At 46.0% G+C, this 57671-nt stretch carries 55 protein-coding genes (1 of these 55 running past the window's edge); 28 read left to right on the top strand and 27 right to left on the bottom strand.

The genetic code is table 11. The features are described from left to right. Together QUA90_RS04630 and QUA90_RS04625 are read right to left on the bottom strand one after the other, a co-directional pair. Positions 1 to 176: the 5' end (the start) of a carboxymuconolactone decarboxylase family protein gene (locus QUA90_RS04630; RefSeq protein WP_333444072.1), read on the bottom strand. 340 nt of this gene lie to the left of the window's left edge; the window shows 176 of its 516 coding nt (coding positions 1-176); its start codon is at positions 174 to 176; its stop codon lies off the left edge, out of view. Between the two features lie 29 nt (positions 177 to 205). After that, the gene (locus QUA90_RS04625; protein ID WP_333444070.1) at positions 206 to 973 is read right to left on the bottom strand and encodes an SDR family oxidoreductase; all 768 of its coding nucleotides are present in this window, start codon (positions 971 to 973) and stop codon (positions 206 to 208) included. Positions 974 to 1161: 188 nt separating this feature from the next. Between QUA90_RS04625 and QUA90_RS04620 the strand changes: the two genes are divergently transcribed. Both QUA90_RS04620 and QUA90_RS04615 read left to right on the top strand, forming a co-directional pair. Then, entirely contained in the window at positions 1162 to 2085 is a 924-nt protein-coding gene (locus QUA90_RS04620; protein ID WP_333444068.1) for an AraC family transcriptional regulator, read from the top strand. Positions 2086 to 2136: 51 nt separating this feature from the next. Continuing rightward, complete coding sequence (locus QUA90_RS04615; protein WP_333444066.1) at positions 2137 to 2475, top strand: hypothetical protein; 339 nt, start codon at positions 2137 to 2139, stop codon at positions 2473 to 2475. 157 nt (positions 2476 to 2632) lie between these two features. On the opposite strand, the gene QUA90_RS04610 is transcribed toward QUA90_RS04615, so the two are convergent. Further along, positions 2633 to 3565, bottom strand: coding sequence for a LysR family transcriptional regulator (locus QUA90_RS04610; protein WP_333444064.1), 933 nt, complete (start codon positions 3563 to 3565; stop codon positions 2633 to 2635). A 297-nt stretch (positions 3566 to 3862) separates the two neighbouring features. Between QUA90_RS04610 and QUA90_RS04605 the strand changes: the two genes are divergently transcribed. The 4 genes from QUA90_RS04605 to QUA90_RS04590 all read left to right on the top strand — a co-directional run bounded on the left by QUA90_RS04605 (position 3863) and on the right by QUA90_RS04590 (position 6488). Next, positions 3863 to 4120, top strand: coding sequence for a hypothetical protein (locus QUA90_RS04605; protein ID WP_333444062.1), 258 nt, complete (start codon positions 3863 to 3865; stop codon positions 4118 to 4120). Between the two features lie 105 nt (positions 4121 to 4225). Continuing rightward, the gene (locus tag QUA90_RS04600) at positions 4226 to 4492 is read left to right on the top strand and encodes a hypothetical protein (protein WP_333323710.1); all 267 of its coding nucleotides are present in this window, start codon (positions 4226 to 4228) and stop codon (positions 4490 to 4492) included. A 232-nt stretch (positions 4493 to 4724) separates the two neighbouring features. Further along, positions 4725 to 5741, top strand: a complete 1017-nt coding sequence (locus tag QUA90_RS04595; protein WP_333385891.1) for a tetratricopeptide repeat protein — start codon at positions 4725 to 4727, stop codon at positions 5739 to 5741. A 237-nt stretch (positions 5742 to 5978) separates the two neighbouring features. Next, a complete protein-coding gene (locus QUA90_RS04590) occupies positions 5979 to 6488 on the top strand; it encodes an N-acetyltransferase (protein WP_333385894.1) in 510 nt (169 codons plus the stop codon). A 243-nt stretch (positions 6489 to 6731) separates the two neighbouring features. Here QUA90_RS04590 and QUA90_RS04585 read toward each other — a convergent pair whose 3' ends face one another. Then, a complete protein-coding gene (locus QUA90_RS04585; protein WP_333444061.1) occupies positions 6732 to 8309 on the bottom strand; it encodes an adenylate/guanylate cyclase domain-containing protein in 1578 nt (525 codons plus the stop codon). A gap of 88 nt (positions 8310 to 8397) precedes the next feature. Between QUA90_RS04585 and QUA90_RS04580 the strand changes: the two genes are divergently transcribed. From QUA90_RS04580 to QUA90_RS04540, 9 genes are all read left to right on the top strand, one after another. Continuing rightward, the gene (locus QUA90_RS04580) at positions 8398 to 8658 is read left to right on the top strand and encodes a hypothetical protein (RefSeq protein WP_190663573.1); all 261 of its coding nucleotides are present in this window, start codon (positions 8398 to 8400) and stop codon (positions 8656 to 8658) included. A 293-nt stretch (positions 8659 to 8951) separates the two neighbouring features. Further along, complete coding sequence (locus QUA90_RS04575; RefSeq protein WP_333444059.1) at positions 8952 to 9782, top strand: prepilin peptidase; 831 nt, start codon at positions 8952 to 8954, stop codon at positions 9780 to 9782. A gap of 61 nt (positions 9783 to 9843) precedes the next feature. Continuing rightward, positions 9844 to 10056: a hypothetical protein gene (locus tag QUA90_RS04570; protein WP_333323699.1), complete on the top strand. Its 213-nt coding sequence runs from the start codon at positions 9844 to 9846 to the stop codon at positions 10054 to 10056. A 139-nt stretch (positions 10057 to 10195) separates the two neighbouring features. After that, positions 10196 to 11146: an acetyl-CoA carboxylase, carboxyltransferase subunit beta gene (gene accD / locus QUA90_RS04565; RefSeq protein WP_333323697.1), complete on the top strand. Its 951-nt coding sequence runs from the start codon at positions 10196 to 10198 to the stop codon at positions 11144 to 11146. A 384-nt stretch (positions 11147 to 11530) separates the two neighbouring features. Next, entirely contained in the window at positions 11531 to 11722 is a 192-nt protein-coding gene (locus QUA90_RS04560; RefSeq protein WP_333058460.1) for a translation initiation factor IF-2, read from the top strand. 145 nt (positions 11723 to 11867) lie between these two features. Further along, positions 11868 to 12356: a photosystem II cytochrome c-550 gene (gene psbV, locus QUA90_RS04555; RefSeq protein WP_333323695.1), complete on the top strand. Its 489-nt coding sequence runs from the start codon at positions 11868 to 11870 to the stop codon at positions 12354 to 12356. Between the two features lie 154 nt (positions 12357 to 12510). After that, positions 12511 to 13008 (top strand): photosystem II cytochrome PsbV2, encoded by a 498-nt coding sequence (gene psbV2, locus QUA90_RS04550; protein ID WP_333323693.1) that lies wholly within the window; start codon positions 12511 to 12513, stop codon positions 13006 to 13008. A 125-nt stretch (positions 13009 to 13133) separates the two neighbouring features. Continuing rightward, entirely contained in the window at positions 13134 to 13472 is a 339-nt protein-coding gene (petJ, locus tag QUA90_RS04545) for a cytochrome c6 PetJ (protein ID WP_333444057.1), read from the top strand. A gap of 403 nt (positions 13473 to 13875) precedes the next feature. Then, on the top strand, positions 13876 to 14883 hold the full coding sequence (locus QUA90_RS04540; RefSeq protein ID WP_333444055.1) for a CHAD domain-containing protein: 1008 nt from the start codon (positions 13876 to 13878) through the stop codon (positions 14881 to 14883). A 363-nt stretch (positions 14884 to 15246) separates the two neighbouring features. Here the strand turns inward: QUA90_RS04540 and QUA90_RS04535 are convergent, their stop codons facing one another. The 4 genes from QUA90_RS04535 to QUA90_RS04520 all read right to left on the bottom strand — a co-directional run bounded on the left by QUA90_RS04535 (position 15247) and on the right by QUA90_RS04520 (position 19615). Continuing rightward, complete coding sequence (locus QUA90_RS04535) at positions 15247 to 15744, bottom strand: 2TM domain-containing protein (RefSeq protein WP_333444053.1); 498 nt, start codon at positions 15742 to 15744, stop codon at positions 15247 to 15249. A gap of 169 nt (positions 15745 to 15913) precedes the next feature. Then, complete coding sequence (gene crtA / locus QUA90_RS04530; RefSeq protein WP_333323685.1) at positions 15914 to 16750, bottom strand: cyanoexosortase A; 837 nt, start codon at positions 16748 to 16750, stop codon at positions 15914 to 15916. Between the two features lie 1199 nt (positions 16751 to 17949). After that, positions 17950 to 18690: a PEP-CTERM sorting domain-containing protein gene (locus tag QUA90_RS04525; RefSeq protein WP_333444051.1), complete on the bottom strand. Its 741-nt coding sequence runs from the start codon at positions 18688 to 18690 to the stop codon at positions 17950 to 17952. A gap of 259 nt (positions 18691 to 18949) precedes the next feature. Next, the gene (locus QUA90_RS04520; protein ID WP_333444049.1) at positions 18950 to 19615 is read right to left on the bottom strand and encodes a PEP-CTERM sorting domain-containing protein; all 666 of its coding nucleotides are present in this window, start codon (positions 19613 to 19615) and stop codon (positions 18950 to 18952) included. A 1237-nt stretch (positions 19616 to 20852) separates the two neighbouring features. Between QUA90_RS04520 and QUA90_RS04515 the strand changes: the two genes are divergently transcribed. Beyond that, positions 20853 to 21050: a hypothetical protein gene (locus QUA90_RS04515; protein ID WP_333444047.1), complete on the top strand. Its 198-nt coding sequence runs from the start codon at positions 20853 to 20855 to the stop codon at positions 21048 to 21050. 178 nt (positions 21051 to 21228) lie between these two features. Here the strand turns inward: QUA90_RS04515 and QUA90_RS04510 are convergent, their stop codons facing one another. Further along, positions 21229 to 22803 carry an outer membrane protein assembly factor BamB family protein gene (locus tag QUA90_RS04510; RefSeq protein ID WP_333444045.1) on the bottom strand — a complete coding sequence of 525 codons (1575 nt, stop codon included), beginning with the start codon at positions 22801 to 22803 and terminating at the stop codon, positions 21229 to 21231. Between the two features lie 127 nt (positions 22804 to 22930). On the opposite strand from QUA90_RS04510, the gene QUA90_RS04505 reads away from it, so the two are divergent. Then, complete coding sequence (locus QUA90_RS04505) at positions 22931 to 25018, top strand: thioredoxin domain-containing protein (protein WP_333444043.1); 2088 nt, start codon at positions 22931 to 22933, stop codon at positions 25016 to 25018. Between the two features lie 165 nt (positions 25019 to 25183). Here QUA90_RS04505 and QUA90_RS04500 read toward each other — a convergent pair whose 3' ends face one another. The 4 genes from QUA90_RS04500 to QUA90_RS04485 form a co-directional block, all read right to left on the bottom strand. Further along, a complete protein-coding gene (locus tag QUA90_RS04500) occupies positions 25184 to 26272 on the bottom strand; it encodes an ABC transporter ATP-binding protein (protein ID WP_333444149.1) in 1089 nt (362 codons plus the stop codon). A gap of 221 nt (positions 26273 to 26493) precedes the next feature. After that, a complete protein-coding gene (locus QUA90_RS04495; RefSeq protein WP_333444041.1) occupies positions 26494 to 27555 on the bottom strand; it encodes a spermidine/putrescine ABC transporter substrate-binding protein in 1062 nt (353 codons plus the stop codon). A gap of 51 nt (positions 27556 to 27606) precedes the next feature. Continuing rightward, on the bottom strand, positions 27607 to 28458 hold the full coding sequence (locus QUA90_RS04490) for an ABC transporter permease (RefSeq protein WP_333444039.1): 852 nt from the start codon (positions 28456 to 28458) through the stop codon (positions 27607 to 27609). A 111-nt stretch (positions 28459 to 28569) separates the two neighbouring features. Then, positions 28570 to 29415 carry an ABC transporter permease gene (locus QUA90_RS04485; RefSeq protein ID WP_333444037.1) on the bottom strand — a complete coding sequence of 282 codons (846 nt, stop codon included), beginning with the start codon at positions 29413 to 29415 and terminating at the stop codon, positions 28570 to 28572. A 101-nt stretch (positions 29416 to 29516) separates the two neighbouring features. Here QUA90_RS04485 and QUA90_RS04480 point away from each other — a divergent pair, with 101 nt between their 5' ends. After that, positions 29517 to 31028: an FAD-dependent oxidoreductase gene (locus tag QUA90_RS04480; RefSeq protein ID WP_333444035.1), complete on the top strand. Its 1512-nt coding sequence runs from the start codon at positions 29517 to 29519 to the stop codon at positions 31026 to 31028. Positions 31029 to 31105: 77 nt separating this feature from the next. On the opposite strand, the gene QUA90_RS04475 is transcribed toward QUA90_RS04480, so the two are convergent. From QUA90_RS04475 to QUA90_RS04465, 3 genes are all read right to left on the bottom strand, one after another. Continuing rightward, positions 31106 to 33919, bottom strand: coding sequence for a chloride channel protein (locus QUA90_RS04475; protein WP_333444033.1), 2814 nt, complete (start codon positions 33917 to 33919; stop codon positions 31106 to 31108). Between the two features lie 366 nt (positions 33920 to 34285). Then, positions 34286 to 35242, bottom strand: coding sequence for a GDSL-type esterase/lipase family protein (locus QUA90_RS04470; RefSeq protein WP_333444031.1), 957 nt, complete (start codon positions 35240 to 35242; stop codon positions 34286 to 34288). Between the two features lie 149 nt (positions 35243 to 35391). Next, positions 35392 to 36687: a TldD/PmbA family protein gene (locus QUA90_RS04465; protein WP_333444029.1), complete on the bottom strand. Its 1296-nt coding sequence runs from the start codon at positions 36685 to 36687 to the stop codon at positions 35392 to 35394. A 12-nt stretch (positions 36688 to 36699) separates the two neighbouring features. Between QUA90_RS04465 and QUA90_RS04460 the strand changes: the two genes are divergently transcribed. Continuing rightward, on the top strand, positions 36700 to 36834 hold the full coding sequence (locus QUA90_RS04460) for a hypothetical protein (protein WP_333444027.1): 135 nt from the start codon (positions 36700 to 36702) through the stop codon (positions 36832 to 36834). Positions 36835 to 37061: 227 nt separating this feature from the next. Here the strand turns inward: QUA90_RS04460 and QUA90_RS04455 are convergent, their stop codons facing one another. Beyond that, positions 37062 to 37922 carry a Tab2/Atab2 family RNA-binding protein gene (locus QUA90_RS04455; RefSeq protein ID WP_333082477.1) on the bottom strand — a complete coding sequence of 287 codons (861 nt, stop codon included), beginning with the start codon at positions 37920 to 37922 and terminating at the stop codon, positions 37062 to 37064. A gap of 271 nt (positions 37923 to 38193) precedes the next feature. Here QUA90_RS04455 and QUA90_RS04450 point away from each other — a divergent pair, with 271 nt between their 5' ends. From QUA90_RS04450 to QUA90_RS04440, 3 genes are all read left to right on the top strand, one after another. Further along, positions 38194 to 38979 (top strand): nucleotidyltransferase domain-containing protein, encoded by a 786-nt coding sequence (locus tag QUA90_RS04450; RefSeq protein WP_333444025.1) that lies wholly within the window; start codon positions 38194 to 38196, stop codon positions 38977 to 38979. 61 nt (positions 38980 to 39040) lie between these two features. Then, complete coding sequence (locus tag QUA90_RS04445) at positions 39041 to 39763, top strand: pyridoxine 5'-phosphate synthase (protein WP_333082475.1); 723 nt, start codon at positions 39041 to 39043, stop codon at positions 39761 to 39763. A gap of 575 nt (positions 39764 to 40338) precedes the next feature. After that, entirely contained in the window at positions 40339 to 41085 is a 747-nt protein-coding gene (locus QUA90_RS04440; RefSeq protein WP_333323657.1) for a hypothetical protein, read from the top strand. 92 nt (positions 41086 to 41177) lie between these two features. On the opposite strand, the gene QUA90_RS04435 is transcribed toward QUA90_RS04440, so the two are convergent. The 3 genes from QUA90_RS04435 to QUA90_RS04425 form a co-directional block, all read right to left on the bottom strand. Further along, complete coding sequence (locus QUA90_RS04435; RefSeq protein WP_333082473.1) at positions 41178 to 42200, bottom strand: tetratricopeptide repeat protein; 1023 nt, start codon at positions 42198 to 42200, stop codon at positions 41178 to 41180. A 245-nt stretch (positions 42201 to 42445) separates the two neighbouring features. Further along, entirely contained in the window at positions 42446 to 43714 is a 1269-nt protein-coding gene (locus QUA90_RS04430; protein ID WP_333444023.1) for a transposase, read from the bottom strand. A gap of 281 nt (positions 43715 to 43995) precedes the next feature. Then, complete coding sequence (locus QUA90_RS04425; RefSeq protein WP_333444021.1) at positions 43996 to 44358, bottom strand: hypothetical protein; 363 nt, start codon at positions 44356 to 44358, stop codon at positions 43996 to 43998. A 347-nt stretch (positions 44359 to 44705) separates the two neighbouring features. Here QUA90_RS04425 and deoC point away from each other — a divergent pair, with 347 nt between their 5' ends. From deoC to QUA90_RS04405, 4 genes are all read left to right on the top strand, one after another. Next, on the top strand, positions 44706 to 45386 hold the full coding sequence (deoC, locus tag QUA90_RS04420) for a deoxyribose-phosphate aldolase (RefSeq protein WP_333332505.1): 681 nt from the start codon (positions 44706 to 44708) through the stop codon (positions 45384 to 45386). 220 nt (positions 45387 to 45606) lie between these two features. Next, complete coding sequence (recO, locus tag QUA90_RS04415) at positions 45607 to 46482, top strand: DNA repair protein RecO (protein ID WP_333444019.1); 876 nt, start codon at positions 45607 to 45609, stop codon at positions 46480 to 46482. 232 nt (positions 46483 to 46714) lie between these two features. Continuing rightward, the gene (locus QUA90_RS04410) at positions 46715 to 48286 is read left to right on the top strand and encodes an MFS transporter (protein ID WP_333444017.1); all 1572 of its coding nucleotides are present in this window, start codon (positions 46715 to 46717) and stop codon (positions 48284 to 48286) included. Positions 48287 to 48313: 27 nt separating this feature from the next. Then, complete coding sequence (locus QUA90_RS04405) at positions 48314 to 49540, top strand: glycosyltransferase family 4 protein (protein WP_333332495.1); 1227 nt, start codon at positions 48314 to 48316, stop codon at positions 49538 to 49540. A 209-nt stretch (positions 49541 to 49749) separates the two neighbouring features. On the opposite strand, the gene QUA90_RS04400 is transcribed toward QUA90_RS04405, so the two are convergent. From QUA90_RS04400 to QUA90_RS04390, 3 genes are read right to left on the bottom strand one after another with little or no spacing between them, the layout of a single operon-like run. Then, on the bottom strand, positions 49750 to 51429 hold the full coding sequence (locus QUA90_RS04400) for a phosphatidylglycerol lysyltransferase domain-containing protein (RefSeq protein ID WP_333444015.1): 1680 nt from the start codon (positions 51427 to 51429) through the stop codon (positions 49750 to 49752). 11 nt (positions 51430 to 51440) lie between these two features. Then, a complete protein-coding gene (locus tag QUA90_RS04395; protein ID WP_333444013.1) occupies positions 51441 to 52361 on the bottom strand; it encodes an alpha/beta hydrolase-fold protein in 921 nt (306 codons plus the stop codon). Between the two features lie 4 nt (positions 52362 to 52365). After that, a complete protein-coding gene (locus QUA90_RS04390; RefSeq protein ID WP_333086190.1) occupies positions 52366 to 52518 on the bottom strand; it encodes a hypothetical protein in 153 nt (50 codons plus the stop codon). 19 nt (positions 52519 to 52537) lie between these two features. Here QUA90_RS04390 and QUA90_RS04385 point away from each other — a divergent pair, with 19 nt between their 5' ends. Next, positions 52538 to 52966, top strand: coding sequence for an NUDIX hydrolase (locus QUA90_RS04385; protein ID WP_333444011.1), 429 nt, complete (start codon positions 52538 to 52540; stop codon positions 52964 to 52966). A gap of 157 nt (positions 52967 to 53123) precedes the next feature. Next, positions 53124 to 54041: an NAD(P)H-dependent glycerol-3-phosphate dehydrogenase gene (locus tag QUA90_RS04380; RefSeq protein ID WP_333444147.1), complete on the top strand. Its 918-nt coding sequence runs from the start codon at positions 53124 to 53126 to the stop codon at positions 54039 to 54041. Between the two features lie 270 nt (positions 54042 to 54311). Here the strand turns inward: QUA90_RS04380 and QUA90_RS04375 are convergent, their stop codons facing one another. The 4 genes from QUA90_RS04375 to QUA90_RS04360 all read right to left on the bottom strand — a co-directional run. Then, positions 54312 to 54542, bottom strand: coding sequence for a hypothetical protein (locus tag QUA90_RS04375; protein WP_333332758.1), 231 nt, complete (start codon positions 54540 to 54542; stop codon positions 54312 to 54314). Between the two features lie 82 nt (positions 54543 to 54624). Continuing rightward, complete coding sequence (locus tag QUA90_RS04370; protein WP_242719419.1) at positions 54625 to 54930, bottom strand: small RNA NsiR4-regulated ssr1528 family protein; 306 nt, start codon at positions 54928 to 54930, stop codon at positions 54625 to 54627. 286 nt (positions 54931 to 55216) lie between these two features. After that, complete coding sequence (locus tag QUA90_RS04365; RefSeq protein WP_333444009.1) at positions 55217 to 56200, bottom strand: threo-3-hydroxy-L-aspartate ammonia-lyase; 984 nt, start codon at positions 56198 to 56200, stop codon at positions 55217 to 55219. 754 nt (positions 56201 to 56954) lie between these two features. Then, positions 56955 to 57671, bottom strand: a 717-nt coding sequence (locus QUA90_RS04360; RefSeq protein ID WP_333444007.1) for a calcium-binding protein, incomplete at its 5' end; no start/stop codon positions are given.

Genomic DNA, 57671 nt, shown 5'->3' with positions numbered 1-57671 from the left:
CCTTTTCCACCCGTAAGACTATTCACAACTCTTTCGCCACGCTCTTGGCGTGTCAGCGTTTGTGAAGGTTGCGGAACTGTTTTTTGGGCTTCCATAGGTGAAGCAATAAAAATTGCTCCCGCTATGGTTAAAGTTAAAACTACCCCTACGGTTAAAGCTAAAAACTTTCCCTTCATGATTTCCCTTCTGTTGAGATTAGTTTGAATTACAGAAACTGACCGCCAGAGACTTCGATTCTCTGTGCATTCACCCATCTGTTGTCTTCGGATAGTAAAGCGGCGATCGCACCGCCGATATCATCAGGCATACCGACGCGACCCAAGGCAGTTTGCGAAGCGATAAAGCTGTTAATCTCAGGATTGTCACGCACCGCACCGCCATTAAAATCCGTTTCAATTGCGCCTGGGGCTACCACATTCACAGCAATCTGTCTGTGTCCTAATTCCTTAGCCATGTATCGGGTCAAAACTTTGATCGCTCCCTTCATGCTTGCATAAGCTGCATAGCCCGGTAGAGCAAAACGGGCAAGTCCCGACGAAATATTGACAATCCGTCCTCCATCATTTATCAAAGGCAGAAGTTTCTGCGTGAGGAAAAAAACGCCCTTTACATGAATATTCATCAATCGATCGAAATCATCTTCGGTGGTATCAGCAAAAGACGCATGAACACCAACACCAGCATTATTCACGAGGTAATCAAAATTCTCTGTCTGCCATTTATCTTGAAGTGACTGCTTGACTTGTTCCACAAAACCGTCAAAGGTTTTAGTGTTTGAAGTATCCAGTTGCAGTGCAACGGCTTGAGCTCCGAGATCGGCGATCGCAGATACGACATTTTTGGCATCCTCATCGCTGTTGTGATATGTCACGATGACATCGACTCCTTTTCTGGCAAGGGTCAAAGCGGTATTTTTGCCAAGTCCTCGGCTCGCCCCTGTTACCAATGCGATTTTTGTCTGGTTGTTCGTCATTGCCTTATCCTTTTACTGTTTCATTCAGATGTGTTCATCCTATGAGTAAAAGCAAGGGTTTTGAATACACAGACCTCGCAATTTATTGCCTAATCCTCCAAAGCCATATTTTCTGAATGGCTCAAGATGCTCTATGATTAGCAAAAGGAAATGGTTAAATCAATCAAAAAACTAGCAGGGCAATTGAAATGCTCAACCAAGTAATAAACCAAGATGCGATCGCTAATCAATGTAAAGAATTGGCGGCATTAGTAACTCGGCACACTGAAGGCAAGGGGAACGGTTTGCATAAAACAGCTATAGATAAGCTGGAATTGACGCGAGAATCTTCAGTTTATGCAGCACTACATGGTGTTTATGAACCTCTTCTCGCCATCATTGTTCAGGGTCAAAAAGAAGCGTTGCTGGGTGAGGAAACCTATCGCTATGGCGAGGCTCAATATCTTGTGATCTCTGTTGATTTACCTATTAACGGATTTGTTGTAGAGGCTACCCCAGACAAGCCGTATTTAGGATTAAAGCTGAATTTAGATCCACGCCAACTCTGTGACATTATTACTGCCCAAACCAACCCAAGTGCAAATAAGAAAGAAAACTCTGTTAGAGGTTTGTTCGTCAGCACCGCCGATGCACCGTTGCTCGATTGCGCCCTCAGACTGACAAGACTTTTGGATAGACCGCAGGATATCCCTATCCTGGCACCGATGATTATCCGCGAAATCTATTATCGTCTTTTAATAGGCGAACAAGGCGAAGCTGTCCGCCAAATCGCAACATCTGGCAGCAATATGCAGCGCATCGCTGAGGTACTCAAACTGATTAAAACTGATTTTGTAAAACCGATGCGTGTTGAGGATTTGGCAGGACAAGCCAATATGTCTCCTTCATCTTTTCATCACCATTTCAAGCAAGTGACATCGATGAGTCCACTTCAATATCAAAAGCAATTAAGACTATTAGAAGCACGTCGCCTGATGCTTTCCGAAAATGCCGATGCCACAAATGCTGCGTATCAGGTGGGTTATGAAAGCCCCTCACAGTTCAGCCGCGAATATTCTCGGATGTTCGGTGCGCCGCCGATTAAAGATATTGAGCGTTTGCGTACTGCTTGAGCGTAACTGTTTCGACTATATTGGTTTTGTGACCGTTAATACAAGTGGAGGATGAAAGGAATGCAATATAGCGGTAAATGGCGGATCACAGAGATGGCAATGTGGGATAGTGATTACTTGGACATGGAAGTTGAAGCCTATATCGAGATTGAGCCTACAGGTTCGGGAGAATTTCAATTCGGTTTAGTATCAGGTGACATTGACGGCGAAGTCGTCAAAGATGGAAAGGATGAGCGATTTGAGTTTACATGGGACGGTAATGACGAATGCGATCCTGCATCCGGTAGTGGTTGGCTAAAATTAAAAGATAAAAACTCGGTAGATGGTCGAATCAAATTCCACCAAGGCGACAGTTCTAGTCTTGTGGCTAAGCGCATTAGCAGTAAATAAGCGATCGCACTATTTTAGGCCATTTTTTTTAAACCGCAGATGAACGCAGATAAACGCAGATAAAATCCCATCCGCGTTCATCTGTGTTCATCCGCTGATATCTGTGGTTAAAATATCCCAATCTAACCAATAACCAATAACAACTGACTTAGGTTTCTCATGAAGGATTAATCGGAAACTCACCCTCACTATCAACCTCTGCGGCACTTTTAACTAAATCCAAAAACGCAAACACGGCGGGAATTAACAGCCCATCCCTCAAAACAGCCACCCCAATTACCCTCTCAAAATCCGACGGTAAACTGCAAACTTTCACCGAAGACGGTATCGGTTCCGCGGCCAAACGGGGCAGAATAGCTGCACCCAAACCTTGCATCACCATACTGACAATCGTTGAATCTTCGCTGAGTTCGTAACCGATATTTATGGGAAATTCTGCAGTTGTCAAATACTTGCGAAGCGGTATCGAACAAGCATTTTCTATCGGCTGCAAAATCAGCGGATAAGCCGCTAATTCTTCCCAGGTAATCTTAGCACTTTTACATTGCGCCTTCGGCGGCAGCAAAACCAGATATTTGTCCCGCAAAATTTCCCTAGTTTCAAATTCATCGGAGATGGGAAGAGAGACAAAGCCGATGTCTGCTTTGCCCGATCGCAAAGCCTCTTCCACAGCTTGGGTATAATAAACTTCGGTAATGCTAACCGTAATTTTGGGAAAGCAACTGCGAAATTTAGCAATAATACCCGGTAGGATATGAGTTGCGACACTCCGAAAAGTAACTATCCGTACCTGGCCTCCCTGCAAACCTTTTTCTAAATCCGCTTCTTTGACCATCATTTCTAAGGCGCAGGCTATTTGACGCCCGTGACTCACTACCCTTTGCCCCACTGGCGTCAGTTGAGCACCGTGTCGCCCCCGGTGGAACAATTGCACTCCCAATTCTGTTTCTAAAGAGGCGATGGCGTGGCTGACGGCGGATTGGGACAGTTCCAATTGCAAAGCGGCCTCGCTAAAGTTTTCACAGTCTGCTACAGCTATCAAAGCCTGAATTTGAGAGAGTTTCATCCGCCGCGTATTGATTTCGTTCATAGCGTTTGTGCCAGTAGTATCCAAATTGTCACAAGGCCTTCGATATATCGATTTTATTCATACAACCTATGCAAGCAATGCTTTGATTGTCAATTGCCGCAGAGTTAAGGTTAATTTATCAGGTAACAGATAGACTTTTACAGGGCTTGCACGACAACAATATTGTGCTGTAATTGCAATCAAATTATTGCCGTTAACAGCTATTTTTTATAATTTTATTGGTGCATTTTTTGTAGGAGTTATCACTTTAAGGTGTTGGCTATGTCTACTTACAACAGTCGCATAAACCCCCGAATAATGATGTTTTTTTTGATAGCCGATCGAGCTAAACCATCCGAAAAATATAAAGGGCTATCTCTCTTTTCAGCTATCAAAAAAATTGGGCAGTTTTTGCTGTACCTCATTTCTAGTGAGGACGAACTGAGAATTTGGCAGACGTGCGATCGCTATGGTAACACTTGGTGGCACGGTTGCGATCGGGCTACAGGTCGCTCTACCTGTGTGGCAACGGATGATGAAATGCGCGCTTGGATTGATCGGCGTTATTGCCAATAGTAGTGTGTGGGTTGCGTGGAAATGAAGTGAAATACAGCCCTCGATTAGCAATTACCAATTAGCAATTACCAATTAGCAATTACCAATTACCAAGTAGGAGATGCTATGCTTCAAATATCTTCCGAATGTGCAGCGCCAGATCGCATTATTCTGATGGAAAACGAGGTATACCGATTGCCTCAAACTCATCGAGAAATTCAAGTTTTGTCAGGAATTGCTTGGATCACGGTTGACCAACAGGACATCATCTTGCAAAGTTCTGAAAAAGTATCGCTTCCACCCAGCAAAAACTTTGCTGTCATATCCGCTCTCAACAATATGCCGCTGATTATGGCCGTCTGGCAAGACAAAAACCCAGTCATGCGATTTTAGATTTTAGATTTTGGATTGAAGAATTGGGAACGACTGATTATGTATGGGCTTGAAGCACGGGTCTACAGTTGCCTTCTTTTTTGAAACTGGTATCGGAACCTAGGGATTGAGAAAAAATTCGGCAGGAACACCCCAAAAAGCTCTATCTTAATAGTTATCACTTAGCTATTGGAGGACTCGATCGGTGCACTGCCGCTCTTATCACTTCAGCTATCTCGCAGCTATAAGTATTGTGTTATCGCCCGCACTCAGCTTGCTGGCAATTTCAGACGCCCGCGCTTATGCCCCAATTATAAATGCGAGGCGCGCCCAAGCGATCGATCACGCTCAGGCAACTGACCCCAAAACGCAAGCAGACGAACTCTTTGAAACAGGAGTAAAACAGCACCGGGAGGGTTTGTTTCGAGAAGCAATCGAGACTTTTGAGCAAGTTTTGGCAATTCGCAAGCAACTCGGCGACCAAGCAGGAATCGGAGAAACCCTCAACAATATGGGGGAAGTTTATGGCGAAATGGGTTTGAGGCCCAAAGCTTTGGAAGTTCTGCAGCAAGCTTTAGTCATTCACCGAGAAATCAGCGGAGGGCGTCGTACCGCGCGCACTCTCAATCTCATAGGTTTCGTCAACCGGATTGGGGACAATTTTTCCGAAGCGATGAAACTGCACCAACAAGCTTTGGAACTTGCCAAAACTACCGACGACCAAATTGAAATTGGAGAATCCCTCCACAACATCGCGGCCGTGTACGCAGAACAGGTAGATTACGCCAAGGCGATCGAATTTTATCAGCAAGCGCGGACGATTCGCACGGCATCGGGCGATAAACGCGATTTAGGCCGTACCCTCAATAATATGGGCGGCGTCTACTACAACATCGGCGACTTTAATAGAGCGATGGAATTTTACCACCAGGCTTTAGCAATTCGCCGGGAAATCGGAGACCGGGCTGGCGTCGGCCGCCTCCTCAACAACATGGCACTTACCTCCCGCAAACTCGGCAAAGATACTCAAGCGCTGATATATTTTCAGCAAGCAATACCGATGTTAGAAGCAATCGGTGACAAGACAAGTATCGGACGCTTGCTCAACAATATGGGCGCAATTCATGAAAGTCTCGGTCAAAATGCTCAAGCTCTCGAATCCTACGAGGAAGCTTTAAAAATTGCTCGTGAGGGCGGTGACAAAGCCGGAGAAACTACAGCGATGGAGGGCATTAAGCGATTGTCTTCCAGTCAGCTTGTACCGCAATAAGGAGAGAGAGTTAAGCTGTTCCGCATCGGGCGTGAAGATTGGAAGCGATCAACTTTGGCGATGATTTGACATTCATCTGCAAGTCGTTGTATAATTGCTTGCCAAAAGTATATAACTAAAAAAGAGGAACAAGGCTTCAGGGGCGCTATAATTTGATTAATATCGCGATCGCAAGATAGAAACAGTTTCTGTAGTAATTGGTATGCCAGAGCGGCTGCACAACACTTAATCTAAGCTATGGATATCCGTACCGAAAAGCCAGAAGATGTAGAAGCTGTTGGCAACATTAATATTGCGGCATTCGGGCGAAAAAATGAGGCTAACTTAGTCGATAAATTGCGGGGAATTGCATCTACATTTTCCTTCGTTGCGGTACAATCCGATCGCATTGTCGGACACATTTTCTTCAGTCCGGTTGTCGTGGAAGGAAAATGTTCCAGGAATTTGTCGATTCTAGGGTTGGCGCCAGTCGCAGTTCTACCCAACTATCAGCGGCAAGGTATAGGAACGCTGCTGATCCAGCACGGTTTAAAAGAGTGCGGGCGATCGGGATTTCAGGCAGTAGTTGTGCTTGGTCATCCAGATTTTTATCCGCGTTTTGGGTTTATTCCTGCTAGTAGAAAGAGCTTAAAATGTGAATATGATGTGCCCGATGAAGCGTTTATGGTGTTGGAGTTAGAAAGTGGAGCTTTGCAGGATTGCAGCGGCACGGTGAAGTATCGATCGGAGTTTAGTCTATGCGAGTGATATTAATTCCGATGAAGGACGGAATTATTCATCTCTCTCTGATTTCCCTCTGCGTTCTCTGCGTTCTCTGCGGTTAAATCATTCCGATGCAACCGGAACTGATCTGACGCAGTGGCGGTTTTTATCGTGATCTCTCGTAAAAAATTATAAAAATAACATTTAGTATTCACAGTGGAAAATGGTTGTGCTGTACTTGCCTTTGTGAACCATAAAAGTTGTACAACTATTACCCAGCAAAGTTATTTAAACGCCCCCTTTTCCCTTCTCTCCTTTTGCACCTTGCAAAGCAAAAACCGGAGTCAGAGCAGATTTCCCCTTCAGAGCAAGAGATCCCAAAGCCTCGCAAATAAAGTTTAGCTCGATCGACTCATACACCCTTTCAGCAATCAAAATTTGGTTTTCCCCCGCCTTGCTCATCAACCGAGCCGCCGTATTCACCGTATCGCCGAGGATATTAAACTCCCTACGCCCTCGCGGTTCCCCAACCTCAGCAGCAAACACCGGCCCCCGCGACAGCCCAATTTGACAGCTTACTTTTACTTCTTCACCCGCGATAATTACCAGAGGCCAACCTACAATCAGATCTCGGATCGCAATCGCCGCACTAGCCGCGCGGCTGGCATCATCTGTGTGAGCGTCAGGTACGCCAAAATAAATCAGCATATCCGAACCGTCTAAGTGCGCCGTTACTTTTTGCAACACGCCCCCTTTAGCTGACACTACAGCATCAATCGACGCAAACACCCGAGAAAAAGCCACTATCAGATTGACTTCTTCCTCCAGCGAAGCTTTGTCCACAGACTCTGGTAAACCAATCAAGTTGACAAACATCACCGTCGGTTCAGGAAAATCCGGCGGAATTTTCCGCCTGTCTGCATTTTCCACCAGCAGTCTCAGGATAGTTTTGGGAATATAACTAGCAAGGGGTTCAAGCCGATTCACAGCTTCCCCGATTTCTTTTACCAAGCCCGCCACGCTGCGATCGAGCAAGACCGAACTCGGCATCCGCCGCCCAGTCAAAGTGATATCATACTCTCCGAGTCGATCGTCCGTTAAATCGTCCGCCACCAAAAAATAACCCTGTTTCCCAGGTTCAAAACGAAATTGCTCTCCCAAAGACTCTCTAGCAGTTTCAGTCACACACACCCGCCCCACAGTCCCAGAACCCTCAGCTTGCTTGGCTTGCTGGACTGAATGCCCCAGCAGTACGTGAGCCATCCGCAGCGGGGTACCGATGTCAGCACTAATATAGCGCCCGCAGTGGATGCCCACCCGCATCCTCAAAGACAAAACACCCCGCGCCGTTTCAATATTGGCAAATTCAGCCATCGCCCGCTGCATCCGCAAACCCGCCCGCACCGCCCTCGCTGTATCCTCTTGGTAAACCCCTGACAGAAACTGCACCAGCATCGCATCTCCGGTAAACTCCAGCAAATCCCCGCCCGATTTGCTGACAATTTCAATCATCGAGGCAAAATAGTCGTTAATCACGCCCAGCAGGCTTTCAGCTCCCTTGCGCCCCTGGGTCGCGTTCGCTTCCAACAGCGAGGTAAACCCTGCCAAATCCGTGAACAGCAAGGTGCCTGTTTGCCACTGGTAGCGCACCTCGCCCGGGTTGGGTGGAGATTCGGACACGGGCCGGGGCACGTAGTCGTTGAGGATGTAGCGCAGAGTTCGCAGGTGCTCGAAAACCCCCATTAGCGTTGCGGGGGACGGATCTACCCACGCAGCAGCGTACAGTTGAGCCGAAAGGAGCGATCGCAGTCGCAGTTCGATCGCAGCCAAGGGAGGATTGTAGGTTAATCTATTAATAATTTCCACCTAAGTTTATTCTTAAAAAATAGGGTAAGTTCTATCGATCGAGAGCCCACACCAGTAACTCGACCTATACCATTATGATAAGTTTCCAGTGACTCCATATCAGCCAAACCCAGAACCCACTATAGAAACTTCCGAAAGTCACAGCTTGCTAGCTCCCGATTTGATCCGAGCTGCTCGCTCTGCCTATGGTATGTATCTGAAAGTGCATTCCGATCAGATGCAGCGTCCGGCGGGTGTAGTTGTCAGTCAAGGAAGCGATCGAGGCCAGGTAATTTTTGCTTCGCAGCCGATTTTATTGCCCGGTGAACGTTTTGTTACTTTTGACGAAATTGAATCTCAAATGTATTAATTGCTAATTGGTCATTGGTGGTAATTGGTAATTGATAATTGAGCAGTGGGAATTGGCAATTGGTAATTAGTCACTAATATTATGTCCGCTCGAACGCTCGCACTAAAATAGGTTTCTAGTGAAGAGCCATGTTTTCAGGATTTTATGAAAACTTGCCTTCTTGACTATTAATACCTTTTATGATGGGTAATTGACCGTACAGGCTCTAGCAACTGACAACTAACTATTGAGAAGTAACAAGTGATACATAACCCCAGTCAACAGTGAACAGTCAACAGTGAACAGTCAACTTAATGGAAATTATCTTTAATTGCCTTGTCATGGCGATCGTCTTTATTGTCGGAGCGGCTATTGGCAGCTTTCTAAATGTGGTAGTCTATCGGTTGCCTGCGGGTTTGTCGGTGATCAACCCTCCTTCTCGCTGTCCCAAATGTTTAAATCAACTCAGAACTTACGAAAATATACCCGTTTTCGGTTGGCTGTGGCTGCGGGGACGCTGCAATCACTGCCACAGTCGGATTTCTGTCCGCTATCCGCTGGTGGAAGCAGCTACGGGTTTGCTGTTTTTGTTAATCTTCTGGCGGTTTGGGGTGACAGTGCAAACTCTGGGTTTTTGGGCTTTGTTTAGCTGGTTGTTGGCTTTGTCTTTGATAGATTGCGATACAATGACTTTGCCTAATTCTTTAACTCGATCGGGTTTGGTGCTCGGATTGGTTTTCCAAATGGCGAAAGGTTTGTGGCCGACATTTAGTTTGATCGACTCGATACACTATCTGGTACTCGATGGGATCGCGGGAGCAGTTGTCGGGTTGTGGCTGTTTGACGCTATCGGACTCGCCGGGACGATCGGCCTGGGACAGAATGCTATGGGCGCTGGAGATACCAAATTAGCCGCCTTGATGGGAGCTTGGCTGGGGTGGAAATACTTGCTGCTAGCGGGATTTATTGCCTGTGTCGCCGGGGCTTTTGTTGGTGGTGGGGCGATCGCCCTGGGCTGGCTCGATCGGCGTCAACCCATGCCTTTCGGCCCGTTTCTGGCTCTCGGTACAGCAATTACTGCTCTGTGGGGCGAAGCGATCTTATCTACTTACTTGCAGTTGTTTTTCCCGAATTTTAGTTTCTGATCAGCAGGTAGTCAGGCGCGATCGAACATAATATTGTCTCAAAAATTGGTAAAATTGTTCCGTGTCTTGGATTACACTTAAAACCACTAGCTTTCGTTGGGAAGCGGAATTAATGCAGCAGCTCCTAGCAGCTCATGAAATCCCGGCCCGGATTGTAGACTTGGGCATAGCATCTTATTTGGGTGCTGGAAGTGCTACAGCCCTGCAAGTTCTTCCAGAACACCAGCGAACAGCATCGCTCCTCATCAGTCCCATTGAGGACAATAGTCAGTAGTCAAGTCTGTTCTTTATTGTCAGTTGTTATGGGTTATTAGTTATTAGTTATTGGTAGCAGCTAACAACTCACAAATAACAACAGTCAACAGTCAACAGTCAACAGTCAACAGTTAACAGTTAACAATTACCAAGTTTTAATGTCTCTATTTGATTGGTTTGCAAATCGACGAAAATCAGTACCGAACTCCCAAGAACGGCCGGAACGAGAAATTGCGGACGGACTTTGGAATAAATGCGAAGCTTGCGATGCCCTGAGTTATACCAAAGACCTGCGAGCAAATCAAATGGTTTGCTTGGAATGCGGGCATCATATCAGAGTTTACAGTGACGATCGCATCGAGCAGTTGATCGATCCCAATACCTGGGTACCCATTAACGAAGGACTGCACGCCACAGATCCCCTGAAATTTCGCGATCGCAAAAAATATAGCGATCGACTCCGAGAATTTCAAGAAAAAACAGGCCACCTAGACGCCGTAGAAACAGGCATCGGCAAACTAGAAAATTTGCCCGTCGCCCTCGGAGTCATGGAATTTCAGTTCATCGGCGGCAGCATGGGCTCAGTTGTCGGAGAAAAGCTAACTCGCCTCATCGAACACGCCACGCGGGAACGCTTGTCCGTGATCATTGTCTGCGCTTCCGGTGGTGCAAGAATGCAAGAAGGAATGCTCAGCTTGATGCAAATGGCTAAGATTTCCGGGGCTCTGGAACGCCACCGGGAAGCGAGACTGCTTTACATCCCGATTTTGACCCACCCGACCACCGGTGGCGTCACCGCCAGTTTTGCCATGCTGGGAGACATTATAATTGCAGAGCCAAAAGCTACTGTGGCCTTTACCGGCGGCCGGGTAATCGAACAAACTCTGCGGGAAAAGCTGCCGGAAAATTATCAAACTTCCGAATACTCCTTCGCCCACGGTTTTGTAGACTTGATTGTACCCCGGACTCAATTAAAGAAAACTCTCGGTCAGCTCATCAGCCTCCACCAGCCCCAGCCTTTCTTGGCAGACTCGGAATTCCCCGCCCTCGAAGCCAGTGAGAGTCACGCTTTGCCCCCGCAGACTCACGCTTTCAAACTTTCTCCCTAAGCTGCTGCGCCGGATGATTGTCTGTTGGTGAGTGCGGGGCACAGAGGGAAATTGCTGAGGAATTGCGAAAAACCCGGCTTCTACCCACAATATTGAGTTTGGTAACGAGACGTTCACGCAGACACCGGGTTTTGAGCCCCGCCCGCGCAACTCCTATTGGTAATAACGACGCAGCAGTGGGATGATATTGATCGGAAGTTGATTGGCCCTGAAGTTAGGCTGGGCAAAAATGCCTAGTCGCAGTTAGCGGTTAGTTAGCTTGCGATAGATCAAACAAAATCTCAGAACAAACTAACAGAACAAGCTAACAGCGCTTTCTAAAATTGTCCGGCTTTCAGTTAATAGCCGTCAACTCAATTTTGACCTGTCAGCGACCTAAAAATTATGGGTTTTGCAGACCTGTCCATCGCAGAAATAGCAGAGGACTTCAACGTCCCTGTTGAAGAAGTGATCCGCTTGTGCGATGAGTTGGAAATTGCCTACAAGCACCCTCAAACCCGTTTGGCTTTGGAGGATGTTAAGGCAATTATGTCCACTCTCGAAAAAAGGCGCGACTCAAAACTTCTTGCAGATTAGATCGCAAAATTCCTCTACCTTTAAAGGTATGGCTGCACAAACTTTCGCCCGTTGTTGCAGAAAGAGGGAATTTTGAACACAAATCTGTTTGCCAGCTATACTCTCTTAGCGTTCAATAATTTGCCGGATTTTTTTAAGGAGAACCATGCTTAAAAGATATTTCATTGCTCTGACCGCTGTATTCTTGAGCTTTCAGTTATTTGTCAGCAGTGCGATGGCTGTTGAACTGAGTCCTGAACTTCGCACTGTGACTTTGAATGACAAGGGTGCTCCAGTGGTGCTGAGCCTCAAACAAGTTCAGCAAGGCAAACGCCTGTTCAATTCGGCTTGCGCTCAATGTCACGCTGCGGGCATGACAAAAACTGACCCGAACGTGAATTTGAGCCCGGAAACTCTGGCTTTGGCCAACCCGCCCCGGAATAATATTGAGTCGCTGGTGGACTTTATGAAAAATCCCACCACTTATGACGGGTTTGAGGAAATTTCGGAACTGCATCCGAGCATGAAGAGTGCGGATATTTTCGCTGAGATGAGAAATCTCTCGGATGAGGATTTGTACGCGATTGCCGGTCACATTCTGTTGCAGCCGAAAATTGTCTCCAAGCAGTGGGCTGGTGGTAAAGGCGCTCGCTAATCGATTTTAGATTTTAAATTTTAGATTTTGGATTTTGGATTGGGAGATGGCTGAAGTTCGGGAATAATTGCTGGCTGGTCGTTTTTCACTCTAAAATCTGAAATCTAAAATTTACCTCCGGCTCATTGATTATCGCAAAAGGTTGTAGTCCCTCATGCTGCGTCGTGGTGCTTTTGTCTGCTTTCTGTTGGGGATGTTAATTATTTTGCCCGTGCTGTTGGCTCCTCAACCTGTTTTGGCTGCTGCCGATTCTTACGTGAATAGGTATTTACAAGCCAGCGAACCTGTGGCTCTGGAGTTGGACTCTGAGGGACATACTCGCTTGTTTTCGGCTCAGGATTTGTCTGCGGGCAAGGTATTGTTCGAGCAAAATTGCCTGAATTGTCACGTCGGAGGAGCTAATTTGCCCGATCCGACGATATCTCTGTCTTTGGCTGACCTCAAAGGGGCAACGCCTCCCCGCAACAACATCAATAGTCTGGTGGCGTATCTGAGAGAACCGATGACTTATGACGGTACTGAGGAGACTTTTTGGTGCCGCCAAGTGCCGGAAAGCTGGATGCCACAGGCTGAGATTGAAAATTTAGCGGCTTTTGTGATCCGGGCTGCTCAGAAAGCTCCGGGCTGGGGCGTGGAGAATTTTGAGAGTTGAACTGCCACTGCCAAAAAGTGGTAAATTACTCGGAAGAAGGCGATACGACTGCGCGATCGCGCCTGTTTTAACAGGTAAAATATCTAAAGAATCACCCTTTGCGTGTCCATTAGAGGAGAACTGCGTTGAAAAGACTCTTATCGATCGCCCTGTTAGCGTTCGCAATTTTTACCGTCGGCTTTGGCCGCCCTGCTTTGGCAGGAGATGCTGTTAAAGGAGCTAAAATCTTTAGCTCGAACTGTGCTGCTTGTCACATCGGTGGCGGCAACGTGGTTATGGCAATGAAAACCTTGAAAAAGGATGCTCTTGAGAAGTACGGTATGAATTCTCTGGAAGCTATTACCACTCAGGTAACTAAGGGCAAAAATGCTATGCCTGCTTTCGGCGCCAAGTTGAAGCCCGAACAAATCGAGGATGTAGCAACCTACGTGCTCGAACAATCTGAGAAAGACTGGAAAGGCTAAACTGCCTCTTTGAAGTCGGGCAGCCTGGGCGGGTTTGATTTAATTTAAAACTTGTCCTCCCGATCGCACCCTCTCTCACCCTTTGGCGAATAAACATCGGTTGGCAGCGATCTTAACCTATTTGGAAAAGCGCGCCAGAAATCCAATTTTTATGAGTTCCAGGGCGAGGGAGGGACATTTTATTTTAGATTTTAGATTTTGGATTGAAGAATTGAAGAATTGAAGAATTGAAGAATTGAAGATTGCTAAATTCTGATTTTGTATAAATTGTCAAGCACTTTATATTAAGATTTATGGTGGGGCGCTTCCTAAATTAAAAGTGTGTGCTAGGATATAACCCCTTATTAGCAAAGCCTTGAAATCCAAATTAAAGTCAATCGGGGATCGGGAATCTACACCTGCCATGAACGTAAAAACATCAGCAAAAGTTAAAACTCTCGGAGACGCTGCATCTGGGGCGATTGAGAAATATTTCCGCAAAAGTGTAGCGCACGAGGCTGAAGTTATCAAAGACAAAGACGCGGAAGAACTTCATCAAATGCGCGTGGGATTGAGACGTTTGCGATCTGCTGTGACTGGTTTTGCTCCAGTTTTAGATTGGCCAAAAGAGGCTTCTGAACGTAAAATTGGTAAGGTGGGGCGGATTCTGGGAACGCTCAGGGATTTGGATGTGATGCTCGAAAGTCTCCAAAACCGCTATTACCCGAATTTGCCGACTGACGAACAGAAAGTTTTGGATAAGGCTTTGTTGAATTTGCTCAAACAGCGCCACCGGGCTTTGAAAGGGGTGAGGGCGATTTTAGAGCACAAAAGCTACGAATCGCTGAAGCAGTCGATCGAGGATTGGCTGGAAAAACCGAAGTTTCAGGCGATCGAACATTTGCCAATTGGTGAGGTTTTGCCAGATTTACTGTTACCTCAAGTCAGTGAGTTTTTCCTGCATCCGGCTTGGCTGTTGGGCACGGAAGATGAGGATGGTAAAGTTAAAGTTGTTGATGATTTAAATGCTGAGGCTGTCGAAGAGAAGTTAGCAGCCGAGGGAACTATTCTGCACGATTTGCGGAAGCAAGCTAAGCGAGTTCGCTATTTGATGAATCTGTTTGGGGATTTTTACAGCGAGACTTACGAAGTTTATGTCGAAGATGTGAAAGCTATTCAGGAATGTTTGGGCGATATTCAAGACAGTGAAGTTTTAGGCGAGTTCCTGACAGATTTTGTCGATCGCGATCTGAAAAAAGAGTTGCCGAAGTTGGCTGGTTTGTTGGCCGAAAATCGCTATGCAGCTTGGCAAAAATGGCAGGTTTTGCAGCGCCGGTATTTGAGTTCGGAAATTCGGCAAGGTTTGCGATCTGCTTTAATTCATCCTGTGGTTAAAGATGCTGTTAATGGAAAGTTGCCCCAGGAAAGTTAGGTTTTTCGGGCCCAGAGAATGCGATCGACTGGCGGGAGGGACTAAAAGAGGGATATTTGTAGGGACACGGCATTGCAGTGTCCTTCATTGTGTAACTCAATAAAGGGCGATCGCGCTTTGGGATAGGTTCAAGAAAAAATCTTAACAATTATTCTTTCCAGTAATATCGTTTCCGGTTGCATCAGAATCATAAAATCGAGTCAACAGTTAACACTCACATATTCAGTTTTTCGACTCCTCCTTCTACAGTCAACAATCAACAATCATTCCGGTGTAACCGGAATTGATATAACGAGTTAAAATCCGAATTACTTCACCAGGTGAAGTAAAAGAAAAGACGATAGCGTTTTTTACCATACCAAATCACGACTGCAACCACTTCATAAACTTATTCGTCACAGTACCAATAGACTCTCCCACTTGTTTCTTCAACCGCCACCGCTGAAACGCTTGTTCGTAATCTTCCCCTTCAGTTTGATAAACATTCCAAGCATTCAGCGACAATCCCAAGCCCCACGTGAGTAAAATGAACAGTGACCAAGAAAGCTCGTGCCAACCTGCTAGATTAAACAAAACTAGAAAAGTATTGATAATTGCGTACTTGGTCACATTTTTCTGCAATTTGCGACGACGGTAAGAGTTAAAAACCAGCTTTTCTTGAAATTCTCCTCTAGTTGCTAACCATTGCTGTTCCGCCGCTACAATATCCTGTTCGGAAATGCCCAATTCCGCTGCAATCTCGAAAAGCTGCACTCTGGATAATTCCCCTTCATCCTGTCGCCGCGCGATCGCAAGCTGTAAAATACCCTGAGCATCCTCTGAACCGTAAATGTGATTTATTTGACTTTCATTTGTCGCCATAACAGGTTTCCGATAATTCCTGACATCCTTTCTATCATAGATATAGACGCAGTTAAACGACAGGTAGTGACATTGGCGGATTTCAACACCCGGACATTTGAGTGAGTGAGACTCCTGACTATGGGAGGGGAAATCGAAGAACCGATATATTTCCCCAAATTGCAACTAATTAATTTCCAGAACTGTGACTAAGTTTGCTATCTCGTTTCAACATAAACTGATAAAATATCCCAAACAAAATCACCGCAATCATTCCCACGACTAAAGAACCTTCACCCTCATGCCAATATTTAAACAAGTCTAGGCGATTAGATGCAACTAACAAAGCCATTCCCGCCACTCGAAAAACATTAATAATAAAACCCAAAATGACCGCGACACCTATTACCAAAGCCTTATTTTGTTTAGTAGGAAACATCAACAAACAAATTACAGCTAAACCTAATAAGTAATTCATTGCCTCTATACCCGAACAACCCCCATTTACCAACACCCTTCCTGTTGGCAAAGCAACATAATTACCGTCGCGTGTTACATCAAAACCGACATACCACAAAGAATAATGAGCAAATTTAGCAGTAAGTGAGGTAACAAAATCCACGAAAGGTAACGTAAGGACACTGGGGGTGCCATGAAAAAATAGTATTACCAATTCACGCCAATATAGTTTTAAGTTCTGAAAACCTACCGCAATTAGGCTCAAACCTAAACCAGACAAAAAAGGTGCAAGTCTTAAAAAAGGATCGAATTTACTCGAAACTACAGCACTTTGAAAGAGAATAAAAGCTATTAATAGCGTCCCTGCTATTGTCGATAATAGGTCACTTTTTATGTCACTCTGTTTGAGAATATCCTGGTTGTCCCAAAGTAGGGAACCCACAGCGCACCAAAAAACTATACTCATCCAAAAATGAGCAATATCGTCCAGTTTCCACAGGAGTGTCATATTCAGAGTTACTAAAGCTGTGGCGATAATGATGAGCCAAAAAAGTTTTCTCTTGAACATTTTAGATATTAGTTATTAGTTGATTGAGGAGAGCAATACTGCGGACAGTTTTTGATTGTCAACCGTAGAATAAGGGTTTCAAGGCAATTCGGCAATCAAATTACCCACGAAAAATCGAGGGTTTCAGACTACGAACTAAAAACAGTCCAGGCTATTGTTACATCATATCATAAAAATAGTACGGGAGGTGGACAACTCAGTAGCTTAAACCTCTCCTACGGAAAGGACTCAGAGGATGTTAATCGCCGTAAATCTTTGAGATGAGGTTAGTAAACACTCTGAAATTTGATGAATGGTGAGACTCAGATGCAACGCATAGCTCAGCATTAGGACACCTATTGAAAAGACTGCTACTAGAACTGATTGATTGGATGCCTAGCGCTTACTTACTTTGCCCCCGTAAGCAAATACTAAAAAGGGAGTTAATCAACAAAAATTAAAAATAAGTAGCCTCAATCAGGCTTGGATTTCTTGAGAGTAAACACAATTAGGGCCGCCCATGGTGTGACACTGAGGTTTGAGTAAATAAGGCTGAGCGAGTTAGAGTTCGAGCCATGCTCAATGGTGATTCTCTGCTTTTCAAGAATCTCAGTATCTTTATAGCAATCCTAAATCATTTGTGAATTTCTTCCTCAGAGCTGCTTCGGGGCAGGGCTGTGTCATTTTCTTGTAGGGGCAAACCCTCGTGAAGAGCCCCGATGCCTGAAATGCCCATGAAATCATCTGTGGGTGGGGGCGGGCACAGGGGCACGGCCCCTACAAAAGCCTGGTTTTCCGTAGGGGCAATCCCCCGTGGTTGCCCCGAAACAGTCCTGGGGTTCGGGGTGGGGTAAAAAATTTACGACTTCTGCAAGGATTGCTATAGGGAAATTCTTCATAAACAGCTTTACGGTAGTTCTTAAATGCGCTGTCTAGGGGTGATTTGACTGAGATAGGGAGCATCTCAATGAAAGCAGCCAAGCTAGAAATTCGAGCCAGGAGCTAGGAGGAAAGAGTCAGAAGGAAGGAGCCAGAAGAAGTGTTTTTACAACAAATATGAGATGCTCCCTTGAAATCAGCTTCCAAGTCCGGGGTTTTAACGGTGGCGCGCTATCAGATACTAAGAAACCTGGTTTCTTGGTGAAACCAGGTTTTTAGCTCGAACATAAAATAATCAGTGTGGCATCAAGCCAGAATCGAAAACCAGTTCAAATGATCGCCTATTCAGCTTTTTGAGCCTGAGCGCGTTGCTTTTTGAACATAGTACCAAACCCAACAGCGGCTCCAGCAGCAAGCATTGTTAAAGGTTCAGGAGTAGCTTCAGTGTTGCTAGTGCTGCTGATGTAAGAATCGCTTGCACCATTGGGTAAGGCTTGAACGTGCAAACCTAATTTTAAGGCACCGGTATTCAAAGCGGAAACTACGTTAGCATAATTTCCAGTAAACCTCACTCCCAAACTTTCGCTACCTTGGACAGCCCATTTATTACCACCACCATTATCTCTTGTGAATGCATAGTCTGTGGTGAAGCCAGTACCACCTTGAGGCAATTGATCGCTACTAGCACCACCAGTAAAGGCTACATTCCCAGTGTTATTAATGTTAGCCTCGGCATTAGACAGATAGCCATTATCATCAAACAGAACTTTACCGATAAACATACTAGAGGCAGCAGTATTTCCCGAGTTGAAGATGTTAAAAAGAACTGATGTACCTTCGTCGATTACGTCAAATGAAAAGCTATTTACATAGGCATCTCCCGGCGTATCGCCACCAGTGATATTACCAAAGCTGAAGGCGGATGTAGGTGCCAAGCTGATGGCGGAGGCAGGTGCAGCGGAGACTGCACTAACAGCAGCGACACCGACAACAGTTAAAATAGATTTGACTAAGTTTAATTGCAATTTCATGGTTGATACCTTTATTTTTATGTTGAGTGGAAGCAGGGTTTTTTCCTTCACATATTCAATGTAAACCGAAGCAGAAGTTAATGCAAGTAAGTTTGATAAAGATTCGATGAAGATTGGAAAAATGCTTTGTAGATTATTTGTAGATTAAGATTAAAGGTTTCAGCAATCTTAGAGTCTTAACAGCCCTCTTCTACTGCTTTAAATAACAAAATAAAAAACCTGGTTTCTTGGTGAAACCAGGTTTTTAGCTCGAACATAAAATAATCAGTGTGGCATCAAGCCAGAATCGAAAACCAGTTCAAATGATCGCCTATTCAGCTTTTTGAGCCTGAGCGCGTTGCTTTTTGAACATAGTACCAAACCCAACAGCGGCTCCAGCAGCAAGCATTGTTAAAGGTTCAGGAGTAGCTTCAGTGTTGCTAGTGCTGCTGATGTAAGAATCGCTTGCACCATTGGGTAAGGCTTGAACGTGCAAACCTAATTTTAAGGCACCGGTATTCAAAGCGGAAACTACGTTAGCATAATTTCCAGTAAACCTCACTCCCAAACTTTCGCTACCTTGGACAGCCCATTTATTACCACCACCATTATCTCTTGTGAATGCATAGTCTGTGGTGAAGCCAGTACCACCTTGAGGCAATTGATCGCTACTAGCACCACCAGTAAAGGCTACATTCCCAGTGTTATTAATGTTAGCCTCGGCATTAGACAGATAGCCATTATCATCAAACAGAACTTTACCGATAAACATACTAGAGGCAGCAGTATTTCCCGAGTTGAAGATGTTAAAAAGAACTGATGTACCTTCGTCGATTACGTCAAATGAAAAGCTATTTACATAGGCATCTCCCGGCGTATCGCCACCAGTGATATTACCAAAGCTGAAGGCAGAGGCAGGTGCTGCGGAGACTGCACTAACAGCGGCGACACCGGCAACAGCTAAAATAGATTTGACTAAGTTTAATTGGAATTTCATGGTTGATACCTTTATTTTTTAAGTTGACTGGAAGCAGGTTTTTTTCCTTCACATATTCAATCTAAAGCAAAGCACAGGTTAATGCAAGTAGGTTTGATAAAGATTCGATGAAGATTGGGAATAAGCTGATTGGATTTAGGCAAAATGCCTAAATTGATGGCTTCTAGCTAGCTATTTCCTATGGCGTGCATCAAAAAATAGGGGTGCTGCCATCCGGATTTTAGTCCTGACTTTTCTCTCTTTTAAAAAGCTATAACCCACCTTCCTAACCTGGGTTTTCACACAGCAGAATTACTGATAAAAGTGTTTTAAAGCTCTAATTTATGCCCTTCAAAAGTTTTTTATCCGTTAATGTACGGTAGAAAAGTTTAAGTGAGAGCTTGATAGCGGGGTAAAAATAAGTAAATACCGATGGTGACAGTGGAAACTGCGGAATGTGGGCTATAACTCAGGACAAAATCTTGGATCATATTCGGTGCGTCGATTCTCGCTTTCGGATTCGGCAACCAGCGCAATTTAGACTTATATATTGCACCATTACCAAGAACCGGCTTTGGGGCCCGTTCCACAAAGAATGAGTTTTCTTGTGGGAAGTAGGGGGTGGGCAGGAGAGGCCGCCCAAAACAGGCTTGTTGATCATGGTGCAACATCTCAATTTAGAGACCAATGGTTTCGGTGCTCGTTATTATCTGTGACGCCGGAACTTTGACCGACTAAAGGGACGACTCGACTTTCTGGGACATGGTTTTGGGAACACCTTTACCGTCGGGGCTGTTTCGGGGCAACCACGGGGGGATTGCCCCTAGGGAAAACCAGCCTTTTGTACGGGTCGTGCCAAGAATGCCGACCCATCCAGAATTTGTTAGGCATTTGGTGGGATTGGGGCAGCCCCTACAAGAGAATGAAACAGCCCTGCGTCTACCGTAGAAGGCGCGGTGGTCGTTATCTAAAAATGTTGGGACTAATAATTCTATTTCTGGGTCTGCTTTCGCTAAAAATTGGTTAATATTATTTTTCGCAAAAAGCTTGATGCCAAGATTTAACGGCGTGACAAGCAAGTAGAAAGAGTTTACGCAGTAAAGGTTTGAGTAGCTTGTCATCAAAAAAAAGAGTTAAAAACCTGTTTTTCTTGAAATTCTCCTCTAGTTGCTAAGCTGTTACGCATCTAAATTGTATTTTTGGGCGGGCGGGACGCCCACCCCACAAGAATTTGCTTGAATTTGATAGTCAAATTTAAATGCGCTTCAGCTTAACCATTGCTATTGGGCCGCCACAATATCCTGTTCGGAAATGCCCAATTCCGCTGCTATCTCGAAAAGGTGCAATCTGGATAATTCCCCTTCATCCTGTCGGCGCGCGATCGCAAGCTGTAAAATACCTTGAGCATCCTCTCAACCGTAAACTGGACTTATTTGAGTTTCAGGAGTTGCCATAACGAGTTTCCGATAATTTCCGAAATTATTTCTCTCACCGCAGTTAAAGCGCAGGTAGGAATAGGTGGCCGATTTCAACACCATTTTAAGAACAGGCAAGATGCCTGTTCCACAATAAGTAGACTCTGTTGTGGAACAGGCATCTTGCCTGTTCCCGATCCAGGTACAACATACCAATAACTAACCCAAAGTATACATCCAGCCATCCCTCGCGCAAATCCTCACAATTCCGTCCCAAACTACAGGCGTCGCCTCAAATGACAAACCCGGCTTAAATCTCCCCGATTCTATTACTTTCAAACGGTAAAACTCCCCTTTAGCATTTTTCAAAGCATTCTGATCCCCCGACTTCGCTCGTTCCCAATTCAAATTAAACAAATAAACACCGTTGTATCCCGCACTGATCAGTTTATTGCCATCGGTAAAAATCGGAGTCGAAATTGAAGAACCAATCGCTTTTTTAAATACTATTACCGGAGTATCGTAAGACTGGTTTCGCCAAGGCACAAAAGTTTTTTTACCTGTAATCATATCTTGGGAACCGATGTACAAATTGCCGTCGAGCGCATTTGTAGCAAACAGCGCCGGAAACTCCCCTGAATTGTACTCGTCGTTCAACGCGATCGAGCCAATTATCCCACCTTCCCAGCTAGAAAGTCGGCGATTTCCGGTAGGCAAAAACCATTCGACACTGGCATTCGGTTCTTTATTCGGATTCAGCTTCAGCACTCCGCCGTTGCCCTGAATGTATTGTTTTTCAATGGCACAAAACAGTTTCCCTGATTTAGAAATTACAGCACTTCCATCCAAATCTGAACCAGTATAGAAATCCCAAACTATCTTTTTAGTGGCAATGCTAATACCGTAAATATGACCGGAACCAGCAGCTATAAATATTCTATCTTTGAGCCTTGATGGCGATGATTCTGCTACCAAGTTGCCGCCGTGCTTCCTGATATCTGCTGCTGCATAAAGCTGTACTTCCGACAAGATATTTGGCTGCTTGATGCCTTGTTTGATTTTTGCATTGCTTGTGGAACTATCGAGAAAATAGCCGATCGCATTTTCCCCCGCATTGAACAAAACTCCACCGCCGATGTCCAAAGCGCTGCTGTCATTATCGCGGCTGTAGCTGGGCGTTTTCCTGATGTCCAATTTCCAAAGTTCCTTGCCAGTTCTAAAAGATATTGCCCTAAAACTCGGCACGACACTTTTGCCACCACCGCCGCTGCGGCTGCCTTGCAAAATCACAATTCTGTTTTCGGCGCTAGCTTTTTGATCGATATAAATTGTTGATGAACCTTTGATTACATCATCAAATTTATAGCGCCAAACTTCTTTATTAGTAGCAATATCTATTTTTCGCAAATTGTGGTCATAAGCACCTATAATTAAATAAGTTTTTCCCCCGTCTCTGGTAATTGTCGGCTGTCCTGTCCAACCGGCACCGCTCCAAACTACAGACCGCTTTCCCAGAAAAGTCCGGCCGCCGCCTAGTTGAAATTTGTCGATTAACTTCAAGCTTTTCGGAACACCTCTGCCGTAGAACCGACGCTTGTCGTTACCTAAAAAGGTCGGGACTAATAATTCTATTTCTGGGTCTGCTTTAGCCAGAAGATTGTTAAGATTAGTGTCTAATAAAGCTTGCTCCGAGGATTCAGTTTGGCTCAGTTTGAGAACAGCAGGAGGAACAGCAGCACTCAGCAAAAATTTTCCTAGGTGTTGATTGAAGGTTCTCCGAGATGATAAGCTCATATTAGATCGAGATAATCAGCCATAATATTAAAACATAATTATCAGCAACAACTCAACTAAAACATCTCGCGCTAAACTGCTATAGAACTGACAAGCTTACTCAGCACGAGTTAAAGTGGATTTGATTATGGTCAACCGTCTTGCTCAATCCCAAAGCCTTTACCTCCGGAAACACGCCGAAAATCCGATCGACTGGTGGCCCTGGTGCGACGAAGCCCTAGAAACGGCCAGAAGCGAAAATAAACCGATTTTCCTGTCAATTGGCTACTCTAGCTGCCACTGGTGCACGGTGATGGAAGGGGAAGCATTTTCCGATCGCGCGATCGCCCAATACATGAATTCGCATTTTATACCGATAAAAGTCGATCGCGAAGAACGCCCGGATATCGACAGCATTTATATGCAAACCTTGCAAATGATGACCGGTCAAGGCGGTTGGCCACTCAACGTTTTTCTCACTCCAGACGAGCGAGTTCCCTTCTACGGAGGCACTTATTTCCCTGTAGAACCGCGCTATGGACGGCCGGGATTTTTAGAAGTTTTGCAAGCAATTCGCCGCTTTTACGACACAGAAAAAGGCAAAGTAGAAGCCTTCAAAGCAGAGATTTTAGGCAACCTCCAACAGTCAGCAGCGCTGTCAGGAGTAACCGCCGAATTAAATCGCGAACTCTTCCAAAAAGGCTTAGAACTCAACACCGGAATTATTGCGGGCAGCAACCCCGGCCCCAGTTTTCCGATGATACCTTATGCTGAGCTAGCACTGCGGGGAACGCGATTTAATTTTGAATCAAAATACGACAGCAAACAAGTCTGCACTCAGCGCGGATTAGACTTAGCATTGGGCGGCATTTATGACCACGTAGGAGGCGGATTTCACCGCTATACGGTTGATGCGACTTGGACTGTGCCACACTTTGAAAAAATGCTCTACGACAACGGCCAAATTGTTGAGTATTTAGCGAATTTGTGGAGCGCGGGAATACAAGAACCCGCTTTTGAAACTGCGATCGCGGGGACAGTAGAATGGTTGAAGCGAGAAATGACCGCGCCAACAGGCTATTTTTATGCTGCACAGGATGCGGACAGCTTTAACACTTCTGAGGAAGTTGAACCGGAAGAGGGAGCATTTTATGTCTGGACTTATGCCGAACTGGAACAACTATTAACTGCTGAGGAATTAACGGAAATTAAAGCACAGTTTACTGTTAGTCGCAGCGGCAATTTTGAAGGTCAAAATGTATTGCAGCGCCGCCATCCCGGAAAACTGAGCGACACGGTAGAAACGGCTTTGGCTAAACTTTTTGCTGTTCGCTACGGTGGCAATCCCGATACTGTAAAAACCTTTCCGCCAGCCCGCAACAATCAAGAAGCTAAAAACGACAGTTGGCCGGGTAGAATTCCCGCCGTTACTGACACGAAAATGATTGCTGCTTGGAATAGCTTAATGATTTCGGGTTTAGCCCGCGCTGCGGCTGTGTTTGGAAATTTGGAATATCTGGAATTAGCTGTGAAAGCTGCTAATTTTATGTTAGACAATCAGTGGACGGATGGGCGGTTTCAGCGGTTGAATTATGACGGACAATCTGCTGTTACCGCGCAGTCGGAAGATTATGCTTTGTTTGTGAAAGCTTTGTTGGATTTGCATCAAGCGAGTTTGACTTTAGGCAATGGGGAAGAGGCACAACAGTTGCCGAATTCTCAGTTTTGGTTGGAGAAAGCTGTGCAGGTGCAAGAAGAGTTTGATGAGTTTTTGTGGAGCGTGGAATTGGGAGGATATTACAATACTGCTAAGGATGCTAGCGGAGATTTGTTGGTGCGGGAACGCAGCTATATAGACAATGCAACTCCGGCGGCGAATGGAATTGCGATCGCCTCTTTGGTTCGCCTCGCGCTGTTGGGCCCGAATTTAGAATATCTCGATCGCGCGGAGCAAGGTTTGCAAGCTTTCAGCAGTATTGTACAAGATGCTCCGCAAGCTTGTCCGAGTCTACTTTCGGCGATCGACTGGTATCAGCATTCTACCCTGATTCGCACGACTCCCGATCGAATTTCTGGCTTAATTTCGCAGTATTATCCGACTGCTGTATGTCAGATTGAGGCTGATCTGCCTGAAGGTGTTATCGGGTTAGTTTGCGAGTGTTTGACTTGCAAGGAACCGGCGAAAAGTCAAGAGAGGCTGTTGGAGGAAATTTTGCAAAGTCAAACGCGGGTTTAGTACCAATACTGTCTATATTATTTAACCGCGAAGACGCGAAAAACGCGAAGGAAGAAGGAGGAAGCAGAAGGAAGAAGTATATTATCTCCTACCGGGAAGGAATCCCATCTTCAGTCTGCCCCTCAATCTTCCAAAGAATCTCAGTGGCTTCAGTCCGCTTGAGTGTCAACAAATGCAAATACTTTCCGGGGGCACGGCAACTCGAACGCTGTCGCCGACTTGGTATCGCTGCAAGTCATCTCTGTGCAAGTTTTGTCGGCGAAGGGCGATCGAACTTTTAGCAGTCAACCGCACCGTATAGCGCGTGTCAGTGCCAATATAAATAGCCTCTTCTACTATTCCCGGCCAGCTATTTTCATCATCATAATTAGCCGGATAAATAGCAGCTTTTTCGGGTCGCAACACCAGGGTAACAACTTTCCCAGCGGGCATATCTTCTGCAGTCGCAACTAACACGGCTAACTGCTGGTCAATCAACACGATTATTTTACCGTTTTGCTTTTCTACTACTCGACCACTTAAAAAATTGCTGTCGCCAATAAAATCAGCAACAAACCGCGTTTTAGGATATTCATAAATATCAACAGGCGTCCCAACTTGTTGCAGTTTTCCTCCATCCATCACTGCAATTCTGTCCGACATCGTTAGTGCTTCTTCCTGATCGTGAGTTACATAAATAAACGTAATTCCCAATTTTCGCTGCATTTTTTTTAATTCTAATTGCATCTCTTTACGCAATTTTAAATCCAGCGCTCCTAGGGGTTCATCCAAGAGCAAAACAGACGGCTGTTTGACTAATGCTCTTGCTAGCGCTACTCGCTGCTGCTGTCCCCCTGACAGTTGGCGGGGATAGCGTTTTCCTACCTCGGTTAACTGTACTAATGCTAAGGCTTCAGCAACGCGATCGCGAATTGTTTTCTGAGGCAAATTCTCCATTTCCAACCCAAAAGCCGCATTTTGTGCTACTGTCATGTGCGGAAATAAAGCATAGTTTTGAAATACCGTATTTACTGGGCGGTGAAATGGCGGGCGATTTTGCATCGGTTGGCCGTGAATGTAAATTTCGCCCGCTGTGGGAATTTCAAAACCGGCAATCATTCGCAAAGTTGTAGTTTTGCCGCAGCCGGAAGGGCCGAGTAAAGAAAAGAATTCTCGATCGTAAATTTGCAGGTTGATGTTGTCTACAGCTAAGAAATCTTTACTGCGGGCACTTTTAAATATTTTGGAAACTTCTAAAACTTCGACGGCGTGCATTGTGTTAGTATGTCTGAGTAATAAAAATCTGAGCTTTAGTCCGGTTAAACTGATATCTTGCACCATTCTCAATTACTGGTTTAGGAACGGGCTCTCCGGCCCGTTCCACAAGAAATTTATTCTTTGTGGAACAGGCATCTTGCCTGTTTTTGAGAATGGTGCAACTCCAATACAAACTAAAAATTAAAGTAAACCAGCCCGGGCAGAAACCTGTTTTATATCTACTTTCCGGCCCCTGCTTTAACTTCAGTCCAAGCTCGATCGTACAATGCGGTTGCTTTCCCGACATCCTCCAATAATTTCATTTTGTCAAACACCTCAGTCGGCGGGTAAATTTGAGGATTTTTCAAATCTTTCGGGTCAATTAAACCTTGATCAATTGCTGCTTTGTTGGGCGATCCGAAGTGGGTAAAATTGGAAATTTGGGCGCCGACTTCGGGCTGCAAAATAAAGTTAATAAATTTCTCCGCTAACTCTTTGTGGGCCGCACCTTTGGGAATAGCCATGTTGTCCGAAAAAATGATTGTTCCTTCTTTGGGAATAGCGTAACGGATATTAGGATTCTCTGTCATCACTTGGAAAATATCGCCACTCCATTCCATTGTCAAATTTACTTCTCCTTGATCTAGCATATTTTGCCCAGTGTCGGGGACAAAAGCTGCAATGATATTTTTACTTTTAATCAGCAAATCGCGGGCTTTGTTAATCTCTTCAGGATTGGTTGTATTTGGGTCAAATCCTAAATACATTAAAACTCCTGCAAATGTGTATCTGGCATCGTCTTGCCACGCGACTTTTCCGGTATATTTTGGGTCAAACATCGCCGCCCAACTGTTAATTTCTCCCTGGATTGTTTTCACGTTGTAGCCAATTCCCATGGTTCCCCACTGGTAGGGCAGGGAATATTTATTTCCCGGATCAAAAGCTTGATTGATAAACTTAGGCTCGAGTTTTTTTTTGTTGGGAATATTGTTTAAATTCAGCGGCTCAATTAGATTTTCTGCGGTCATGATTTTCACCATGTAATCGGCAGGAAATATTAAGTCGTAACCGGGGTTTCCCTGTTTGAGTTTGGCATAGAGTGCGTCGCTGTTCTCGAAAGTGTCGTATTGAATTTTAACATTGTTCTCTTTCTCGAATTGGGCGATCGCTTCTGGGGCGATATAACTTGCATAATTGTAAATGCTGAGCACTTGCTGCTGGTTGCCACCTGTGGGGCTACAGCCGAAAGCCACGGTTGCACTCATCACAAACAAAAGTAGGAAAGTCAGCAGGCGTTTCATAGGTTGTGTTAGTTGCAGACGACAATAATTATGACACAGAAAGCAATTTTTTTAACTTTTCTGAACTTTTAACGATGATACAACCAGCAACAAGGAAGCCAACAACATCAAAGTTGAAATGGCATTAATCGCTGGCGTAACTGCAAATTTTATCATGCCATAAACAAATAATGGCAGCGTCATGGAACCGACGCCGGTGGTAAAAAATGTCACGACAAAATCGTCCAGCGACAGAGTAAAAGCCAGCAGTGCCGCGCTGAAAATAGCGGGCCAAATCAGAGGGAGAGTGATGCGCCAAAAAGCCCGCCATTCGTTAGCGCCTAAGTCAAAAGCTGCTTGTTCTAATTGGGGATCTAGTTCCGCCAAACGCGCCCTAACAGTAATAGTCACAAAGGAAATATTAAAGACAATGTGACCTATAATTACGGTAGGTAAGCCGAGATTCAGGCGAATTCCTGTAAGATTTTCTACGATCCGAAATACTAGGGTAAAGAAAACTAGCAGCGAAATGCCGATCGTAATTTCGGGCATAATAATCGGCAAAAACAGTAAAGCTTCTACTGCTTTGCGCCCCGGAAAATGAAAGCGTTCAAGTGCTAGCGCGAGCATTGTACCAAAAATGCTTGCTAACACCGTCGAAATAGCTGCAATTAGCAAGCTGTTGTTGAGCGCTGTCCAGATTCCGGCGCTGCTACTCGTAGCAATCGTCGCGCCTGCATTGCTAAACAAACTGCGGTACCAATCGAGGGTAAAGCCGCGCCAAACGGCATTGAATCTGGAGGCGTTAAAGGAGTAAATAATTAAGATGAGAATTGGCAAGTAAAGAAAGGCAAATGCTAGTACAGCTTGTACCCAAAGCCACTTTTTGCCGATCGCCCGCACGAGTAAATCTAGTTTAGTCATTAGTCCATAATAGGTTAGCCTGTAGGGGCGGATTTTACAGACAATCTGTGCCTAAGACCAATAATCTCATAAACCGGTCCCCCACCCAACTGTAAATCTCAATCTACCTGTTTAAGTTTCGTCAGACACGCGGAAGTAAATTAACACCGGAATCAATATGATTACCGTCAATAGCATAGAAAGCGCCGAACCAAAAGGCCAATCGCGGGATCTCATAAACTGATTCTGAATCAAATTTCCCACCATTACTGTTTTAGAACCACCTAATATATCCGGTGTGATGAAAGCGCCGACAGCGGGAACAAAAACTAAAATCGAGCCTGCAACAATACCGCGAGTTGTTAAGGGTAAAAATACGCGCCAAAAAGTGCGAATATCATTTGCACCTAAATCGTGAGCGGCTTCTACTAATGAAAAATTGAAGCGTTCTATGCTAGAATATAAAGGCAGAACCATGAAAGGTAAATAGCCGTAAATAAGACCGATCGCCACAGCGAAAGGCGTAAAAAGCAAGTTTAACGGTTCGCTAATAATTTGCAGGCTTTGCAAGGCTGTGTTAACTACTCCTTCGCTACGCAGCAGTATGATCCAGGCGTAGGTTCTCACTAAAAAATTAGTCCAAAATGGAATAATTACCAGCAAAAGCAAAGCATTTCGCCAGCGAGGAGAACGGGTGGCGATGAAGAATGCTAGGGGATAGCCAACTAACAAGCAAGTGGCTGTTGTTAGAAAAGCCAGCCAGAGCGATCGCCCAATTACTCCTAAGAAAAGTCCACTGAACAAACGCTGGTAGTTGCTGAGAGTAAATATCCAAGTAACGCCGCCGTAAGTACCGCGTTCTAAAAAACTGTACAACAGTACAATTAGCACGGGCAAAATGAAGAAAACCATCAGCCATGCCGTAGCGGGAAATAAGAGCAGCAACAGGTTTGTTTGCTGGCGGTTTTTGACACTCATTATTCACTCAAGCGAAATTTAGCACATAATCCAACACATTTTATATCAAATCCGGATTTTATGAATTATGTCATCATTAATAAATTATCCAGAGGTACGCAATGTCAGCAGAATCGTCAACCCCAAAAATAGTCGTCGTCGGTGCAGGATGGGCCGGTTTAGGCGCTACCTATCACCTAGCACAGCAAGGCTATGATGTCACCCTGCTAGAAGCAGGCCCTTATCCGGGTGGCTTAGTTGCAGGGTGGAAAACCGCCGGCGGGCGTTCCGTAGAAGCTGGGATTCATGGCTTCTGGTATCCCTACAAAAATATCTTTTCCTTAGTCAAGGAATTAGGACTAGATCCCTTCACGCCTTGGACTCGTTCTTGTCAGTATTCACCCGCCGGATTGGAAGTAGAATCGCCGATTTTTCAGGACGAACCGCGCCTTCCCACACCGTTAGGAACCTTTCTTTATACCAGATTTAAAAGACTGCCATTAGTCGATCGGCTTTCAGCCTTGCCCTTACTCTATGCCGTCCTAGATTTCGACAATTCCGACGAAGCTTGGCGCAGGTACGATCGCGTCACAGCCCGCGAACTATTCAAACAGTTTGGCGTTTCTGCAAGACTGTACCGCGATGCTTTTGAGCCGATGTTATTAGTAGGTTTATTTGCACCCGGAGAACAATGTTCTGCCGCCGCAGCTTTGGGAATGCTTTATTATTTCATATTAGCCCACCAACCGGATTTTGATGTAGTTTGGTGTCGCGGAACTGTCGGAGAAAAAATCTTTCGTCCCTGGGTCGATTGCCTGGAAAAACTAGGGGCAAAAGTATTGACTCAGCGGCGAGTTACTGACTTAGTAGTTGACAGCCACAACAAAGCAACAGGCGTTGTTTGTGGCGAAGAAACCTTCGCTGCAGATGCTGTTATTTTTGCAGTTGGCGTCACGGGAATGCAAAAAATAATCAGCAGCAGCCCTGCTTTGCAAAGTCGGCAAGAGTTTCGGGACGCGATGAATTTGGGTGCAGTTGACGTGTTAGCTGTTCGCCTGTGGTTTGACCGAAAAATTGACATTCCACTGCCTTCTAATGCCTGTTTTGGATTTAGTTCAACTACAGGCTGGACGTTTTTTGATTTGAATGCTTTGCACGACGAATTTCGAGACGAACCGGGAACAGTTGTGGAAGCTGATTTTTATCACGCCAATCAATTAATTCCCCTGAAAGATGAGGAAATTGTTTCCTTAGTTCAGCGGGATTTAGCCACTTGCATCCCCGCTTTTGGGGAGGCCCAAGTAATTGACAGCAGCGCGATTCGGCTGTCGCGGGCGGTGACGCATTTTGCTCCTGGCAGCTATCAGTATTTGTTGCCTGCGGTAACAAGTTATGATAATGTATTCATGAGTGGCGATTGGGTTGTGACCCGCCACGGTTCTTGGTCGCAGGAAAAGGCTTATGTTACTGGTTTGGAGGCTGCCAATTTGGTAATTTCGCGTTTCGGAATCGGAAACAAAGCGGCAATTATTCCCGTGGAAGCTGACGAACCGCACATTCAAATCGGGAGAAAGATTAATCAGTTTACTCGCAGTTTGACTAAAACTTTCATTCCCGATTTTTGGCTGCCATAAGAATAAGGAAATTCGGCAACGGATGCGGTAAGGCATTTAACGGATGTCAGGAAGAAGGGGGATTCCCGTCTGGTTAGCTAAGAGGCCGATCGCACTAAAATCACTGTACAGTCGCACCCGCGCGCCACAGCTTCCGGGATATTCCCGTGAATCACCTGCTTCAGCAGCCCTTCACGGCTCGCTCCCAGGACGATCGCATCGCACTGATCGTTCTGAGCCAAATCAATTAAAGCATCAGAAACCGATTTAGCGCAAACCGAAGTCGCTATTATCGAACAGCTAACCCGGCGCTTGATAAACTCCGCCGCTTGCTTTAATTCTCCGCGATCGGGTTCTGCAACAGAAGGCTGATGAACCTGACACAATTTAATCTCCGGTACAGCACTCGCAGCCACCAAAGCAGGTAGCAGCCGCAAAGCCGCAGCTTGCTTGTAACTGCCGCGAATAGGCACCAACCAGCGATGCAAACCCATCAGCGTGTGCAGTCCCAATTCTGGCCCTGGAAGGTCTGAATTCGGCGGGGAAAGTTCCGTCTCTGGAGTCGCTGATGGATCTGAGGATATCGCCAATGCGGGATTATCTGCACCATCAACTCCTTCGGTATTGAATTCCCATTCAATAGACGTATATTTTCGCCCGCTGAAAATGGGGGAAAACTCATTTTTCTTGCGTGTTGCTAATAGTTTTTCGCTCCACTTCACCAAAATAACCTCGCAGCCTGCTTGCCGAATTACGGTATCCACCACATCGCCAAAAATGCGTCCTTTTGTGGAAAATTCGCCTTGCCAGCCCATCAAAATTGAATCGATATGCCGCTCCTTTATTGTCTCCAAAATCGCGTTAGGCACGTCGTGAGCTACCCGTATTTGGGTGTGTACCGGCAAGTTCCAATTGCGAATTATTCGCTCTGCTTGTTGTAGCAGGCGGCGGCTTTTGGTTGTCCGCACTGCGCTTTCTGAGGGGGAACTGTTGCGCGGTACTATGATGATTTGCAGGCATTCTAATTCGTAATTACGATCGCGCGCAATCGCCGCCGCCAGCCGCAGCAAAGCGGGTGCTGTTTGGGGGTTGGAAAGCGGCACTAATAAGCGGCCGTTTCCGACTTGCGGAGCTCTGGTTTGATAGACAACATAGGAAGGTTCTGGATGCGGGCCCTGGGTTGTTTCTCCGCTGAGGCGATCGGATTCAACTCGGATAATGTCGCTGCGGGTAATAATTCCCACCAAACGCCGACCTTCTACCACTGGCAAACGGCTGATATTGTAGTTGTTGAGCCTGTACAATACCTCGCTTAAAGTATCGCTTGCTTTGACTACGATCGGCTGTACAGTCATAAATTCTTTAAGCAGGGAGTTGCCGGACAAATTGCGCCCGCTGGCATTTGCCAAATCGGTTTGACTGACAATTCCCACTAATTTGCCATCTTCAACTACTGGAAATCCTCGGTGGTGCGATCGCGAAAAAGCCTGCATCACTTCATCGAAAGTCAGCAGACTCGAAAGAGTTTCAACTCGGCGCTGCATCACGTCATCTGCGTGCAAGTCGCTCAAAGTATTGCTCGCAGCTTTTGCCTTTGTCAGTTGAATGCCGTTAAACTCCAAAAGGCGATCGTACAAAGAGCCACTGTCCACCTTTTCCGCGACCAAATAAGCAACTACAGAACAGATCATCAAAGGCAGCACTAATTTGAAATCCGCCGTAATTTCAAACACAATCACTACCGCAGTAATCGGCGCCCTAGAAACCGCGCAAAAAAACGCTCCCATTCCCGCCAAAGCGTAAGTTACCGGCAAACCGACACCCAGGGAATCTGCCTGCACAATTCCCACCATGTGACCGAGTGCAGAACCCATAACTAGGGCAGGGGAAAACAATCCTCCCGGAGCTCCAGAAGCAGCGGAAATAATTGTCAGAAAAAAGTGAGCTACAAAAGCAATTAAACTCGTTATCCCGCTTGCTTCACCGGTCAGCATAAACTCCCGTAAACCCGTATTATCGCGGAAAGTTGCTGGAAGAAAAGCTATTACTGAACCGCAGATTATGCCAGCTAAAGCCATTCGCACAGGCAAAGCTAATTTGAGCGATCGCCTGTTAAATTGCAAGCTAGCAATAATCCCTTTGGTGAACAAAGCTCCCAGCAATCCCGCTAAAACTCCTAACAGTATATAAAAGGGGATTTCCTGAGCATCAAAACTGGTTTGGTACTCGCGAAGGTTCAAATTTAAACTATCACCGCCCAAAAGCTGCGAGACAACTGCACCGATAAATGAAGCGATGATTGCAGTCCCTAAAGTCAATCCCGAAACGTCGTGCAGTAGTTCTTCAACTACAAACAAAACTCCTGCAATGGGAGCATTGAAACCAGCAGCCAATCCGGCCGCAGCACCGCAAGCAATCAATTGTCTGCGGTAGTCTGGGGAAGTTGGCATCAAGTGACCTATCCAGCCGGCCAAAGATGCTCCTATTTGCACAGTCGGGCCTTGCCTGCCTAAAGTTAAACCGGAACCAACTGCTAAAATAGTCGTCAGAAGTTTGGCGACAGCTACTCGCAAATCTAAGGAAAGATTGACTCCGCCGAGAGCAGCTTTGACGTGAGGAATGCCACTGCCGGCAGTTTCTGGAGCAAAACGCTCTACCAAGAAACCTGTCAGCAACCCGCCCAATAAACCGACAGCCGGAAGCAATATCCAAGCTGGAATTAATGTCGAGGTAGCAACTCGCCAACTGCCAAGCCATCCAACTCCTGATTTGAGCAAAACCCCAGCCAGCCCTGAAATTAAACCTATCAGACAAGCTTCAAAAATGGCTAGGCGTTTCGGCCGTAAAAAAAGTTGAGATTTGATGACCCTGGAAGGTTCCCTAAATTGTTTAGGGATAGTTATGTACGGCATAAATAGCGTAGATGACCTGAGAATTGTCTGCTCGATCGCACTTTAGCGAAAAATCCTTCGATACTTACCTAAAATCTGTTGTAATTCCGATGCTACCGGATTTGATATCAATCTGCGATTTTTTTACCTTATAGCCTCCACCAGTGTTTTTAAATCCGGCACTTCTAAATCAGGCTGGCCGCTGGCCGGCAGTGTCGCGCAAAATCCTGTTTTTTCGTGTCTGCGATTTACCAAAATATATCTCGTGACTTGACAGCAATTGTCTCAAGACTAGCACTATTCCCCTTTCCCCATCTCTCAGAGTGCCGTAGCAGTCAAAACTCACTACTGAAAATTGATTAAATTCAAGCATAGTTAGCTCCGAGTTTAGGGTTGATATTCCGCAAAAATATCTATTTTGCCCACAATGTTTTGATTAAATTGAGCCAATTCTTCGGCAGGAATCCAATATTCTTGGTGAATCGAACTGCCCACATTTTGAACTGGATATTTTTTTAAGAATTCAGTCGCCACCCGAAAGCGCGTGACATAGCCGAAATATCCCGATGCTGCATCTCTTGTATTCCAATCTCTCGCGATTTGTATGGCATAGGCTTTGTGAAGTACGGGATAAAAAGTAGGCTGAAAGGATAAGCGTGGCGGAAATGCCAGAAAATCGCTTTCTTTAATCAGTTCCATTTCTTTTTTGCCGACGGCTCGGAACAGCGTTACTGTCTCTTGATCTGATATATTGATATTTTTAAACCAAGCTTTCCAACCGTCCCAATTGTGAACTATTTTCGCCAATTCAGCGTAACCGGCGGCGCGGGGATGGGAAACGTCATTTTCGGTAAGTTCTTTATGCCAAATTTCCGAGTTTTGCAGCGGGGTGCAAACATCTAAATAAGGCACATTTAACTCGTTGCAAACTTGGGCAAACTGTTCGGATAAGTTGGCAATCCGGCTTGTGCGATCGCTATCGATAACTGGCGGTGGCCCTACCATTAATACTGGAAATATTTCTTGGGCTGATGTGAGAATACAGCGAGCATTTTCAATTGATTTTTCAACTTCTATGCGATTTTTTTCGTTTTCTCGGTAAGTGTCGTTGACGCCAAAGGAAAATACTATTCTGCCATCGCCGTAGTGAGGTAAGCGGCGAGAAACTTCGTTGAACCAACGAGTTTCTATATCGGCACTGGTTTCTCCCCTGATTCCTAAATTGTAGTAGGTAATATCGTGTCCTTGTCCGCAAGCGGCCGCGCAAATCCGTCCTGTCCAACCGAGACATTTGGGATCGCAAGTACCGTTTACAAAAGAATCGCCGATAAAACAAATACGCATATTATGTGTGGGAATTGGGAATTGGGAATTGGGAATTAGGAAGTGGGAATTGGAAATAGGGAACTGTTGACTGTTGACTGTTGACTGTTAACGGATCATTGATGACAACTAACAACTGAAAACTGCCAACTGCCAACAGACAACTGACTTTAATTCTTGCCGATGACGGACAATCCCTCTACAATTAGAGACGGTGTTTGGCAAGAACCGTTCCACTCGGAGTCTCCTCCCAATTCTACCAATTGTTTGAGGACGTTGTAGACATTGCCAGCTACCATTGTGTCTTTGATTCTGCCGACTATTTGACCTTTTTTGACTCGGTAGCCCAGATCGACATTAATTGAAAAATCGCCGGAAATTCCAGCACTGCCACCAAGCATTTGATCGACTACAATTCCGTCGTCTAATTTAGCGATTAAATCGATTAGCGAAAGCGAACCTGGCTTAATCAAAATATTGAACAAACTCGGCGTCGGATAGCTGCCTAAACCAGGGCGAAATCCGTTGCCGGTGGTGCCACTGCCCAAGGCTCGACCGGTGGTGCGATCGGTATAAAATAGCTGCAACACTCCGCTGTTGATAAAGACGATCGCCCGAGTGGGAGTGCCTTCGTCGTCAAACGGACAGCTATAGGGCCCGATATCCGGCTGCTGCGAGAGGGTGACAAGCGGCGATGTCACTTGTTGGCCTAATCGATCGTTCCAAGGCGAAGCGCCTTCGAGTACCTGTTTGCCGTTCAACGCCGCACAGACAGTCCCCCACAGCAAATCGGCTGCTTTGGCTGTAAATAGCACCGGCACGCGGCCCGTGGCGGGAGCAACATTATCTTTTGCCCATTCTAAACGCTGCAAAACCCGCTTGGCGCTCGTGTTTAAGTCGAGGGTGCCACGTTCGGTTTCGCCTTCCCAAATGTTGAGGAAATCTTCTCCCCGCACTAATTCTGCTGACAAGTAACCGCTGAGGGTGGTGTCGGTGTGACTCGAATCCAAGCCTCTGGTGTTCACCAAGCGGGTGCTTTCGATTTCGCAGTCGAGTTCGGCGGTGCAGAGGCTTTCGGGATAAGCTTCGCGGACGATCGCGATCGCCTCTTTGCCCCAGTTTACTAGCTGTTCGGCCGGCACCGACACTCCGCGATCGGGATAAACAACTTTCTCACCGGTGCCGAGTTCGATGGTTTCCGGTTCGTTAAGTTGCGAAAGCGCGATCGCCCTGTCCACCAAAATTTGCAGTTCCACGGGCCCGTAGGCCACCGCCAAACCCGGCCGCCCATCCCGCCACAGCCGCAGTGCAATGCCTTCTGCTTGGGCAGTTTCTAGCTGTTTGAGGCGGTTTGCTTCAAAAAAGACCGGCCGTGAGAGCGATTGCGATTCCAATACCTCAGCAGCTTCTGCACCTGCTTTGGTGGCTAGTTCTAACAGTTGTTCTGCTGATTGGTGATTGGTCATTGTTGTCGGTGGTTGGTAATTAGTCAGTTGGCAGTTGGCAGTTGGCAGTTGTCAGTTGGCAGTTGGCAGTTGGCAGTTGGCAGTTGGCAGTTGGCAGTTGGCAGTTGGCAGTTGGCAGTTGGCATTAGTTATAGCCTTTCTCAGTAACATGAGATGCTCGTAGAGCATAGGCCTCGCGGGTCTGGGACTGAAAAGCATACCTCAATTATTTGAGAACCGCTATATGAGTTATTCGTTATTAGTCAATCTAGCTGTTAACTCTAGACTAAATAACGGTAGATTATTAACTGCTACTAACAACTGACAACTGCCAACTGACAACTGCCAACTAACAACTGACTACTAACAACTGACTGATGACTAATGACTGATGACTAAATAGTTAGTTCGTGCAGCAGCCAAAATCCTGCAAAAGATTCCGATTCGGGATTCGACTGAATTGCTAAAAAATGTACTTTTTTTGCTTGGTTTTTAGCTGCTTCAAATCCTTTCGCTTCTCTCTCAGTTGCTGCGTCTCTGAGATTAGCTAAAATCCAGCGATCGTTAGCTCCCGTATCTAATACCAGCCTAGCAGGTGGGCCGCTCTCAAATTTTAGGAAAGCCAACTCCAATCCCGACATCCAACCTGCCAGGGCTGTGGCTCTCGACGAGTAGATAATTAGTCCCGGAATTTGCGTTTCTGGGGCGAGGCGTGTCATCGGCAGTCCAAAAGCTTCGCCAAATCCGATATCCCACTCGGACATTTCGTCAAAAGCTGCGATCGGCAAACTCACAAACGCCCATTTTTCCCCGATTAAAGCATCCGGCAGCGCAACTGGCGTTTCTGGTACAAATTGAACGCTCGGGTTCACGACCGGTTGATAGCCCGGTTCGGCGGGATAAACGTCTTGCATCCGTTCTTCCAGCCACAGGCTAAGGGCCAGGGTGCGGCGGCTGCAGGCGGCGGGAATGTCCAAGTCATCGCAGGCTTTAGTAATCATGTTCGCCATTTGGCGGCGGAAAAAGCGGATTTTTTCGGGGCGTTTCGGTGCTGCGGCGATCGCATCTTTAATAGCACCCGCCAGCCACAGGGAATTTACGGTAGAACTGGAGCAGAATTGCGAGTAGCGAAACAGAGATTCGGCCTTGTCGCCTACATTCAGCGGGCTTTCGCAGATCAACACTTCCCATTTTTTTTTCTCTCGCTCGTCTATGATTGGACGGCTGTAAAAGTCGAGTTCCCAAATAGTAGCCATGCCGCGCTGTTTAAAATTAATCCTTTATCATGTTACCGGACAGCGGGCAAGTTTCTGATTCTGACAATTTAAGGCTGATTTTCAATCGCGGGCGATCGCACTTTCCCAAAGATGGGCACTCTCCCTAGCAGGTTCCTGTGTAATTTTTGGTAGCAGTGCACAACCGGAAGCATTAGCAACTCCTCGGAGAACTGTCGCGGAGCAATCTCAACACGCGATCGTTTGTTAAACTTGTGCAAGCCAGGGAAAACAAACAGTATAGCTTGATTCCATGAGACAAATCATTCTCGAAAAGATTGTTTCCACCTTACAACCTTTAGATTTTGTTCTCGCTTTGTGGCAAGGAGGTTCAGCAGCCCACGGATACACCGATGAGTGGTCAGACCTCGATATTGCGGTTGTGGTTGAAGATAACTGCGTGGAACAAACCTTTGATATTGTTGAAAAATCCCTCGCAGAAATTGCCGAAATCGAACTCAAATATCGAGTGCCCGAACCCGCTTGGCACGGTCAATCGCAGTGCTTCTGGCGGCTCAAAGAAACCCCGCCGTTTTTGCTAATTGATTTCGCCGTTTTTCGGCGCAGCAGCCGCAACGATTTCCTGGAAATAGAGAGACACGGAAAAGTGCCGATCGCCTTCGACAAAGTTAATCTAATTGTACCGCATCCTGTCGATATAAGCAAACATTTATCTACAATGCAGTCGAGATTCAACGACCTAAAAATCCGTTTCGATTTGCTGCAACCTCTGGTTAAAAAAGAGATTTATCGCGGACATTTAGTAGATGCGATCGGCAACTATCACAATTGGACGCTTCTACCCTTAGTCGAACTGTTGGGCATGATTTACCGTCCCCACAGATACGATTTTGAACTAAAATATTTCAGCCGAGACTTTCCGCCCGAAATAGTCGATCGCGTTGCACCCCTTTTCTGCATCGCCAACCTTGAAGATTTGGCAGCAAAACAGCAAATAGCTGAGGCTTTCTTTGCAGAAAGTTTACCGCTTGCAGAAGCTAATTTTTACTTTGATAACACCTTAACACTACCGCAATAGGCTCAAGGTTGCGTACCGAAAGCGATAATATAGTAGCATCAACCTTAAAGAGTAACATCCCGTGACAAAACTCAGCGTCAACATCAACAGAATCGCCCTCCTCAGAAACTCTCGAAACATCGGCATCCCCAGCGTTACTGAAGCCGCAAAAACAGTAATTGCCGCCGGAGCCCACGGCGTTACAGTCCATCCCCGCCCCGACGAAAGGCACATCAAAGCTGCGGATGTTTACGAATTAGCTAAAATGCTAACCGTTGAGTTCAACATCGAAGGAAATCCGTTTCAGCCGCCATTTATGGATATAGTTTGCGACGTAAAACCGGCTCAGTGTACCTTAGTCCCAGACGCTCCAGACGTGCTAACATCGGATAGCGGTTGGAATATTCCCGAAAATCGCGATCGGCTCTTACCAATCATTGAAAAATTAAAAGACAATGGTATCAGAGTCAGCTTGTTTATGGAGGCAGATGCTGCTCTCATGCCGCTAGCAAAAGAAGTTGGAGCAGACCGAGTAGAACTGTACACGGAACCCTACGCAACTGCTTTTCGCGAAGGTAGAGTAGAATTTGTTTTTCAACAATATGTCTTAGCAGCTCAAGCCGCTCAATCAGCAGGTTTGGGAGTGAATGCCGGACATGATTTAAATTTGCAAAACTTAGCTAAATTTTGCTCTATTCCTGATATACTCGAAGTATCAATTGGTCATGCTTTAATTGCGGAAGCGCTAGAAATGGGGTTGTCCAAAACAGTAGAAGCTTACCTAAAAATTCTGGCAGGTTCGTAATACAAATTAACCTTGTCTGGTAGGGCAAATTTGGCAGTGATAAACCCGTTTGTATCAGATAGTCTGACTAAATCTGCCCTAGGAAAATACAGGATCAAAACTTACGAAAACCCGGGTTGGACGTGCTACAAATATGGTAAGGTGCGGTTTGCAGCGCCCTACATAATTAGGCGATTGTCAAAAACGAAGTAATACGAGGGGCTGTAACCCCGTGGGGGTCTAGCAGTTGTCTAGTAGTAAGGCAGAGCCAGAATCCAAAACACCGCGTTTTTTGGGTGTGGGCATTTTTTTAACAAGATCCTGGGAAACAGCTTTAATTTTCCTCGACCCAATTACTAATATTCTCTGATGATATTATGCGTAGGTAGTATCATTGAAATGTCCGGAAAAACAGAGCCTACTACTTAGCTCCCGCACTGCCAATCTGCTACCATCAGGTTTTGTGCAAGTACGGGATATTTACGTGTATCCTCTATGCTGCTTTAGCCTCTGTGCGATCGCCAGATTTAATCCGGTGAAAACAGGCAAACACAAGTAACCATATACAACTCCTTACCCCCCCTCAGAAGTGCGACATGAAAAAACTAATTTTACTGACTGGAATGCTACTCATGATGACGGCAAAATCAGTATTTGCCAGCCCAGTAGCCCCCAAAATTGCGCCGAGCGAGCTGATGGCTGCCTCGGAAATTACAGAAACCCTTAACAAATCCGTTACCTCTGAATCAGTTTCAAACCTCGAACCAATCAAGCGAATGTCAACCTCGGAAATCCGAGAAACCATCAACCAACCCACCACCTATATTTTTGAAGGCATCAAAGGGCGAGAACTCACTCTCTCGCTGTGGGCGGGACAACTGACAGCCGAACTGTACAGTCCCAATGGTGAAAATATGGGGGTTATTGAAAAATCAGATAATCAGTGGATTGGCCAGTTGCCAGAGTCAGGTATCTACCGCGTGCGAGTTACCCCCAAAGGTGAAACCACCAGCTTCGTACTAGGACGCGACTTTAACGCCAAGTGGACTTATAGGCCCGATCGCGCAATTCCCATAGCATTCAAGGAAAAACAAGCCACAGTCAAACTCAAAATGTCCGGCTACCAAATCCAGCCTATCACGGTTCAAGGCAAGCAGGGACAGACAATTAGGGTCACAGCTAGCACCAAAAATCTAGATCTGGCGATCGAATCTCCGTCGGGACAACTCCTGGATCAAGGCGAAGGTCAAACTTTTGCTCAACTCCCCGAGTCCGGCACTTACCGGGTAATCGTAGTTGCCAAGAGGCCGGTCAAGCCCTCAATCCGAGTTTCTGTGCAATAGCAAAGATTGCAGAAATACTCTTGAGGGCGATCGAATGTGCGCCCGCCAAAAAAACAGCTCGCCCGATTGGGGGGCTGTTTTTTTGCGTAAAATCAACCTTGGATCAGCGCCTCAAAACGTTCTTGTTTCCAAATGCAGCTTAAATCCGAGTCAGCTAAAGCTAGCTCTCGGTATAAATTAGGGATCAACTCCATAGCCCGCTGCAAATTGTCAAGGGCTAAATCAGCAAATCCCAGTAGAGCATAACAGCAAGCTTTATTGTAAAAAGCGTTAGCAAAATCAGGATTTATTTCTAAAACTGTTTCGTAGCAAGCAATCGCCTCAGAGTAGCAGCCTTTTCGCGCCAATTCCACACCCCGGTTGTACCAGATCAAATAATCCTCAAAGGGACGCTCAGATGTGGGAGTAAACTTGCCATTTCTCTGATTTAAACCTACTAATTTCTCCAAAGCTACTCTCCGTTCGCCCACAGCCTCGGCTCTGCCCGGTTGGAGAGCGATCGATCGGCTAAAACTAGCCACTGCTTGTTTGTAAAGTCCCATAGAGTTCGCAGCTATACCGCGATTGTACCAAGCCTTCGCATCGTCAGGCTTAAACTCGATCGCCCGCTCAAAACTGTTGAGTGCCTGATAGTAAAGCTTGAGTTCCAATAGGGCATTACCTCGGTTGTACCACGCCCAAGCAGCCTCCGGGTACAAATTTAAACAACGATCAAAACTCAGAACCGCCTTCTCGTAAAGCCCCATATCGATCAGCGTCAGTCCTCGGTTGTGCCAAATACTCGCCGCGCACGGACTGAACTCCAGAGCCCGGTCAAAACTATTGAGAGCCTCCAACCACTCGCCCAACTTTCCTAAAGCAATAGCCCGGTTGTGCCAGCCAAAGCTCGCATTCGGCTGCACCGCCAAGGCTTCATCAAAACTCTTCAGCGCCTCTAAGTGCCGTTCTAAATTCCCCAAAGCCATACCTCGGCCGAACCAAGCCTTATAATGATCTGATTGCAACTTCAAAGCTCTGTTAAAGTTCGCCAGAGCACCATGATCATCGTTAGCTTCGAGGTGGCGCGAACCCAGATGGTAATACCAAGCCGCTTCCAAGTTTTGGATTAAGTTCATAATATTTTGTATCTATCTTAGGGATGATTCTACATGAAACCATACCTGGAATAAAACTGTAATTCCACTAAAAATCTGAAAAATTTGATACAGGGGGATCGCCCGTACACACTGCCCGTAACAACCTCAACAATTTGCGGTCAAAACTAACTATTTTCCTCTAGTAAAAAGCTCTTTTACCTAACCGCACTCATCGTTTTTTAGAGCTGCTGCGAATCTTAACTCTGCTTGACATCTCCCCAGCCCTAAAGGGACGGGGATTCATAAGACCATAATTTAAGTCTTACAGGTGCTGACAAGTCACCTCTACCAACTCCACTAAGATCAATTCCAAGTATTGTTGCTACTTTCCGACCAATATTTGCACAGCCATTGCAGTCTGCATTAATTAGCCACCCCTTCGCTGTCCGATATAATCCACGTTTTACTCTTGTTCCAGAAGCTTTCCACCACTCGGGTTTTTCGCCGACTTTAGGCAGTTCGTCACCATCGAGAAATGAAGTTTTTGAAGTATATGATTCTTCGGTTTCGACGAATTTGATTCCGTACTGTTCGCACAGTTGAGCTATTCTATCTTTTAACCTACTCGTGGGAATCTGAACAAATTTTTGATTGGTCTTTGTACCCATATTTATCAAATCTTTCTGATTCGTGTTCCATCCAAATATGACTGTACCTATCTGGGATGATACACAATGATTGATGACTTTACGAGCAGCTTTATTAACTGCATCCCGCATTGTTCTATTTCTGTTTTCGGTCAGCCGTTCCAGTCTTTTCGACCAGAATCCATTATCTTTTCCCGACATCAAGGTTGCCACTCGTTTGTTATAGCCTTGGTTGATGGACTTGAGATGCCTTCCGTCTACGATGAATGAAGTTCCAATATTGCTAACACAAGTTATCCAGTTGTCCATCCCATGATCTATCATCAATACAGAATCAACGGTAACAGAGGATTGGACAGCTTCTTTTTGGTAAACCAATTCCAGATAGAAACATCCATTTCTAGGCAAGAGCCTATACTCTCGAATAGAAGAATGTTCTAAGTTAGATGGCATGGTTAGATAGAACGCATCTATGCCAAACCAAGCTTTAATTTGCTTCCCTAAAGGAAATCGTAACATTCCATCTTTTAATTTGACCGATCTACCTGTAAATGTCACCAGCGCTAATCCGCCTTGTCTGTATCCAGGAAGTCTTGGATGTTGCGTCACTGTCCCTTCTTTAACTCCAGCCAGTAAGCCTACATAGGAATTGAAAGATTCAGCCACGCTACTCAATATCTGCTGTGCGGTATCTGAATAAAAAGCTTTGTAATGAATGTTCCGATTGTCCGTTCCTAGAACTTTATGCAGCTTGGCTTTACTCGGTATCCTTCCCGTTTTGAAGAATAGTTGTCGGGCATAATAAGTTCCACAATTAATTAACTTTGAGGCTTCACTGCACAAAAACTCTAAGATTGCTTTCAAGTCTTTGTCTGGACTAATTAGATTTTGCTGGCATCCATACACTCTGTTTTCCTCCTGGGTTTATATTAGCATAGTATTCTTGATTAAAGATTCAAGTATGCCTACAAAACCACCAATCAAAAAATATGGTCGGCGGTTGAAACCGCTACCGACTTCCTCCCCATGTCTAAAGCCAGGGGCTTCCGTCTCGTTCTTCGGTGAATCACGCAACTCTTACCACCGCATCCCGAATTAGGTTTGCAGTTACACAAAGAGTCCTAGGGCGCCCCAAGTCTAACTGCAAATCTCCTAGTGCTAATAGCTTCTACTTCTGCTTGCCCAATTTAAGCAACCACAACTGCTGTTTTAGCATTCTCACTCAACAGCAACTGACCTGTTGCATCAATACTAAAATCTTTCCCCAGCACAAAACCCTGGCCCATCAACCGCTGGCAAACAACCAGCGCAGTAATTCGGCGAATTTCTTCCATCACGTCAGCAGGAATCAAATAACTCAAACTCCAGATCACGGACTCGCAGTCATACCAAATCAAACGCTCAATACTGACAATCATCAAAGCAGCTACACTGTCAACAGACAGCCGCCCTCTGAGATCCGCAATCAAATCTTTACCAATTAAGCTATTGCGAGTCATCATCGCTCTAGCCATCTTCCCAATTTCTTGTTCGAGTTCTAAATGATTCATGCTTGGCACTGGCTTTTATTTTTTTAAAGCACTAATCAGAGTAAAAATAGTAGCCGCTACCAGGCTCTGCCCTAGCGTAGCTGACGCAGGCTCTACCGCAACTCTTTTAACAAAGTATACCTAAAGAAAGATCTAAAATGTATCTAAAGACAGATACAAAAATATATTTTATTAAAAAAATTAGGTTTCCTAATCCCCACAACAGTTTTTACGAGAAGTAATTTGAGTATTTATGCTCGATGGGGCAGGGAGTCAAGTCGATCACTTTTAGATTTTAGATTTTAGATTTTAGATTGGTAAATTCGATACATACTTAATAAAGTAGTTACTTCGGAGAAAAAACAGCAATGGCTGCAAACCAGGCAGACATCGATATTGCCCCCTTGATCGACTACGGCCTGATCGACCCCACTGCTACGCCAGAGCAAGTAGAACACTGTTGCCAACAAGCAGAGAGATTTGGCTTTGTCACAGTTTGCGTGTATCCCGCCTACGTCAGACAAGCAGTTGAGCTGCTGCACGGCAAACGTCCCAAAGTCTGTACAGTTATAGGTTTTCCCACCGGTGCTTCGACTTCAACGGTGAAAGTTTACGAAGCTCTAGAAGCAGCAGATAATGGAGCCGTAGAGTTAGATGTCTCTGTTAACTTAGGATTGTTGAAAGCTGGAAGAATCGACGAATTCCACCGGGAATTAGCCCAAATTTGCGAAGAAACCAATCTCACCATCAAAGCAATTATCGAAAGTTCGCTCCTTTCGGATGCCGAAAAACAATTAGCGGCTGAGATTTGTATGGAAGCCGGCGTCGCCTACATCAAAACCAACACTGGCTTTTTTGGCCCGGCGAAAGTTGACGATGTGCGACTGCTGAAGGAAGTTACGAAGGGAAGGATCGGGATTAAAGCGGCGGGCGGAATTCGTACTCATGAACAAGCTCTAGATTTGGTAGTAGCTGGGGCAACTCGTTTGGGGACTTCTCGCGGGCCTGAATTACTTCGCCAGCGGGATAATTTAGATAAAAGTCATTAGACAGTTGTCAGTTGACAGTGGGCAATTGTCATTAGTCATTAACTGGTTCCAAGCCTCGGCCTGGGAATCCATATTTAGAGGCTCTGCCTCGGCTGGGATTAGGAGGCAGAGCCTCTGGATCTGCGTTACCAGGCAGAGCTTGGTAACGAGTATCTAATAAAAGTTCTGCGTCGCGGACTGTTTTTGCTACTGTCCTTGTAAATCTAAAATCTAAAATCGAGTGACTCGAACTTACAAAGCAACTGGAATCAATCTTAAGAGTGCGCCGATGGGCGAATCCGATCGAGTGCTGACAGTTTTGACGCGGGAATTCGGCTTAATTCGAGCCGTAGCACCGGGTGTTCGCAAACAACGATCGACCATTGGCGGTAGAAGCGAATTATTTGTTGTCAACGAATTGCTAATTGCCAAAGGCCGATCGCTCGACAAAATTACCCAAGCCGACACGGTACAATCCCATCCGGGTTTGAGCCGCAACCTCGGAAAACTCTCCGCGGCGCAATATCTGGCCGAATTAGCGATCGCCAGCGCCCTTTCCGATGAGCCCCAAGAAGAACTTTTTTGGTTGCTGGGCGAACATTTGAGCCGTTTAGAGCGTTTGTCCGATCGCACAGAAATCCAATCCGCCGCCGTGCTTGTCGCCCACCTCAGCCACGGCATTTTTCACCTGCTAGCCTTAGCCGGCCTCGCGCCCCAAGTCCAAGTTTGCTGCGCCACCAGACAGCCGCTGATCCCAAATTTCACCGATCCGAACTGGCAAACCGGGTTTAGTATACCCTCTGGGGGAACCTTCAGCTTGTCCGAGCTAGCTAACCTAGAGGCAGAACTCTCTTCAGAAATCGGTAGCTTGTACAAATCCGCTTCCCGTTCCCGGCAAACAAATGGCAGCAAACACTTGACAAATTTCGAGATTAATGCTAAGGAATTAGCAGCGCTGCAACAGTTGGCTAGTCCAGAACTAGGAGAGGGGATTGCCGATCGAACAACTTGGGTATCAGTAGAAAATATTTTGCGACAATATGCCCAGTATCATTTAGGTTGCACGATTCGGTCGGGAAGCTCGATCGACACCTACCTAGAGAGTTTTGAGTTTTAAATTTTGAGTGTGGATTTAAATAGGTGAAGGGGCGATCGCACATCGCACCTCCAGCCGGGGGGATACCCGAACCTGTAGGCAATTTCAGGTAAATTCTCAAGGTTGTTGCGACATCAGATAATAGATAGAGATAAAGTTACGAGATTATTAATAAACTTAGGGGTTAACCACCTCAAATTCAAATTCCCATCCCCCCAACCTCAACCACCCCAGGCTATCCACCCCAAATTCTATGATGCGACTGTCTGATTCTGATTTGACAATATCTGTTTTAGCCGTAACCCACCACAAGATGGAAGAACGAGAAAATTTTCCAGAGTTTGACTCTTATCCCGTCTCCGCCGATCGACAATGGAGCAACGTCCCAGACCCAGAAATGGATAAATACCCCACAACTCCAGCACCAGACTGGAACAAGGGCAATAGCCCACAGCCCGAAGCAATCCCCCCGGTTCCCACACCAGAGCCAGCAGCAGAACTCTCCGAAGCAGTAGCCGAAATTCCCGAAAAACAAACGGGATTTCTGCCAGTGCTCAAAAACCCAAATTTTCTAGCATTGTGGAGTGGGCAAGTTTTCTCCCAACTAGCAGATAAAGTTTATCTCGTACTGACGATCGCCCTCGTAGCCAGCCGCTTTCAAGCGCCAGATCAAACCATCAGCAGGTGGGTATCGGCAATCATGATCGCCTTTACCATTCCCGCAGTGCTGTTCGGGGCCGCTGCAGGGGTGTATGTCGATCGCTGGTCGAAAAAAGCAGTGCTCGTCGCCACAAACCTGCTGCGGGGAGCCTTTGTGTTAACCTTGCCCGTGCTGCTGTGGCTCTCTGACGGGTGGGAACTTGGTCAACTGCCGCTCGGATTCTGCTTGCTGCTGCTAGTAACATTCCTAGTCTCGACTCTAACTCAATTTTTCGCCCCAGCAGAACAGTCAGTGATTCCCCTAATTGTGGAACGCCGCCACCTGCTATCAGCAAACTCCCTCTACACCACAACCATGATGGGGTCGGTGATTATTGGCTTCGCAGTCGGAGAACCCTTACTAGCTTTAGCCGACACCCTATTTTCCAACCTCGGCGGCGGACTCGGCATCGGCAAAGAATTAGTAGTAGGGGGAAGTTACGCCTTCGCCGGAGTGCTCTTGCTGTCGATGCAAACAGGCGAAAAAAACGAAGTCGAACACGAACCGCCGCACCCCTTAGCAGATTTGCGAGATGGGCTGCGTTACATCAACGATCAACCCAAAGTCCGCAATGCTTTAATTCAACTAATTATTCTATTTTCCATTTTTGCAGCCTTGGCAGTTCTAGCAGTTCGGCTGGCAGAAATCCTCCCCGGTATGAAAGCATCACAATTTGGCTTTTTGCTGGCGGCGGTGGGCGTTGGCATGGCTGCTGGGGCGACGACAGTCGGCTATCTCGGCCATAAATTTTCTCACTCTCAACTGAGTTTAATCGGCTCGATTGGCATGGCACTTGCTCTGATGGGCCTTTCTGCATTTACACACCATTTGTGGCTATCGGTGCTGTTCATTACCCTGTTGGGTTTATTTGCCTCATTGGTGGGAGTGCCGATGCAGACTACAATTCAAGCAGAAACTCCAGAAGAAATGCGGGGAAAAGTCTTCGGGCTGCAAAACAATGCCACTAATATCGCTTTGAGTTTACCGTTGGCTTTGGCCGGGGTAGCCGAAACATTTCTGGGTTTGCCGACAGTATTTTTGGCTTTAGCAGGATTAGCGATGGCTGGGGGTGTCTTAACCTGGTATATTTTCCGTAGCAGTAATAGCAAAGTCGATCGAATCTAAATAAATAACAAACTCTGATTTACTGGAATGCACATCGCTTGGCTAGGAAAAAAATCACCTTTTTGCGGTAACGTCACTTACTCCAGGGAAGTCACCAACGCACTATTAGACCGGGGATACCAGGTTAGTTTCCTGCACTTTGCCCAAGAGGCGGACTCACTGGACAGGAACAATACGGGGTGGAGCATGGCAAATGGTTCATGGGGAAAAGGAATTACTCAAACCTCATATACCACTTCGCTCTCGTCCGCCAGTTGCAACGAAGTCTCTTTACCCTGTCACTACAAATCGCAAATTTATACGATTCCCACTCTCAAGTCCCGCACAGTGCTGATGAAATCTCTGCGGCGGCTCAAACCCGATGTGGTTCACGCTTCCCTGACGCTTTCGCCTCTAGACTTTCTGCTGCCAGAAATTTGCCAAGAATTGAATTTGCCTCTGGTGGCGACTTTTCACCCGCCGTTCGATCGCAAATTGCGGAATTTGACATCAGGCACCCAACACCTGATGTATCAACTGTACGCTCCGTTTTTGGCGAACTACGACTCGACGATCGTATTTTCTCAGATTCAGCGGGATATATTGGTGAAGTTGGGAGTGCCACAGGAACGGGTGGCTGTGATTCCCAACGGCGTGGATGCTGTTAAATATTCTCCAGGGCCTTCGGGGTTGAAGTCGGAATTAAAGGCCGATCGAATTTTTGTTTACCAAGGCCGCATTGCCCAGGAGAAAAATGTCGAGTCGATGCTCAAGGCCTGGAAACACTGTAATTTTGGCCCTGGGAACGTATTGGCGATCGTAGGCGACGGGCCCCTAGCCGCCTCGCTGCAACTGTTTTACGGCGAAGATGATGGCATTGTGTGGCTCGGATTTGTTGCCGAGGAGGAACGCCGGATCGAAATTCTGCGGGGTGCAGACGTATTTATTTTGCCTTCTTTGGTGGAGGGACTGTCGCTGTCGCTGCTGGAAGCGATGGCCTGCGGTTTAGCTTGTTTGGCAACCGATGCCGGTGCTGACGGCGAGGCCTTGGAGGAAGGCGCGGGGATAGTTTTGAATACTCAGCGGGTACGAAGTCAGTTGCAAACCTTGCTGCCGCTGTTTTGCGATCATCCTGAGTTGGGAATGCTGCTTGGTCAAAAAGCACGCCAACGGGCGATGGAGCGATACACTCTCAGTCAGAATATTACTGAGTTGGAAAAGCTGTACTCAGAGGTTTTGCAAAAGCAGCGCGTACTAATTCGGGGTTTAGCATGAATGTTTTGATTGCTCGTTCCCAGGCTAGAGCCTGGGAACGCAGATCCGGAGGCTCTGCCTCCTCCTTTGCCCCAAGCCAGGCTCTTTTACTCGTTACCAGGCTGGAGCCTGGGAACCAGTTAAGGCAGAGCCTGGGAACCAGTTAACGGCACCTTTCGGCAAACGCCTGGGAACCAGTCATTCCTCCCCAATCTAAAATCCAAAATCGCTTACCCTCCCGGCCGCAAATAATCCAAAAGTCGATCGCCCGAATCGGCCCGAATCAAAGCAACCACAACATCCGGCAAACTTCCCAAACTCGGATAAACAAAATAACGCGGTTCCCACCGCGGCCCAAACTTATCTTTAAAACTGTGCAATCCCTTAAAATTATAAAACTTGCTCAAGTGTTCCGAAAGATAAATTAAAACCTTTTCCAACCGCCCACATTTCTCAGATTCTCCCACTCCCGCCAAAGCAGACAAACCCAAATCAAATTCTTGATATCCCAATTCTTGACAATGCTGCAACATCGAAGCAAACAAACACTCCATCGTGCCATTTTCCACCTCAGTGCGACGCCGCATTAAATCAACTCCAACTACCCCATCTCCCGCCGATATCATATTAGCAAAAGCACTAATTCTACCGTCGGGAGTGTGGAGTGCTACGGCGCGAGTTTCCCGCAAATATGCCTCGTCAAACCAACCCACCGAAAACTTTTTTTCCGCACCCTGAACTATTTGCAGCCACTCGTCGCTCACAAGTTTCATTTGCCGTATCAATTCGGAACTTAAAGGAGGTTCGTAAAATTCAATTTGATAACCAGCTTTTGTAAGTCGGTTGATAGCAGTTCTCAAGTTTTGATTGCTCTTGCCTTTGAGAGTAAAAGTTTTGAGATTGACAATAGCTTCTTCGCCAATTTGCACCACTCGAAAACCGAGAGTAGAATACATTTCTAGCTCCTGGGGCAAAGTTTGATAAAATGCTGGATACCAATCATTGCGATAGCAAAATTCTTGAAACCCTAGAATTGCTTCTTTGCGGTCTTCAACAGGCCCGATGGGGTCTCCCAAAGCGATCGCACCTCTACCTTTCGGCACGTAGGCGATCGTACTTTTTCCCGAAGGACTAAAATAATAAGATTTATCCTGAAGCAACGCCAGTCTTGCTAGGGTTGTCCGCCCATATTTTGCTACAACTTCTTGAGCTTTATTCCGTTCCGAAATACTTGCCGAATTTCGCAGCAGCACCGGCCGCAGAAGCATTAAAAGTGCGTAACCAAGCGTTACCGTACCTACAGCATAAATCGAATCCGCAAAAAAGTTAGCAAACCGAGTTTGCGGAACCAACCCCGCATTGTCCGCCGTAAAAAACATGGCAACAGTTTGGAATATAGCATCGTCCCAATCGAAATTAACCGCTTGTCCGTTAACTTGAAAACCCCCATCCAGAATATAAAAACCCGCCGTCCCGTAAGCCAGCGTAAACAGCAAAGCCCCCAGCAAAACCCGGATTCCTTGAGCAATTGAAGGGCGATCGGATTTAGCCGTAAACGTCTGTCGCATCACCAACAACTGAAACAGCAGCACCCCAGAAAGCAAGCTTTCTTCAACATCCAATCCCTTGACTAAATGAATTACAATAGAAACGATTAACAATCCCACCGTCAGCAACCAAGCAATCCGCTTGCGCCGCAACAAATTAGTGGCCAGAGTTAGCAGCATAAAGCCGATAACTGCTGCAAAAAAATGGCCGCCTGCACGCACGGGAAAAGGAAAAAACGGCTCCAACCAATTTCGGCGATCGGGTAAACTGGGAGTTACAGCAGACAGCAAGTTAATAACTCCTACCAATCCGGTTAAAAATGATGCAGTCCAGAGTCCAATCCTAGTTTTTTGGGGTAACACTGTTGACCTTTCTAATTTTTCTGTGTTGCCAGTGATATTTTAAACTGTTTTCCAACATAGCTCAAAGAATCGGCTAAATGCTTGTGCCAATAATTCCAACCGACATCCGGGCCAACAATCCCGTGTCCTCCGGGAAATTTGTTAAACTCGTTGGCTATACCCAAACTGTTTAATTGCTCGTGAAACTGTTGAGTGGAAATCAGAAATTGTTCGTCTGCTTCCCCCGCATCCAAATAAGCGCGCAACTGCTGTTTATCTTTAACAGGGAGTTTTTCCACTAAATATTTAGGACTGTTAGCCTTGCCGCTTTGATCTGTAAAATAACCGCTGTGGCTGAACAGAATATTAAAATTATTCAAGTAGCGCAAACCGATATTAAAAGCTCCCCAACCCCCGGAAGATTGTCCTCCCATTGCCCAGAATTTGGGGTCTTCCAGCGTTCTGTAGCGCGATTTTACGATGGACACTAACTCGGAGCCGATCGCACTTCCCACCTTACCGTTGGGCCCGTCAAAATACTGCGGGTCCCACAAAGGACTCGTACCCCGCTTGTCGTTCCCGTCAGGAGTAATTACAATTGATGGCGGCAATCTTTTGCTTTTATATAAATCGTGAAGCACAGAAGTAACAGCGGCTTTGTCCTGATAAGCGCGCGCGTCTCCGTGCCCGCCGTGCAGCAAAAAAATCACTGGATAGCGCTGTTTGAGATTATTTGCGTACCCAGGCGGCAAAATTAAGCCATAGGTGCGCTCTGAATTCATAGCTGCACTTTTATATGTTTTGAGTTCAAAATTTAAGTTGGCATCTACTACTACTTTCGGAGGGTCTAACTGAGGTGCCCCGGCAATAAAAACGTACCAGTATCCAGTCGCACCGAGGAGGATGATTGTACCCGTACCGATACCTAAAACTTTTCCCAGCCACTTAGGCATACTTTCAATCTCTCTTTTTGGTCGGCGATCGCAATCCGTACATTATATGCAAGTATATTGTAGAACTGTAGGTGAGGTCGATCGCACATTGTGCAGCATTCTCAGTAACGGGCAAGATGCCGGTTCCACAGTTAAACTGCAACGATACATTATTCAATTCTTTAATCTAAAATGGTATGACTTATCGAAATCCCGCTCCTACAGTTGATATTATCATCGAATTAGCCGATCGCCCCCATCGGCCGATCATACTCATCGAACGCCGCAATATTCCCTACGGCTGGGCAATTCCCGGCGGTTTTGTCGATTACGGGGAAGCGGTAGAAACGGCGGCAAAACGCGAAGCTTTAGAAGAAACAAGTTTGAATGTAGAATTAATTGAGCAGTTTTACGTTTATTCTGACCCAAATCGCGACGCCCGCGAACACACTATCAGTATTGTATTCTTGGCTTCTGCAACGGGCGAACCTCAAGCCGCCGATGATGCTAAAAGTTTACAATTTTTTGAATCTTGGCAGATTCCCCATCAATTATGTTTCGATCACGATCGCATTTTGCGCGATTATTGGCGTTACCGTCATTATGGATTGCGTCCGCGTTTGTAGGAGGGGAGTTTTTGTTTCGTTCATCTCACATATTGCACCAATGTCAGGAACAGGCAAGATGCCTGTTCCACAAAAAAAACTCAATGTTCTTGTGGAACGGGCTTCTAGCCCGTTAAGCGAGAATGTTGCAGCATCTGAGTTCATTAAACTAAATTCTATGGCAATCTTGACAATATTAGGCGGAGGTGCTTGGGGTTCGGCCTTGGCAAATCTGGGAGGCAAAAAAGGCGATCGAGTTAATTTGTGGTCGCGCCGCAGTTCTGTTAATCTAGAGTCTGTGATAACGGGTGCGGATGTTGTTGTTTCGGCAGTTTCGATGAAAGGAGTGGGAGCAACAGTCGATCGACTGCTTGCATTAGACTTAAGCCCCAGTACAATTATAGTTACCGTCACCAAAGGTTTAGACCCCGCCAGTACGCGCACTCCATCTCAAATTTGGCAAAATGCGTTTCCTAATAATTCAATTGTGGTACTTTCTGGCCCTAATCTTTCCGAGGAAATTCAGCAGGGATTGCCGGCTGCAACGGTAGCGGCGAGTTCGGATTTAGCAGCGGCCAAGCAAGTGCAAAATATTTACAGTTCCGATATTTTTCGGGTTTATGTGAATGAAGACCCGCTGGGGACTGAGTTAGGTGGAACTTTGAAAAATGTATTTGCGATCGCCGCTGGTGTTTGCGACGGTTTACAATTAGGAACTAATGCTAAATCTGCTTTGCTGACTCGCGCTTTACCGGAAATGATTCGGGTGGGAGTTCGTTTGGGAGCTCGCGCCGAAACTTTTTACGGTTTGTCTGGTTTGGGAGATTTGCTCGCTACTTGCAACAGTCCTTTATCGCGCAATTATCGGGTTGGTTTCGGATTGGCTGAAGGCAAATCTTTAGAGCAAATTTTGCAGGAATTGCAGAGCACTGCTGAGGGTGTTAATACTACTAATGTGTTGATTGATTTGGCTAATCAACGCGGCATTGAAGTTCCTGTTTCTCGTCAAGTTTATCGCTTATTAAATAGTGAAATTACTGCCGAGCAAGCTGTTTTATCGTTGATGGAACGAGCTTTGAAACCTGAGATTTTATAGCCTGTACCACTAGATAGGTAAGGAATTAAGCAAAGCCTAATTCCCTACCCCTAGCTGAAGTTTCAAGAAGTGGTGTCACCAGTTGCTAGTTATGAATTAAGAGTTCTCAGAAACATTGGTTGAGCGGTCAGATTGATGTTTCCATCGCTCGGTAGATACAGAGTTTAAGGAATTGAAGATGAGTTGTCAATCCCAAACTCTTTACTGATCGCTGCTACTACTTAAGTCATAACTTATAACTGATAGCTTGCAGAGCTAGTTGCACCAGCTTTACATCTTGCCGTGCTGCATTACCTGTTGAAGGTGCTGCCGAATTTCCTGCGCGTGCTCCATGTCAGCTTGCTGCAATTTTTGAAACAGTTCAGCACAAGGCTGAGAACCCATTTCCTGAGCATCTTTCATGTAAGTTTCGTAGGCTTTCAAAGCTTCAGACTTGTTGTGCAAAACTGTTAACAAATCGTACTCGAGGTTGCTGATGACTGTACTACCGTTAGTGCTCATAAACTTACCCTCTGCTAGGATTTGTGCCAATTTTGACCGATCCGGGGATGACTGTTCATCTATCTAGAAGGGTAGATAATTTTTACTTTCCACCGTAATAAAACGCAACTTCTTTATCTTTCAGCGGTGCGAAGTCAGCAGCAACGAGCATTTTATCGAGCTCGTTTTGAGGCAGATGTTTGACACCGATTCGGACAATGCGCGATCGCATGGTATTTGACACGCCACTGCGCTGTCTGTCGGCTTCTAATCCCATCACTTGCTTGTAGAGGTCTAATTTTGCTTGCGGAATCGGAGTACCGTCAAAGTCGATTCCAGAGGCGATCGCAACATCGATCGCATCTGCACCAGTTGTAGATTGAGCCGCTGAGTTTGTTTCTGAAGACATTGTGCTATTAAATCGAAGTTTGTTGTGGAAGCATTTTATCAGATCACCTTTTACTTTGGTCAAATTTGTCAATATTAATATTTTGCGTTTGCATGAATATTTGACGTTTGCCAGAAAGTCCGCCGGGGTTTTAACCCCCGTCTCACAGAGCAAGTCCACTGAAGTGGACTAAAGATAAAAATAAAAAATGCTTTCCAGTCGTTTTTTGAGGACTCTTGCTATTAGACACTGGTTTAAACTCCTGGCGGACTTTCGGACTGACAAACTAACAAAGTGGCGGACTTAATTACACAGAAAAAAACCGATAGATTTCGCTCAAATCTACATTGCCACCACTGACAATCACGCCAATCCTCGCATTTTCAGCCTGCACCACACCTGACAACAAAGCCGCCGCTGCTAACACTCCCGTCGGTTCAACAACTATCTTCATGCGTTCCCACATAAAAAACATTGTCTGGCGAATTGCGTCTTCGGAAACTGTTGCCATATCATCAACGTAATGCAGCACCAAAGGAAAGGTTAATTTTCCTAAAGATGGCGTGCGCGCACCATCAGCAATCGTATCCGGGTTAGTAACAGTTTGTAGCATTTTCGTGCGGAACGATCGCGCCGCATCGTCTGCTTGCTCAGGTTCTACCCCGATTACTTTACACTGCGGAGACAAAGTTTTTGCGGAGATCGCGCATCCCGACAGCAAACCCCCGCCGCCACAGCAAACCAGCAGCAAATCCAACTCCCCAACTTCTGCGATTAATTCCAGCGCCGCCGTACCTTGTCCCGCAATCACCCACGGATGATCGTAAGGAGGAATAATTGTTAAGTGTCGTTCTGCGCCAATTTTAGCGGTTAAGTCTTCGCGGGAAACTTGAGTGCGATCGTACAAAATAATCTCTGCACCGTAGCCGCGAGTCGCCTCTTGCTTGACTTTGGGCGCATCTGCCGGCATAACAACAGTAGCAGGAATTTGTAATAACTGAGCGGAAAGGGCGATCGCCTGCGCGTGATTTCCCGAAGAAAAAGTCAGCACTCCCCGCTGTTTTTCGGCTTCAGATAGCTGCATCAAAGCATTGCAAGCACCCCGAAATTTAAACGAACCCGTGCGCTGAAAGTTCTCGCACTTGAAAAATACCCGAGAATTTGTGCGTTTGTTGAAAGTTTCCGAAGTCAGCACCGGCGTCTTGAAAGCTTTGCCCTGCAATCGATTTGCCGCCGCCTCCACATCGGCGAAACTGACTGACAAGGAATTTTGGGCAAAGTCGGCACTCATAGATTTTAGATTTGGGCGATCGAGGACTCTATTTGTAGGGGGGCATTGCCCGCTTCACTTCTACCATTAAACTATAAATTTTTATCATAAGCTTATTAATAATTATCATTAGCGGTTGCGGTTAATGGTTAAAAAAGCTGTTGACTAAAACCAAAGTTATGACCATTTACTATCAAAAAGTAAAGGGGCATTTGTACTTGCACAGGAGAAGGATTAATGAATACAAATTTAACCATCACCCGATTAATTGTAGGGAAACGCCACGGCGCAGTGTCCTTATTTTTCGTAATATCTGAAATGTTGCACCATTCTCACTAAGCTTTTTATGAACAGGCTTTCCGGCCTGTTCCACAAAGAGTGAATTTTCTTGTGGAACAGGCCGGAAAGCCTGTTAAGCGAGAATGGTGCAAGATCTTTGGCATCGGAATTATTCATCTCTCTCTTCCCTTTCTCTTTATCCTCTGTGTCCTCTGCGGTTTAATCATTCCGATACAACCGGAATCGACATAACGGGTAAAATAAACCGGATTGGATGGTGAAATTGCCCTCGCGAGTGCGATCGACTCCTACCACCGACAACAACGCAAAAGAGGACACGGCGATGCCATTTCCCTACCCAAAAAATAGCGACTAAATTGTTTAACAATTACAAAAAAAAGGACACAGTATTACTATGTCCTTACCTCTGTATTGTAGGGACACAGCCATGCTGTGTCCCTAACCGTACCGATATCCCAATTAGGATTCTTGCCGTTTAGAACAAGAACAATTCAGAATTACCGGTCGGTCCCAAATTGACATCGACAGTGGCAAACAAACTGTTACCACCAACCGTAGAACCGTTGCTATCGTAATACAGTTTAGTAGACAAACCGTCGTAGATAGCCATGATGGACGGCCCGGTTAAAGTTGCTTCAAACACAGTTACATCAGACACTGTGCTGCTGTAAGCGTAGAAACTCGAAGCCAAAGGCCCAGATCCGGTCGTAAACGCTGCAAACCCAGTGCTGTCGAGGTTAATTACATCATCAGCAATGCTGTAATTGGTAATTACATCCCCGCCGCCAGCAGTAGTTCCGCTGAACACAAACACATCCAAACCAGCACCGCCGTTGAGAACATTGGTTCCCACACCACCTATTAAAGTGTCATTCCCGATGCCGCCGTTGAGAGTATCGCTACCGCCACCGCCGAAGAGGCTGTCATTACCATCGTCGCCGGAAATGCTGTCGTTACCCAAACCGCCGTCGAAAATGTCCGCACCGCTGCCGCCGCTGAAGATGTCAGCAAACTCAGTACCAGTGACGCTGTTAGCACTCGCATCTCCGGTAAATAAGACAGGAGAGGTGAAGTTGTAACCGCCAGCACCAGAACCGAAATTGTTAAAGGCGGTTGGGAAAGTGTTCCCAGCAGCACTTAAATCGGCAACGCTACCTGAGCTAGTAGTAGTACCACTGGCAGAAGGTGCGAT

The sequence above is a fragment of the Microcoleus sp. D3_18_C4 genome (genome assembly GCF_036702355.1).
In the GTDB taxonomy this organism is placed as follows: Bacteria; Cyanobacteriota; Cyanobacteriia; order Cyanobacteriales; family Microcoleaceae; genus Microcoleus.
This window is presented reverse-complemented; position numbering and strand designations above follow the sequence as displayed.

Bases quoted from the DNA above. Each gene is read 5' to 3' on its own strand.
- QUA90_RS04470 (WP_333444031.1), bottom strand. From the start codon at position 35,242: ATGCGTATTTGTTTTATCGGCGATTCTTTTGTAAACGGTACTTGCGAT.
- QUA90_RS04490 (WP_333444039.1), bottom strand. From the start codon at position 28,458: ATGACTAAACTAGATTTACTCGTGCGGGCGATCGGCAAAAAGTGGCTT.
- QUA90_RS04535 (WP_333444053.1), bottom strand. From the start codon at position 15,744: ATGGCGACAAATGAAAGTCAAATAAATCACATTTACGGTTCAGAGGAT.
- crtA (WP_333323685.1), bottom strand. From the start codon at position 16,750: ATGTTCAAGAGAAAACTTTTTTGGCTCATCATTATCGCCACAGCTTTA.
- QUA90_RS04540 (WP_333444055.1), top strand. From the start codon at position 13,876: ATGAACGTAAAAACATCAGCAAAAGTTAAAACTCTCGGAGACGCTGCA.
- QUA90_RS04405 (WP_333332495.1), top strand. From the start codon at position 48,314: ATGCACATCGCTTGGCTAGGAAAAAAATCACCTTTTTGCGGTAACGTC.
- deoC (WP_333332505.1), top strand. From the start codon at position 44,706: ATGGCTGCAAACCAGGCAGACATCGATATTGCCCCCTTGATCGACTAC.
- QUA90_RS04395 (WP_333444013.1), bottom strand. From the start codon at position 52,361: ATGCCTAAGTGGCTGGGAAAAGTTTTAGGTATCGGTACGGGTACAATC.
- QUA90_RS04615 (WP_333444066.1), top strand. From the start codon at position 2,137: ATGAAAGGAATGCAATATAGCGGTAAATGGCGGATCACAGAGATGGCA.
- QUA90_RS04620 (WP_333444068.1), top strand. From the start codon at position 1,162: ATGCTCAACCAAGTAATAAACCAAGATGCGATCGCTAATCAATGTAAA.
- QUA90_RS04605 (WP_333444062.1), top strand. From the start codon at position 3,863: ATGATGTTTTTTTTGATAGCCGATCGAGCTAAACCATCCGAAAAATAT.
- accD (WP_333323697.1), top strand. From the start codon at position 10,196: ATGTCTCTATTTGATTGGTTTGCAAATCGACGAAAATCAGTACCGAAC.
- QUA90_RS04515 (WP_333444047.1), top strand. From the start codon at position 20,853: ATGCGCTTCAGCTTAACCATTGCTATTGGGCCGCCACAATATCCTGTT.
- QUA90_RS04625 (WP_333444070.1), bottom strand. From the start codon at position 973: ATGACGAACAACCAGACAAAAATCGCATTGGTAACAGGGGCGAGCCGA.
- QUA90_RS04365 (WP_333444009.1), bottom strand. From the start codon at position 56,200: ATGAGTGCCGACTTTGCCCAAAATTCCTTGTCAGTCAGTTTCGCCGAT.
- QUA90_RS04560 (WP_333058460.1), top strand. From the start codon at position 11,531: ATGGGTTTTGCAGACCTGTCCATCGCAGAAATAGCAGAGGACTTCAAC.
- QUA90_RS04455 (WP_333082477.1), bottom strand. From the start codon at position 37,922: ATGGCTACTATTTGGGAACTCGACTTTTACAGCCGTCCAATCATAGAC.
- QUA90_RS04465 (WP_333444029.1), bottom strand. From the start codon at position 36,687: ATGACCAATCACCAATCAGCAGAACAACTGTTAGAACTAGCCACCAAA.
- QUA90_RS04600 (WP_333323710.1), top strand. From the start codon at position 4,226: ATGCTTCAAATATCTTCCGAATGTGCAGCGCCAGATCGCATTATTCTG.
- QUA90_RS04440 (WP_333323657.1), top strand. From the start codon at position 40,339: ATGAAAAAACTAATTTTACTGACTGGAATGCTACTCATGATGACGGCA.
- QUA90_RS04370 (WP_242719419.1), bottom strand. From the start codon at position 54,930: ATGTCTTCAGAAACAAACTCAGCGGCTCAATCTACAACTGGTGCAGAT.
- QUA90_RS04475 (WP_333444033.1), bottom strand. From the start codon at position 33,919: ATGCCGTACATAACTATCCCTAAACAATTTAGGGAACCTTCCAGGGTC.
- QUA90_RS04495 (WP_333444041.1), bottom strand. From the start codon at position 27,555: ATGAAACGCCTGCTGACTTTCCTACTTTTGTTTGTGATGAGTGCAACC.
- QUA90_RS04520 (WP_333444049.1), bottom strand. From the start codon at position 19,615: ATGAAATTCCAATTAAACTTAGTCAAATCTATTTTAGCTGTTGCCGGT.
- QUA90_RS04500 (WP_333444149.1), bottom strand. From the start codon at position 26,272: ATGCACGCCGTCGAAGTTTTAGAAGTTTCCAAAATATTTAAAAGTGCC.
- QUA90_RS04480 (WP_333444035.1), top strand. From the start codon at position 29,517: ATGTCAGCAGAATCGTCAACCCCAAAAATAGTCGTCGTCGGTGCAGGA.
- QUA90_RS04510 (WP_333444045.1), bottom strand. From the start codon at position 22,803: ATGAGCTTATCATCTCGGAGAACCTTCAATCAACACCTAGGAAAATTT.
- QUA90_RS04505 (WP_333444043.1), top strand. From the start codon at position 22,931: ATGGTCAACCGTCTTGCTCAATCCCAAAGCCTTTACCTCCGGAAACAC.
- QUA90_RS04435 (WP_333082473.1), bottom strand. From the start codon at position 42,200: ATGAACTTAATCCAAAACTTGGAAGCGGCTTGGTATTACCATCTGGGT.
- QUA90_RS04385 (WP_333444011.1), top strand. From the start codon at position 52,538: ATGACTTATCGAAATCCCGCTCCTACAGTTGATATTATCATCGAATTA.
- QUA90_RS04425 (WP_333444021.1), bottom strand. From the start codon at position 44,358: ATGAATCATTTAGAACTCGAACAAGAAATTGGGAAGATGGCTAGAGCG.
- QUA90_RS04410 (WP_333444017.1), top strand. From the start codon at position 46,715: ATGATGCGACTGTCTGATTCTGATTTGACAATATCTGTTTTAGCCGTA.
- psbV2 (WP_333323693.1), top strand. From the start codon at position 12,511: ATGCTGCGTCGTGGTGCTTTTGTCTGCTTTCTGTTGGGGATGTTAATT.
- psbV (WP_333323695.1), top strand. From the start codon at position 11,868: ATGCTTAAAAGATATTTCATTGCTCTGACCGCTGTATTCTTGAGCTTT.
- QUA90_RS04375 (WP_333332758.1), bottom strand. From the start codon at position 54,542: ATGAGCACTAACGGTAGTACAGTCATCAGCAACCTCGAGTACGATTTG.
- QUA90_RS04485 (WP_333444037.1), bottom strand. From the start codon at position 29,415: ATGAGTGTCAAAAACCGCCAGCAAACAAACCTGTTGCTGCTCTTATTT.
- QUA90_RS04450 (WP_333444025.1), top strand. From the start codon at position 38,194: ATGAGACAAATCATTCTCGAAAAGATTGTTTCCACCTTACAACCTTTA.
- QUA90_RS04380 (WP_333444147.1), top strand. From the start codon at position 53,124: ATGGCAATCTTGACAATATTAGGCGGAGGTGCTTGGGGTTCGGCCTTG.
- QUA90_RS04590 (WP_333385894.1), top strand. From the start codon at position 5,979: ATGGATATCCGTACCGAAAAGCCAGAAGATGTAGAAGCTGTTGGCAAC.
- QUA90_RS04575 (WP_333444059.1), top strand. From the start codon at position 8,952: ATGGAAATTATCTTTAATTGCCTTGTCATGGCGATCGTCTTTATTGTC.
- QUA90_RS04610 (WP_333444064.1), bottom strand. From the start codon at position 3,565: ATGAACGAAATCAATACGCGGCGGATGAAACTCTCTCAAATTCAGGCT.